At 67.8% G+C, this 57,391-nt stretch carries 53 protein-coding genes and 6 tRNA genes (2 of these 59 running past the window's edge); 41 read left to right on the top strand and 18 right to left on the bottom strand.

From position 1 onward, the window contains the following. Positions 1–1,723 carry the 3' portion of an aconitate hydratase AcnA gene (gene acnA, locus ACLD0U_RS06380; protein ID WP_206820481.1) on the top strand. 1,112 nt of this gene lie to the left of the window's left edge, so the window shows 1,723 of its 2,835 coding nt (coding positions 1,113–2,835); its start codon lies off the left edge, out of view; the stop codon is at positions 1,721–1,723. A gap of 122 nt (positions 1,724–1,845) precedes the next feature. After that, positions 1,846–3,789, top strand: coding sequence for a 1-deoxy-D-xylulose-5-phosphate synthase (gene dxs, locus ACLD0U_RS06375; RefSeq protein WP_179410748.1), 1,944 nt, complete (start codon positions 1,846–1,848; stop codon positions 3,787–3,789). Between the two features lie 13 nt (positions 3,790–3,802). Here the strand turns inward: dxs and ACLD0U_RS06370 are convergent, their stop codons facing one another. Together ACLD0U_RS06370 and ACLD0U_RS06365 are read right to left on the bottom strand one after the other, a co-directional pair. Next, on the bottom strand, positions 3,803–5,269 hold the full coding sequence (locus tag ACLD0U_RS06370; protein WP_179410749.1) for a glycerol-3-phosphate dehydrogenase/oxidase: 1,467 nt from the start codon (positions 5,267–5,269) through the stop codon (positions 3,803–3,805). Continuing rightward, positions 5,266–5,874 carry a TetR/AcrR family transcriptional regulator gene (locus ACLD0U_RS06365; protein WP_206549818.1) on the bottom strand — a complete coding sequence of 203 codons (609 nt, stop codon included), beginning with the start codon at positions 5,872–5,874 and terminating at the stop codon, positions 5,266–5,268. The genes ACLD0U_RS06370 and ACLD0U_RS06365 overlap by 4 nt, the downstream gene beginning before the upstream one ends. 20 nt (positions 5,875–5,894) lie before the next feature. Here ACLD0U_RS06365 and ACLD0U_RS06360 point away from each other — a divergent pair, with 20 nt between their 5' ends. Genes ACLD0U_RS06360 through ACLD0U_RS06350 form a run of 3 tightly spaced genes read left to right on the top strand, consistent with a single transcriptional unit; the run spans position 5,895 to position 10,064 of the window. Next, positions 5,895–7,535: an FAD-binding oxidoreductase gene (locus tag ACLD0U_RS06360; RefSeq protein WP_410340114.1), complete on the top strand. Its 1,641-nt coding sequence runs from the start codon at positions 5,895–5,897 to the stop codon at positions 7,533–7,535. Further along, the gene (locus ACLD0U_RS06355) at positions 7,532–8,452 is read left to right on the top strand and encodes a diacylglycerol/lipid kinase family protein (RefSeq protein WP_224817873.1); all 921 of its coding nucleotides are present in this window, start codon (positions 7,532–7,534) and stop codon (positions 8,450–8,452) included. Before ACLD0U_RS06360 ends, ACLD0U_RS06355 begins: the two co-directional genes overlap by 4 nt. Beyond that, positions 8,445–10,064 carry a GMC oxidoreductase gene (locus ACLD0U_RS06350; RefSeq protein WP_206820487.1) on the top strand — a complete coding sequence of 540 codons (1,620 nt, stop codon included), beginning with the start codon at positions 8,445–8,447 and terminating at the stop codon, positions 10,062–10,064. Before ACLD0U_RS06355 ends, ACLD0U_RS06350 begins: the two co-directional genes overlap by 8 nt. 75 nt (positions 10,065–10,139) lie before the next feature. Here ACLD0U_RS06350 and ACLD0U_RS06345 read toward each other — a convergent pair whose 3' ends face one another. The 4 genes from ACLD0U_RS06345 to ACLD0U_RS06330 form a co-directional block, all read right to left on the bottom strand. Then, on the bottom strand, positions 10,140–12,245 hold the full coding sequence (locus tag ACLD0U_RS06345; RefSeq protein ID WP_410340274.1) for a 3-hydroxyacyl-CoA dehydrogenase NAD-binding domain-containing protein: 2,106 nt from the start codon (positions 12,243–12,245) through the stop codon (positions 10,140–10,142). A 29-nt stretch (positions 12,246–12,274) separates the two neighbouring features. Next, entirely contained in the window at positions 12,275–13,480 is a 1,206-nt protein-coding gene (locus ACLD0U_RS06340) for a thiolase family protein (RefSeq protein WP_410340113.1), read from the bottom strand. A gap of 73 nt (positions 13,481–13,553) precedes the next feature. Next, positions 13,554–14,747 carry an HRDC domain-containing protein gene (locus ACLD0U_RS06335; RefSeq protein ID WP_179410753.1) on the bottom strand — a complete coding sequence of 398 codons (1,194 nt, stop codon included), beginning with the start codon at positions 14,745–14,747 and terminating at the stop codon, positions 13,554–13,556. Then, entirely contained in the window at positions 14,740–15,321 is a 582-nt protein-coding gene (locus tag ACLD0U_RS06330; RefSeq protein ID WP_410340112.1) for a DUF3000 family protein, read from the bottom strand. The genes ACLD0U_RS06335 and ACLD0U_RS06330 overlap by 8 nt, the downstream gene beginning before the upstream one ends. A gap of 25 nt (positions 15,322–15,346) precedes the next feature. Between ACLD0U_RS06330 and ACLD0U_RS06325 the strand changes: the two genes are divergently transcribed. Beyond that, positions 15,347–16,510: an alpha/beta hydrolase family protein gene (locus tag ACLD0U_RS06325; RefSeq protein WP_410340111.1), complete on the top strand. Its 1,164-nt coding sequence runs from the start codon at positions 15,347–15,349 to the stop codon at positions 16,508–16,510. Positions 16,511–16,514: 4 nt separating this feature from the next. Here the strand turns inward: ACLD0U_RS06325 and ACLD0U_RS06320 are convergent, their stop codons facing one another. Continuing rightward, on the bottom strand, positions 16,515–16,946 hold the full coding sequence (locus ACLD0U_RS06320) for a SufE family protein (protein ID WP_206549823.1): 432 nt from the start codon (positions 16,944–16,946) through the stop codon (positions 16,515–16,517). 19 nt (positions 16,947–16,965) lie between these two features. Beyond that, positions 16,966–17,862, bottom strand: a complete 897-nt coding sequence (locus ACLD0U_RS06315; protein WP_410340110.1) for a sulfurtransferase — start codon at positions 17,860–17,862, stop codon at positions 16,966–16,968. 129 nt (positions 17,863–17,991) lie between these two features. Between ACLD0U_RS06315 and zapE the strand changes: the two genes are divergently transcribed. From zapE to ACLD0U_RS06300, 3 genes are all read left to right on the top strand, one after another. Next, positions 17,992–19,038 (top strand): cell division protein ZapE, encoded by a 1,047-nt coding sequence (zapE, locus tag ACLD0U_RS06310; protein WP_410340109.1) that lies wholly within the window; start codon positions 17,992–17,994, stop codon positions 19,036–19,038. Between the two features lie 113 nt (positions 19,039–19,151). Beyond that, entirely contained in the window at positions 19,152–20,387 is a 1,236-nt protein-coding gene (locus ACLD0U_RS06305; RefSeq protein WP_206823868.1) for an ammonium transporter, read from the top strand. Between the two features lie 206 nt (positions 20,388–20,593). Further along, positions 20,594–21,010, top strand: a complete 417-nt coding sequence (locus ACLD0U_RS06300) for a type II toxin-antitoxin system PemK/MazF family toxin (RefSeq protein WP_242519685.1) — start codon at positions 20,594–20,596, stop codon at positions 21,008–21,010. Positions 21,011–21,013: 3 nt separating this feature from the next. Here ACLD0U_RS06300 and ACLD0U_RS06295 read toward each other — a convergent pair whose 3' ends face one another. The 3 genes from ACLD0U_RS06295 to ACLD0U_RS06285 all read right to left on the bottom strand — a co-directional run bounded on the left by ACLD0U_RS06295 (position 21,014) and on the right by ACLD0U_RS06285 (position 22,306). After that, positions 21,014–21,595: a YceI family protein gene (locus tag ACLD0U_RS06295; RefSeq protein ID WP_410340108.1), complete on the bottom strand. Its 582-nt coding sequence runs from the start codon at positions 21,593–21,595 to the stop codon at positions 21,014–21,016. After that, positions 21,592–21,900 (bottom strand): hypothetical protein, encoded by a 309-nt coding sequence (locus tag ACLD0U_RS06290; RefSeq protein ID WP_410340107.1) that lies wholly within the window; start codon positions 21,898–21,900, stop codon positions 21,592–21,594. Before ACLD0U_RS06290 ends, ACLD0U_RS06295 begins: the two co-directional genes overlap by 4 nt. A 330-nt stretch (positions 21,901–22,230) precedes the next feature. After that, a tRNA-Val gene (locus tag ACLD0U_RS06285) sits at positions 22,231–22,306 on the bottom strand. 197 nt (positions 22,307–22,503) lie between these two features. Here ACLD0U_RS06285 and ACLD0U_RS06280 point away from each other — a divergent pair. From ACLD0U_RS06280 to ACLD0U_RS06215, 14 genes are all read left to right on the top strand, one after another. After that, positions 22,504–22,576 (top strand) — tRNA-Gly (locus ACLD0U_RS06280). Between the two features lie 57 nt (positions 22,577–22,633). Beyond that, positions 22,634–22,704: transfer RNA gene (locus ACLD0U_RS06275), tRNA-Cys, on the top strand. Positions 22,705–22,729: 25 nt separating this feature from the next. Continuing rightward, a tRNA-Val gene (locus ACLD0U_RS06270) sits at positions 22,730–22,801 on the top strand. A gap of 174 nt (positions 22,802–22,975) precedes the next feature. Further along, positions 22,976–23,048: transfer RNA gene (locus ACLD0U_RS06265), tRNA-Gly, on the top strand. 55 nt (positions 23,049–23,103) lie between these two features. Beyond that, positions 23,104–23,175, top strand: a tRNA-Val gene (locus ACLD0U_RS06260). Positions 23,176–23,393: 218 nt separating this feature from the next. Continuing rightward, entirely contained in the window at positions 23,394–23,894 is a 501-nt protein-coding gene (locus ACLD0U_RS06255) for a hypothetical protein (protein ID WP_206549828.1), read from the top strand. Positions 23,895–24,001: 107 nt separating this feature from the next. Continuing rightward, positions 24,002–24,187, top strand: a complete 186-nt coding sequence (locus ACLD0U_RS06250; RefSeq protein ID WP_179410763.1) for a hypothetical protein — start codon at positions 24,002–24,004, stop codon at positions 24,185–24,187. A gap of 50 nt (positions 24,188–24,237) precedes the next feature. Next, positions 24,238–25,656 carry an MBL fold metallo-hydrolase gene (locus ACLD0U_RS06245; RefSeq protein WP_206820494.1) on the top strand — a complete coding sequence of 473 codons (1,419 nt, stop codon included), beginning with the start codon at positions 24,238–24,240 and terminating at the stop codon, positions 25,654–25,656. A 24-nt stretch (positions 25,657–25,680) separates the two neighbouring features. Beyond that, entirely contained in the window at positions 25,681–26,469 is a 789-nt protein-coding gene (locus ACLD0U_RS06240) for a sulfite exporter TauE/SafE family protein (protein WP_410340106.1), read from the top strand. Between the two features lie 29 nt (positions 26,470–26,498). Next, positions 26,499–27,050 carry a DUF4395 domain-containing protein gene (locus ACLD0U_RS06235; RefSeq protein ID WP_274366955.1) on the top strand — a complete coding sequence of 184 codons (552 nt, stop codon included), beginning with the start codon at positions 26,499–26,501 and terminating at the stop codon, positions 27,048–27,050. 40 nt (positions 27,051–27,090) lie between these two features. Then, a complete protein-coding gene (locus ACLD0U_RS06230) occupies positions 27,091–27,465 on the top strand; it encodes a rhodanese-like domain-containing protein (RefSeq protein WP_179410766.1) in 375 nt (124 codons plus the stop codon). Positions 27,466–27,723: 258 nt separating this feature from the next. Further along, the gene (thrS, locus tag ACLD0U_RS06225; protein WP_218848405.1) at positions 27,724–29,661 is read left to right on the top strand and encodes a threonine--tRNA ligase; all 1,938 of its coding nucleotides are present in this window, start codon (positions 27,724–27,726) and stop codon (positions 29,659–29,661) included. After that, positions 29,658–30,218, top strand: a complete 561-nt coding sequence (locus tag ACLD0U_RS06220; protein WP_410340105.1) for an HIT family protein — start codon at positions 29,658–29,660, stop codon at positions 30,216–30,218. The genes thrS and ACLD0U_RS06220 overlap by 4 nt, the downstream gene beginning before the upstream one ends. A gap of 54 nt (positions 30,219–30,272) precedes the next feature. Beyond that, positions 30,273–30,842 (top strand): hypothetical protein, encoded by a 570-nt coding sequence (locus ACLD0U_RS06215; RefSeq protein ID WP_410340104.1) that lies wholly within the window; start codon positions 30,273–30,275, stop codon positions 30,840–30,842. Between the two features lie 8 nt (positions 30,843–30,850). Here ACLD0U_RS06215 and pdxY read toward each other — a convergent pair whose 3' ends face one another. Next, positions 30,851–31,702 (bottom strand): pyridoxal kinase PdxY, encoded by an 852-nt coding sequence (gene pdxY / locus ACLD0U_RS06210; protein ID WP_222446066.1) that lies wholly within the window; start codon positions 31,700–31,702, stop codon positions 30,851–30,853. Between the two features lie 55 nt (positions 31,703–31,757). Then, the gene (locus tag ACLD0U_RS06205; protein WP_410340103.1) at positions 31,758–33,062 is read right to left on the bottom strand and encodes an aminotransferase class I/II-fold pyridoxal phosphate-dependent enzyme; all 1,305 of its coding nucleotides are present in this window, start codon (positions 33,060–33,062) and stop codon (positions 31,758–31,760) included. 66 nt (positions 33,063–33,128) lie between these two features. On the opposite strand from ACLD0U_RS06205, the gene pdxS reads away from it, so the two are divergent. Further along, positions 33,129–34,028: a pyridoxal 5'-phosphate synthase lyase subunit PdxS gene (pdxS, locus tag ACLD0U_RS06200; RefSeq protein ID WP_410340102.1), complete on the top strand. Its 900-nt coding sequence runs from the start codon at positions 33,129–33,131 to the stop codon at positions 34,026–34,028. After that, entirely contained in the window at positions 34,018–34,629 is a 612-nt protein-coding gene (gene pdxT, locus ACLD0U_RS06195) for a pyridoxal 5'-phosphate synthase glutaminase subunit PdxT (protein WP_410340101.1), read from the top strand. The genes pdxS and pdxT overlap by 11 nt, the downstream gene beginning before the upstream one ends. Positions 34,630–34,632: 3 nt before the next feature. Here pdxT and ACLD0U_RS06190 read toward each other — a convergent pair whose 3' ends face one another. Together ACLD0U_RS06190 and ACLD0U_RS06185 are read right to left on the bottom strand one after the other, a co-directional pair. Next, positions 34,633–35,553 (bottom strand): aminoglycoside phosphotransferase family protein, encoded by a 921-nt coding sequence (locus tag ACLD0U_RS06190; protein WP_410340100.1) that lies wholly within the window; start codon positions 35,551–35,553, stop codon positions 34,633–34,635. 62 nt (positions 35,554–35,615) lie between these two features. Next, positions 35,616–36,983, bottom strand: coding sequence for a pyridoxal phosphate-dependent decarboxylase family protein (locus ACLD0U_RS06185; protein WP_410340099.1), 1,368 nt, complete (start codon positions 36,981–36,983; stop codon positions 35,616–35,618). A gap of 112 nt (positions 36,984–37,095) precedes the next feature. Between ACLD0U_RS06185 and ACLD0U_RS06180 the strand changes: the two genes are divergently transcribed. The 8 genes from ACLD0U_RS06180 to ACLD0U_RS06145 all read left to right on the top strand — a co-directional run bounded on the left by ACLD0U_RS06180 (position 37,096) and on the right by ACLD0U_RS06145 (position 45,712). Then, positions 37,096–37,863 carry a YebC/PmpR family DNA-binding transcriptional regulator gene (locus ACLD0U_RS06180; protein ID WP_179410776.1) on the top strand — a complete coding sequence of 256 codons (768 nt, stop codon included), beginning with the start codon at positions 37,096–37,098 and terminating at the stop codon, positions 37,861–37,863. A gap of 50 nt (positions 37,864–37,913) precedes the next feature. After that, positions 37,914–38,492 (top strand): crossover junction endodeoxyribonuclease RuvC, encoded by a 579-nt coding sequence (ruvC, locus tag ACLD0U_RS06175; protein ID WP_179410777.1) that lies wholly within the window; start codon positions 37,914–37,916, stop codon positions 38,490–38,492. Between the two features lie 10 nt (positions 38,493–38,502). After that, positions 38,503–39,111 carry a Holliday junction branch migration protein RuvA gene (gene ruvA / locus ACLD0U_RS06170; protein ID WP_410340098.1) on the top strand — a complete coding sequence of 203 codons (609 nt, stop codon included), beginning with the start codon at positions 38,503–38,505 and terminating at the stop codon, positions 39,109–39,111. Beyond that, positions 39,104–40,135: a Holliday junction branch migration DNA helicase RuvB gene (gene ruvB, locus ACLD0U_RS06165; protein WP_224817851.1), complete on the top strand. Its 1,032-nt coding sequence runs from the start codon at positions 39,104–39,106 to the stop codon at positions 40,133–40,135. Before ruvA ends, ruvB begins: the two co-directional genes overlap by 8 nt. A gap of 75 nt (positions 40,136–40,210) precedes the next feature. Then, a complete protein-coding gene (gene yajC / locus ACLD0U_RS06160; protein WP_224817850.1) occupies positions 40,211–40,639 on the top strand; it encodes a preprotein translocase subunit YajC in 429 nt (142 codons plus the stop codon). 35 nt (positions 40,640–40,674) lie between these two features. Then, positions 40,675–42,402 carry a protein translocase subunit SecD gene (gene secD, locus ACLD0U_RS06155; RefSeq protein WP_179410781.1) on the top strand — a complete coding sequence of 576 codons (1,728 nt, stop codon included), beginning with the start codon at positions 40,675–40,677 and terminating at the stop codon, positions 42,400–42,402. Next, positions 42,402–43,394, top strand: a complete 993-nt coding sequence (gene secF, locus ACLD0U_RS06150; protein WP_206549841.1) for a protein translocase subunit SecF — start codon at positions 42,402–42,404, stop codon at positions 43,392–43,394. The genes secD and secF overlap by 1 nt, the downstream gene beginning before the upstream one ends. Positions 43,395–43,459: 65 nt before the next feature. After that, a complete protein-coding gene (locus ACLD0U_RS06145) occupies positions 43,460–45,712 on the top strand; it encodes a RelA/SpoT family protein (RefSeq protein WP_206549842.1) in 2,253 nt (750 codons plus the stop codon). Here ACLD0U_RS06145 and ACLD0U_RS06140 read toward each other — a convergent pair. The 3 genes from ACLD0U_RS06140 to ACLD0U_RS06130 form a co-directional block, all read right to left on the bottom strand. After that, on the bottom strand, positions 45,691–46,254 hold the full coding sequence (locus ACLD0U_RS06140) for an SAM-dependent methyltransferase (RefSeq protein WP_410340097.1): 564 nt from the start codon (positions 46,252–46,254) through the stop codon (positions 45,691–45,693). The genes ACLD0U_RS06145 and ACLD0U_RS06140 overlap by 22 nt on opposite strands. 69 nt (positions 46,255–46,323) lie before the next feature. Beyond that, positions 46,324–47,610: a DUF349 domain-containing protein gene (locus ACLD0U_RS06135; RefSeq protein WP_410340273.1), complete on the bottom strand. Its 1,287-nt coding sequence runs from the start codon at positions 47,608–47,610 to the stop codon at positions 46,324–46,326. 150 nt (positions 47,611–47,760) lie between these two features. Further along, the gene (locus tag ACLD0U_RS06130) at positions 47,761–48,060 is read right to left on the bottom strand and encodes a hypothetical protein (RefSeq protein ID WP_179410785.1); all 300 of its coding nucleotides are present in this window, start codon (positions 48,058–48,060) and stop codon (positions 47,761–47,763) included. A 107-nt stretch (positions 48,061–48,167) separates the two neighbouring features. Between ACLD0U_RS06130 and ACLD0U_RS06125 the strand changes: the two genes are divergently transcribed. The 8 genes from ACLD0U_RS06125 to aroC form a co-directional block, all read left to right on the top strand. Then, positions 48,168–49,499: a replication-associated recombination protein A gene (locus ACLD0U_RS06125; protein WP_179410786.1), complete on the top strand. Its 1,332-nt coding sequence runs from the start codon at positions 48,168–48,170 to the stop codon at positions 49,497–49,499. 175 nt (positions 49,500–49,674) lie between these two features. Further along, positions 49,675–50,304: a 30S ribosomal protein S4 gene (gene rpsD, locus ACLD0U_RS06120; RefSeq protein ID WP_179410787.1), complete on the top strand. Its 630-nt coding sequence runs from the start codon at positions 49,675–49,677 to the stop codon at positions 50,302–50,304. 82 nt (positions 50,305–50,386) lie between these two features. Next, positions 50,387–50,575, top strand: a complete 189-nt coding sequence (locus tag ACLD0U_RS06115; protein ID WP_179410788.1) for a hypothetical protein — start codon at positions 50,387–50,389, stop codon at positions 50,573–50,575. Between the two features lie 71 nt (positions 50,576–50,646). After that, positions 50,647–53,307, top strand: a complete 2,661-nt coding sequence (alaS, locus tag ACLD0U_RS06110; protein WP_410340096.1) for an alanine--tRNA ligase — start codon at positions 50,647–50,649, stop codon at positions 53,305–53,307. Beyond that, positions 53,304–53,786, top strand: a complete 483-nt coding sequence (gene ruvX / locus ACLD0U_RS06105; protein ID WP_410340095.1) for a Holliday junction resolvase RuvX — start codon at positions 53,304–53,306, stop codon at positions 53,784–53,786. The genes alaS and ruvX overlap by 4 nt, the downstream gene beginning before the upstream one ends. After that, on the top strand, positions 53,779–55,404 hold the full coding sequence (gene mltG / locus ACLD0U_RS06100) for an endolytic transglycosylase MltG (protein WP_410340094.1): 1,626 nt from the start codon (positions 53,779–53,781) through the stop codon (positions 55,402–55,404). The genes ruvX and mltG overlap by 8 nt, the downstream gene beginning before the upstream one ends. After that, a complete protein-coding gene (locus tag ACLD0U_RS06095) occupies positions 55,404–56,255 on the top strand; it encodes a shikimate dehydrogenase family protein (protein ID WP_224817843.1) in 852 nt (283 codons plus the stop codon). Before mltG ends, ACLD0U_RS06095 begins: the two co-directional genes overlap by 1 nt. Positions 56,256–56,259: 4 nt before the next feature. Further along, positions 56,260–57,391 carry the 5' portion of a chorismate synthase gene (aroC, locus tag ACLD0U_RS06090; RefSeq protein ID WP_179410793.1) on the top strand. The gene runs 98 nt beyond the window's last position, so the window shows 1,132 of its 1,230 coding nt (coding positions 1–1,132); the start codon lies at positions 56,260–56,262; its stop codon lies beyond the right edge, outside the window.

Here is a 57,391-nt window from a genome sequence, read left to right as displayed (position 1 = left end):
CGGCCCCAAGCGCCCGCAGGACCGCATTCTGCTGTCCGAGGCGAAGGAGCAGTTCGAGAAGGACATCCTGAACTACGCCACGCCGTCGACCAGCGAGGACATCGTCGACCTCGAGTCGAAGCACTCGTTCCCGGCATCCGACCCGGGTCAGGTCCCCGGCGAAGAGGAGCCCACCACGCGTCCGGTGCACATCAACAGCGGTGCACCCGCGCACGCGTCGAAGCCCGTGCCGGTCACGACGCCTGCCGGTGAGCAGTACATCCTCGACAACGGTGCCGTCACCCTGGCCGCGATCACCTCGTGCACCAACACGTCGAACCCCTCGGTGATGATCGCCGCGGGTCTGATCGCCCGCAAGGCGCTGCAGAAGGGCCTCAAGCAGAAGCCCTGGGTCAAGACCACGCTCGGCCCCGGCTCGAAGGTCGTCACCGACTACTACGAGAAGTCGGGCCTGAACAAGGACCTCGAGGGCCTCGGCTTCTACACGGTGGGCTACGGCTGCACGATCTGCATCGGAAACTCCGGTCCGCTGATCGATGAGGTCTCGGCCGCGATCAACGACCACGACCTCGCCGTCACCGCCGTGCTCTCGGGTAACCGCAACTTCGAGGGTCGAATCAGCCCCGACGTGAAGATGAACTACCTGGCCTCGCCGCCGCTCGTTGTGGCCTACGCGCTGGCCGGCTCGATGCACTTCGACTTCGACAACGACGCCCTCGGCCAGGACGCCGACGGCAACGACGTCTTCCTCAAGGACATCTGGCCCGCGCCCGAAGAGGTGCAGGAGATCATCGACTCGTCGATCTCGCGCGACCAGTTCATCAAGCAGTACGCCACCGTCTTCGACGGCGACGAGCGCTGGACGAGCCTGCCCACCCCGACCGGGCCGGTCTTCGAGTGGGACGCCGACTCGACCTACGTGCGCAAGGCGCCGTACTTCGATGGCATGACGATGGAGCTGACCCCGGTCACCGACATCGATGGCGCACGCGTGATGGCGACGCTGGGCGACTCGGTCACGACCGACCACATCTCGCCCGCCGGTGCGATCAAGCCGGGAACGCCGGCTGCGCAGTACCTCACCGAGCACGGCGTCGACCGCAAGGACTTCAACTCCTTCGGTTCGCGTCGCGGAAACCACGAGGTGATGATCCGCGGTACGTTCGCGAACATCCGCCTGAAGAACGCCATGGTCAAGGCGGTCAATGACGGCCAGCAGATCGAAGGTGGCTTCACGCGCGACTTCACCCAGGCCGGTGGCCCGCAGGCGTACATCTACGACGCCAGCATGAACTACCAGGCGCAGGGCACCCCGCTCGTCGTGTTCGGCGGCAAGGAGTACGGCTCGGGCTCGTCGCGTGACTGGGCCGCCAAGGGCACCACGCTGCTGGGCGTCAAGGCCGTCATCACCGAGAGCTTCGAGCGCATCCACCGCTCGAACCTGATCGGCATGGGCGTCGTCCCGCTGCAGTTCCCCGCCGGTGAGTCGTGGGAGTCGCTGGGCCTGGACGGCACCGAGATCATCTCGATCAGCGGTCTGACCGAGCTCAACGAGGGCAGGACCCCGAAGACCGTCAAGGTCACGGCCGTTCCGAGCGAGTTCTCGCCCGAGGGCAAGCAGCCGGTCGAGTTCGATGCGGTCGTTCGCATCGACACCCCCGGTGAGGCCGACTACTACCGCAACGGTGGAATCCTGCAGTACGTGCTGCGTTCGCTGGTCTGATCCAGCGTCCACGACGAGGGCTCGGATGCTTCGGCATCCGAGCCCTTCGTCGTCCCGCGATAGACTGGAGCGATGCGCACGCCCACTGGTGTCGCGTGAAATCGAGTCGCGGAGGCGCCTACATGCCGATCCTGCCGGGCATCACCGGTCCTCGGGACCTCGACGGTCTCTCCACCGAAGAACTTGCCGAGCTCGCTGACGAGATCCGTGCATTCCTGGTCGAGAACGTCGCCCGAACGGGCGGTCATCTGGGACCGAACCTCGGCGTCGTCGAACTGACGATCGCGCTGCACCGCGTGTTCTCGTCGCCCGATGACCCGTTCATCTTCGACACCGGGCACCAGTCGTACGTGCACAAGCTGCTCACCGGGCGGCAGGACTTCTCGCAGCTGCGCTCGCGCGGCGGCCTGGCCGGCTACCCGCAGCGCTCCGAGAGCGCCCACGACGTCGTCGAGTCCTCGCACGCCTCCAGCTCGCTCAGCTGGGCCGACGGTATTTCGCGCGCCCTCACCGCGACGGGCCGCGCTGATCGGCACGTCGTGGCCGTCGTCGGCGACGGAGCTCTCACCGGTGGCATGACGTGGGAGGCGCTGAACAACATCAGCGACGACAACGATCGCAACCTCGTGATCGTCGTCAATGACAACGGGCGCTCGTATGCGCCCACCATCGGCGGCATGTCGCGGTACCTGAACCGCGTGCGCACCGCCAGCACGTACCGTGATCTGCACAAGCGCTCCGACCGGTTGTTCCGGGCGTTCGGGCCCTTCGGGCGTGCGATGTTCCGCGGTGTGCGCGGTGGCACCCATGGTTTCCTCTCGCGGTTCACCAACAATGCCGCGCTCTACTCGAACCTCGACATCAAGTACCTGGGCCCCGTGAATGGGCACGACATCCCCGCACTGCTGGAGACGCTGCAGCTGGCCAAGGACTTCGGCGCACCGGTGATCGTGCACGCCATCACCGAGAAGGGGCGCGGCTACCAGCCGGCCCGTGACGACGACGCCGACCAGTTCCACGCGGTCGGGCGGATTGACCCGAAGACGGGCGGATCGCTGTCGTCGTCATCGGGGACGTCCTGGACGTCGGTGTTCGCCGATGCGCTGGTCGACGCGGGTGCACGCGACGACAAGGTGATCGCGATGACCGCGGCGATGCTGCGACCGACGGGACTGGCGCGCTTTGCCGAGCGCTTCCCCGACCGGGTGTACGACGTCGGTATCGCCGAACAGCACGCGGTCGCCTCGGCCGCCGGGCTGGCCTTCGGTGGTCTGCACCCCGTGGTCGCCATCTATGCCACATTCATGAACCGGGCGTTCGACCAGGTGCTGATGGATGTCGCCCTGCACCGCGCGGGCGTCACGTTCGTGCTCGACCGGGCCGGAGTGACGGGGCCGGACGGCCCCAGCCACCACGGCGTCTGGGATCTCGCCATGCTGCAGATGGTCCCCGGCATCCGCATCGCCGCACCGCGCGACGGTGAGCGTCTGCGCGAAGCGCTCGACGAGGCTGTCGCCGTCGACGATGCGCCCACGGTCATCCGCTATCCCAAGGGTGACACGCCGCATCAGATCGTCGCGGTGGAGCGCCGCGCGGACGGCACCGATGTGCTCTTCCGCGGCAACACCGAGGACGTGCTCATCGTCGCCACCGGTGCGTTCGCCGAGCTGGGGCTGAAAGCCGCGCAGAGCCTCGAGACGCACGGAATCGGCGTCACGGTCATCGACCCGCGGTGGGTGATCCCGGTGCAGCAGTCGGTGATCGACCTCTCGGCGCGGCACCGTCTGGTGATCACGCTCGAAGACGGCATCCGCGCTGGGGGTATTGGCACACGCGTGCGGCAGGTGCTGCGCGAGTCCGGCGTCGACACGGCCGTGGATGAGCTGGGGCTCCCCGATGAGTTCATCGACCACGCGACGCGTGACGAGATCCTCGCCGATGCCGGTCTGACGGCCGAGAAGATCACGGCGGACGTCATCGCGCAGATCGGTGGCACGCGTCTTCCCGTGGCGAAGGCCGCCGAGCACACCGACGCGATCGACGTTCCGCTGAGCGATCGTCGCTGAGGGAACCGCGCCGTCAGGCGTCGAGTTCGGCGAGTGTCTCCGAGACGATCCGCTCGACCTCGGGCAGGCAGCGGCGACGGTCGTCGTCGACCAGACCGATCCGGGTGCGCCGATCGAGCACGTCGTCCGCGCTGAGCGCGCCCTCCGCGCGCACCGCGAACACGACGTCCTCGACGCTCACGTCGAGGGCGTCGCCGAACGGACGATCGGATGCCGCGGGCGGGCCGTCCACCAGGCGCAGCGTTGAGGTGCATGAGGGGCGGATATCCCCGCCCAGGCGCGTGCGCACGGCGTGGTCGACGGCATCCTGTGCCATGCGGCGGTAGGTCGTCAGCTTTCCGCCGAGTACAGCGATGGCACCCGAGGGGGTGTCTGTCACAAGATGACGCCGTGAGACATCGGCGGTGGCGCCCGAGCCGCTGTCGATCAACGGGCGCAGTCCCGAGAATGCGCCGCGCACACTGTCGCGTCCGATCGGGGTGGCCAGCACGCGGTTGAGTGTGCGGAGCAGAAAGTCGATCTCATGCTCGGCCGGTTCCGCCACCAGAGGGATTGGCCCGGGGGCGTCCTCATCGGTCAGCCCGACGATCACGCGGCCGTGCTGCTGGGGGAGGGCGAAGACGTACCGGCTGATGGAGCCTTCGTGCGGAACGGTGAGTGCGGCAGTCGGGCCGCCGAGGTCGGCCGCATCGAGCACGATGTGGGTGCCGCGGCTCGGGCGCACGGTCAGTGTGTCGTCGAGCGTCCCCGCCCAGACGCCTGTGGCGTTGATCACGCTGCGCGCACGAATCTCGAACCGTTCGGCGGTGAGGGCGTCTTCGGCGGTGATGCCGTCGCGCCGCAGCTGCAACGCGCGCACGCGCGTGAGCACCCGGGCGCCATGGGCGGCCGCTGTCCGTGCAACGGTCGTGACCAGTCGGGCATCGTCGACGAGTTGCCCGTCGAACGAGAGCATGCCGCCGCGCAGGCCGTGATCCTCCAATGCGGGGACGAGGCGGCGTGCGGTGTGAGTCGACACCAGACGCGGACGGGGCAGCACCGAGCGGGGTGTGCGGGCGCGCATTCGCAACAGATCACCGATGCCCATGCCGAACGCGCCTGCCGCCCGCTGCCTGGCGGTGATGTCGGTGCTGAACGGCAGTAGCTGACCGAGGGGCCGGATCAGGTGCGGCGCGATGTGAGTCATCAGCAGATGGCGCTCCAGGGCGCTCTCCTTGGCCGTGGCCAGGTCGCCCGTGGCGAGATAGCGCAGGCCGCCGTGCACGAGCTTGGAGCTGAAGCGACTGGTGCCGAAAGCGAGATCGTGCGCTTCGATCAGGGCGACGCTCAGACCGCGCGAGGCCGCGTCGAGGGCGACGCCGGCGCCAGTGATCCCGCCGCCCACGACGACGACGTCGACGGTCGTCTCGGCGACCTCGGTCAGTTCGCGGCGGCGTCGCGCGGCGTTCAGCTCGGCGGTGTGGGCGGCGGCTGATGTCATGGGCGCAGGTATCCGTCCAACGCCGCGCGCAGCTCGTGCTGCCAGGCCGCCTCGTCGATGAGCTCGGCGACGGTGCCGTGCGAGAGCACGGCGGATTGGGCGATCAGCAGCAGCATCACAGCCATGTCATCGGGGGAGTCGCCGCGTACGTCGTCGCCGTGCTGTGCGCCGCCGATGGCTGTGGCCAGCCACCGCAGGATCCTGCGTTGACTCTGGCCGACGCGCTGCAGCGTGTAGCGCGTGAACGATTCGGGTTCGTCGGCGAGCAGTCGCGCGTACACCGCGTCGGCGCGGAACCGACTGATGAACGTCAGGACGCTGTCGACGAGTTCGGCGCGCGAGCGCACGGGATGGGGAAGATCGTCGAGGATGCCGATCACGCGTCGCAGCAGTGCCGAGCGCACCACGTCGTCGGCGTCGTCCCAGTTGCGGTAGATCGTCGGCCTGCTGAGACCGGCGCGCCGGCTGAGTTCGGCGACGGTCAGGCCGTGCACACCGCGGCGCTGCAGGAGGGCATCCGCGGCATCGAGGATGCGCGTCTGCGTCGCATCCCATTCCGGTGACGAAAGCGCGGCGGATCCGCCCGTTGGTTGACGTTCTTCCATGATCTGTCACACTGTAACGCATGGACGATGTGAAGCCCAGGGAGACCGGACCCGCTCCGAGCGCCGCACCTCTGATGCGCTGGAACGGCTGGGGCGATCCCGCCAAGGCGAAAGACCTCTCTTTCGCGGTGCGCAGCCTGATCCCTCTTCTGTTGGGGCGCATTCACCGGCCCGAGCCCGCCGCGACCCTGGCCGAGGTTCGGCTACCCGCATCCGCGCTAGAGCACGATGACCTTGCAGCGCTACGCGATGTCGTGGGCGCCGAGCACGTCGACACGAGCGCCGAGGCGCGCATCCGGCACGCGGGCGGACGCTCGACGCCGGACCTGCTGCGCCGCCGCGCGCACGATCAGAATGCCCCGGATGCTGTCGTGCAACCCGCGGATCATGCCGAGGTCAGCGCTGTGCTGGCTGTCGCCGTCGAGCGCGGCATCGCCGTCATTCCGTACGGCGGCGGTACGAGCGTCGTCGGCGCCCTCGACCCCGAGCGCGGAGCGCAGCGCTCCGTCATCAGCCTCGACCTGCACCGACTGAGCGGGCTGCTGCGGTTCGACGAGTTCAGCGGCGAAGCGGTGCTCGCATCCGGAACCACCGGACCCGTCGCCGAAGAACTGCTGGCCGCCGTGGGGTACGAACTCGGGCACTTCCCGCAGAGCTTCCGGTACGCGACGATCGGCGGATTCGCGGCGGCCCGGTCGTCGGGCCAGAACTCCGCCGGCAACGGCCGCTTCGACACCATGGTCACCGGGCTTCGCGTCGCCACCCCGACCGGCGACATCGAGCTGGGGCGTTCGCCGGGCTCGGCGGCCGGCCCCGACCTCATCCGGGTCTTCCTCGGCTCGGAGGGGATCTTCGGGGTCATCACCGAGGTGCGCGTGCGTGTGCATCCGATCCCGCGCGACCGCGTGTTCGAATCGTGGACCTTCCCCGACTTCGCGTCCGGGGCCGATGCCCTGCGGCGTGTGGCCCAGGGCGGGGGCGGCCCGACGGTGATCCGGCTGTCGGATGAGGCCGAGACCGCCGTCAGCCTTGCCCAGGTCGGCAAGATCGGCCGCGCCTTGGCCAAGGGTGCGAGCGCCGTGACCGTGTACGAGGGCGACGACATCGCTGCCCGGCGTGCGCGGGCGAGCGAGCTGATGCGCGCCGCCGGCGGAACCTCCTCTGGAGAGGGCGCGGCCGAGGACTGGCTGCAGACGCGCTTCGACGGCCCGTACCTGCGTGACTCGCTGCTCGATGCCGGCGTGTTCTGCGAGACGCTCGAGACCGCGACGACCTGGTCGAACCTGGCCGGCCTGCGTCAGGCTGTCGAGGACGCCCTGCGGCAGGGATTCTCGGATGCCGGTGCCAAGAGCTACGTCATGTGCCACATCTCGCACATCTACCCGACGGGCGCGTCGCTGTACTTCACCGTGCTGGCCGGGGTGCGCGGCGACCAGCTCGCGGTCTGGGACGGCATCAAGGCGAAGGTCAACGACGCGATCATCTCGGCCGGCGGGACCATCAGCCACCACCATGCCGTTGGCCGCGATCACGCCCCCTGGCTGGCCGAGGAGATCGGCGAGACCGGCATCCGCATCCTGTCCGCCATCAAACGTGAGCTCGACCCGCACGGCATTCTCAACCCCGGTGCCGTGATCGCACCGCTCGGGTCGGCGACGTGATCCCGGTGCGCCGGGTCGCGGTCGTCGCCAACCCGCAATCCGGCAAGGGGCGGGGTCGTCGGGCAGCCGACGAGGCGATCGCGGCGCTGCGCGCCGACGGTGCGCAGGTGCAGGTCTACTCCGGTGGTTCACCGGCCGAGACCCGGCGCCTGGCTGAGGAGGCCGTCGCAGAGAAGCCGGATGCCCTCGTGGTCGTCGGCGGGGATGGCACGCTCTCGGGCATCATCGATGTGCTCGCCGCCGCCGAGGTGCCGATCGCTCTGGTGCCCGCGGGGACCGGCAACGATCTCGCCCGCGCGCTGGGGCTGCCACGCGGCGACGCGACGGCCGCCGTGAGCGTGGCGGTGCGCGGTCGCACGCGCCTGATCGACGTCGGCGAGGTGCACAGCGAGGGCAGGACGACACCGTTCCTCTCTGTCGCCGCCCTCGGCTTCGATGCCAAGGTCAGCGACCGCACCAACCGGCTGCGCTGGCCGCGAGGCGCTCTGCGCTACTACCTGGCGCTGCTGATCGAACTGATCAGGCTGCAGCCGATGGACTTCCGCGTCGAGGTCGATGGCGGACCTCAGACGGCTGCGCCCGGCACTCTGATCGCGGTCGGCAACACCGCTAGCTACGGCGGGGGGATGCCGGTGTGCGCCGGTGCCGCTCCGGACGATGGCGCTCTGGACGTCGTGCATGTGGTTCCGCTGACGCGACTGCGTCTACTCAGACTGTTCCCGCTGCTGCTGCAGGGCCGTCACCTCACCCGCCCGGAGGTGATCCACCGGCGCGCCCAGCAGGTGAGCGTGTCGGCGCCGGGTCTGGTGGTCTACGCCGACGGCGAGCGCGTCGGCGCGGGGGAGTGCCGCATCACCGTGCGGCCCGCGGCGCTGCGTATGCTCGTGCCGTTGAGTGAGGGGGAGTCGGATGCCTGATGTGGACGTCGCCGTGATCGGCTCGGGCTTTGGCGGATCGGTCGCGGCATTGCGACTGAGCGAGAAGGGCTACCGGGTGCGGGTCATCGAGGCCGGCCGCCGGTTCGAGGACGACGATTTCGCGAAGACCTCGTGGGACGTGCGCCGTTACCTGTGGGCACCGGGGATCGGATGCCACGGTGTGCAGCGCATCCATCGGCTGCCGCACGTGATGATCCTCGCCGGCGCGGGCGTCGGCGGCGGGTCGCTCAACTACGCCAACACGCTCTACGAGCCCGGGGCGGCGTTCTTCGCCGACCCGCAGTGGCCTGCCGACGTGCGCTGGCAGGACGAGCTGTCGCCCCACTACGCGACCGCGAAACGGATGCTGGGTGTGGTCGAGCACTACCCGCACACCGGTCCCGTCGAACGCATCATGCGCGGCGCCGCCGCGGACCTCGGCGTCGAGGACAGCTTCCGCAAGGCACCCGTCGGCGTCTTCCTCGGCATGCCGGGCGTCACCGTGCCCGATCCCTATTTCGACGGTGCCGGACCCGCCCGCACCGGGTGCACGCTGTGCGGCAACTGCATGGTGGGGTGTCGCGTCGGGGCCAAGAACACCCTGATGAAGAACTACCTGGCCCTCGCAGAGCGCCAGGGCGCGATCATCGAGCCGATGCGCACCGTGACGGACGTGCGCGAGCACCCGTCGGGCGGCTTTGTCGTCACCACCCAGCGCAGCGGTGCCTGGTTCCGGCGTGACAGGCGAACCCTGCACGCCGAGCAGGTGGTGTTCGCCGCGGGCACGTGGGGCACGCAGCAACTCCTGCACCGGATGCGGGCATCCGATGCACTGCCCGCCCTCTCCGGGGCTCTCGGGCACCTCACCCGTACCAACTCGGAAGCGCTCGACGGTGCCGTCGCGGCACGCGTGCCCGAGAGTGCCGGCCTCGCCGACGGGGTCGCGATAACCACCTCGTTCCACGTCGATGAGCGCACCCACGTCGAGAACGTGCGCTACGGGCCGGGATCGAACCTGATGGGCGCGTTGGCGACCGTTCTGGTGCCGGGGGACCGGGGCCTGCTGCGACGCTTCGGCGCCGTCGTGGGCCGCGTGCTGCGGCATCCGATCCGGCAACTGCGGCTGGCCTCGCTGCACCGCTGGAGCGAGCGGGGGATCATCGCGCTGGTCATGCAGACCGCCGACAACTCACTCACCCTGTCGCTCAGGCGACGCTTCGGCCGTCGGGTGCTGACCAGCGCACAGGGACACGGCGAGCCGAACCCCACACACCTGCCGCAGGCGCATGCCGCCGTCGAGGCGATCGCCCGGCGGATGCAGGCCGAGACCGGCGTGCGCTCCGAGGCACGGGGGTCGTGGCCCGAAGTCTTCGGCATCCCGCTGACCGCGCACTTCCTCGGCGGCGCTGTGATCTCCGACAGCCCGGAGCAGGGCGTCATCGACGCCTACCACCGGGTCTGGGGATACCCTGGGCTGCACATCGTCGACGGGTCCGCTGTGCCCGCCAACCCGGGTGTCAACCCGTCGCTGACGATCACGGCCCTCGCCGAACGAGCCCTCGCGCACTGGCCTGAGCGCGGTGACCGCGACACCAGGCCTGCGCAGCGCTGAGTCCGGGAATCCTCGCCGGAACGACGAAGCCCCGCCGACTGCAAAAGTCGACGGGGCTTCGTGCGGTTCAGACGGTCAGGCCTCGATGCCGCGGATCGGCGGCGTGTGGAACGTTCCGCCGAACACGCGCTCGGACGCACCCTCGCGGTCAAGGTACGGCGAAGCGCCGCCGTCGATGAACGGCCAACCCGCGCCCAGGATCAGGCACAGGTCGATGTCCTCGACCTCGGGCACGACGCCCTCGTCCAGCATGATGCGGATCTCCTGCGCCAGGCCGTCCTGCACACGCGTCAGGATGGTGCCGGCATCCGCCGGCGACGAGCCGACGGCGCCCTTGAGCACCTTCTCGGCGGCCTTGGTCCAGCCGGTGACGCGTCCGCCCTTGTCCTTCTCGACGATCGCGTCCAGCTCGGCCAGAGCATGGAAGTTCTCGTTGGCGTAGAAACGCTCGGGGAAGGCGCGCACCATGGTGTCCTGCACGTGCGCGGCGACCTTCCAGCCGACCAGATCGATCAGCTGGAACGGGCCCATCGGGAGGCCGAGCGGGCCGAAGGCCTTCTCGACCTCGGCGATCGGCGTGCCCTCGTACACGGCACGTGCTGCCTCGCCCATGACCTTTGCCAGCAGGCGGTTCACCACGAACCCAGGGGCGTCTGCGGTGAGAACGGCGTTCTTGCCGAGGCCCTTCGCGACCACGAACGCGGTCGACAGCGCCGCTTCGCTGGTGTGCGGCGTCTTCACGACCTCGATCAGCGGCATCACCGCGACCGGGTTGAAGAAGTGGAAGCCGACCAGGCGCTCGGGATTGGCGAGCTTCGCACCGATCTCTTCGACCGACAGCGACGACGTGTTGGTGGCGAGGATGGCGTCCTCGGCGACGATCTTCTCGATCTCACCGAACACCTGCTGCTTGACGCCGACCTCTTCGAACACGGCCTCGATGACGAAGTCGCAGTCCGCGTACAGGCTCTTGTCGGTGGTTCCCGTCACCAGCGAACGCAGCTTGTTCGCGGTGTCGGCGTCGACGCGGCCCTTGGCCTCGAGCTTGCCGATTTCATCGTGGATGTATGCCACGCCCTTGTCGACGCGGGCCTGATCCAGATCGGTGATGAGCACCGGCACCTGCAGGCGGCGCACGAACAGCAGGGCGAACTGGCTGGCCATGAGGCCCGCACCGATGATGCCGACCTTGGTGACCTTCTTCGCCAGCGTCTTGTCGGGTGCGCCGACCGGACGCTTGGCGCGCTTCTGCACCAGATCGAACGCGTACATCGACGCGGCGAACTGGTCGCCGGTCACGAGCTCGGCCAGAGCCTCGTCCTCACGGGCGAAGCCCTCGGCCTTCGTGCCGCTGCGGGCCTTGTCGAGCAGGTCGAGCGCGACATAGGGCGAGCGCGGCACGGTGCCGATCTTCGACTCGAGCATGGTGCGCGCCATCTTGATGGCGACGGGCCACTTCACGGTGCGCTCGATCTTGCCGGGGGCGTTCTTGCGCTCGACCTTCTTGCCGCCCAGCACAGCGTCGGCCCAGGCCAGCGAGTTCTCGAGGAAGTTCGCCGCCGGGAAGATGGCGTCCATGAGCCCCAGCTCGAACGCCTGCTGCGGCTTGAGCATGCGGTTCTGCTTGAGCGGGTTCGAGATGACGACCTCGAGGGCGTTCTCGATACCGATCAGGTTCGGCACCAGGTAGGCGCCGCCCCAGCCGGGGATGATGCCGAGGAAGACCTCGGGCAGAGCCAAGGCGGCCGCCGAAGCATCGACGGTGCGGTAGGTGGAGTTCAGGGCGATCTCCATGCCGCCGCCCAGCGCCAGTCCGTTGACGAATGCGAAGGACGGCACACCGAGATCGGACAGCGACCCGATCACCTTGTGGCCCAGCTGTGCGATCAGGCGAGCGTTGTCCTTCGAGCCGACCCGGCTGATGTCGGACAGGTCGGCGCCGGCGGCGAGGATGTACTGTTTGCCGGTGATGCCGACGGCCTGGATCTCGCCAGACGCGGCGCGCGCCTTGAGGGCGTCGAGCGTCTCGCCGAGCTCCGTGAGCGTCGCCGGACCCAGCGTGTTCGGACGGGTGTGGTCGCGCCCATTGTCGAGCGTGATCAGCGCGAGCACCTTGCCCGAGGGAAGGCGGATGTCGCGCACGGGGGAGTGCGTGATCACCTCACCCTCGGTGAGGGCCATGATCGGCGAGAAGTCGATGTCGTCGTAGCTCACTTCTTCTTCTTTCCGTCGTAGTACGGGTTCTCCCAGATGACCGAACCGCCCTGGCCGAGACCGACACACATCGCGGTGAGGCCGTAGTGCACGTCGGGGCGCTCGGCGAACTGCGCCGCGAGCTGGATCATCAGACGCACTCCGGATGCTGCCAGCGGGTGCCCCAGCGCGATCGCGCCGCCCCACTGGTTGACCCGCGGGTCGTCATCGGCGATGCCGAAGTGATCGAGCAGCGAGATCACCTGCACGGCGAAGGCTTCGTTCAGCTCGAACAGACCGATGTCATCGATCGTGAGACCGGCCTTCTTGAGCGCCTTCTCGGTCGAGGGGATCGGACCGATGCCCATGATCTCGGGCTGCACACCGGCGAAGGCGAACGAGACCATCCGCATCTTCGGCGCCAGGCCGAGCTCCTTCACCGCACCGCCACCGGCGAGAAGCGACATTGTCGCGCCGTCGGTCAGAGGGGACGACGTGCCGGCGGTGACACGACCGTGCGGCCGGAACGGGGTCTTCAGCGCGGCCAGGTCGTCCATGGTCGTGCCCGGGCGACGCCCCTCGTCCTCGGTCGCCAGACCCCAGGCTCCGTCGGCGCCCTTGATTGCCACAGAGACGAGATCGGGCTGGATCTTGCCGGCGTCGTACGCAGCCTGCACCTTGTGCTGGCTGAGCATGCCGAAACGATCGGAGCGCTCCTTGGTGAGGTGCGGGAAGCGGTCGAACAGGCGCTCGGCCGTGACACCCATGTTCAGTGCGCCCGGGTCGACCATCTTCTCGGCGACGAAACGCGGGTTCGGGTCGGCGTTGCCGCCGATCGGGTGGTGTCCCATGTGCTCGACACCACCGGCGAGCGCGAAGTCGTACATGCCGATGCCGATCGATGCGGCCATGGTCGTCACGCTCGTCATGGCACCCGCGCACATGCGTTCGACGGCGAGGCCGGGAACGGTCTGCGGAAGGCCGGCGAGGATGGCGACCGACCGGCCCAGGGTGAGGCCCTGATCCCCGGTCTGCGACGTCGCGGCGATTGCCACATCGTCGATGCGCTCGGCCGGTACCCCGGCGTTGCGCTCCATCAGGCCGATGGTCGCCTTCACGGCGAGGTCATCTGCGCGGGTGTTCCAGTACATGCCCTTTTCGCCGGCGCGCCCGAAGGGTGTGCGCACTCCATCGACGAAGTAGACGTCCGAGATCTCGGCCACTCTGCCTCCAAAGGTTGGGGATGCGACCAGCCTAGGAGTGCGCGTCGTGGCGGGGGAATCGGTTGGGCGGACTCTACGAATCCGCCGTGTCGGCATCCGTCGTGGATTGCGGGCCTTCTACAAAGGCATCCGCGATCTTCTGTGCGGTATGCGCAACCTGCCAGGGCCGCGCGCCGAGTTCGCTGAGCGCGGTGCCGATGGCATCCGCGGTCAGCGCCGGCGGGTGCCAGGCGACCCGGCGCAGGTGCTCGGGCGTCAGTAGGTTCTCGGTGGGCATGTGCAGCTCTTCGGCGATCGCCTCGACCACCGGTCGGGCGGCCTTCAGTCGCAGATCGGCCTCGGGGTTGCGGTCCACCCACGCCCGAGGCGGCGGGAGGGAGTCACTGGGCACCCGCTCGCGGGGCAGCTGCTCGGTGGCGCGGCCGCGCGCGATGGCATCCCACCAGCGATCCAGTTGCGTGCGGCTGGCGCGACCGTTGAACTCCTTCAGGCCGGCGAGCGCCTGCTTCGAGGTGGGGGAGGCGAGCACCGCGGCCAGGAGTGCGCGATCGGGCACGAGACGGCCCGGTGCGGCGTCGATCTCTCGGGCGTAGTCCTCCCGTGCCGTCCAGAGCTCGCGTGCGACGGCGAGCTGGCGGGCACCGCGCACCTTGTGCAGACCGCTGAGGCGTCGCCATGGCTCTTCGCGCGGTGGCTTGGGCGGCCGATGCAGGGTGGCGTCGAACTCCTGCGCCGCGTACTCGGTCTTCTGCGAAGCTGCGAGTTCGTCGACGAGAGCGTCTCGCACGTCGATCAGATGCACGACGTCGAGCGCAGCGTACTCGAGCCACGGCGCCGGCAACGGCCGGGTGGACCAGTCGGCTGCCGAGTGCGCCTTGGCCAGCGAGATGCCCAGCGTGTGCTCGACGACGGCGGCGAGGCCGAATCCGTCGCTGCCGAGCAGTCGCGATGCCAACTCGGTGTCGAAGATGCGGGGTGGTTCGAGGTCGAGTTCGCGTAGGGATGGCAGGTCTTGGCTGGCCGCATGGAACACCCACTCCTCGGCGCCGATGGCGCGCTGGAGTGCGCTGAAGTCACCGATGGCGGGAGGGTCGAAGAGGAAGACCCCGGCGTCGCGACGGAAGACCTGGATCAGGTATGCGCGCTGCGAGTACCGGAATCCCGATGCTCGCTCGACATCGACGGCGACCGGCCCATCGCCCTCGGCCAGCGCGCGACTGGCCTTCTCGAACTCCGCGCGGTCGCTGATCACGGAGTAGTCAGCCACGTCCGCCCTTTCTTGCGCCGAACACGGCGACATCCTCTGATCCGGGTGGGAGCCCTGCGAGCATTCCCACCAGCTCCTCCCATGCTTCCACATGTGGCCGCAGGGGTGCGTCGGCTGTCCACGACGCGCGCAACTCGATCTGCGCGCCGTCGCCTTCTTCGGCGAGCGCTCCGAATCCCTTCGAGAGCATCTTCGTCGAGGTGCCCGATGCGGAGTGGTAGTCGGCTCCGTGGTCGTCAAGTGCGTCGACAAGCCACGACCAGGCCACCTCCGCCAGCAACGGATCTGTGCCGATCTCGGGCTCGAGCGGAGCCTGGGCGTATGCGACAATCCGCCAGGCGCCGCCCCACGACGGCGGTTCGTCTGGATCGTGCAGCAGCACGAACCGCCCGGTGCCGTACAGGGAATCGCCGTGGTCATCGGGTCGCACATCCGCGGCCAGAGCGAAAGCGAACGGAGCGAGGTCGCGCGGGGCGGGGATCTCGCGCACGACGATGTCGGTCCGTGACGACGCCGTGCGCAACTCTGCCACCGCTGCGTCGAACAGGGCGGCGGCCTCCGGGTCTGCGGTCACGTGGACAGGCTAGAGTCAGGAGGCGATGAAGAGTCTCAGGCACGCCGCAGCGTTCGCCCTCCCTGTCGTCGCCGCTACGGCCGCGGCGGCCGCCGTCGCGGTGTTCAGTACCGCCCGCCGCGTGGTGACGCCCGCCGTCCGCCAGAAGGATGTGCGCATCCGTTCCGTGGACACCGCGGCGCAGACGATCGAGCTCGACCGCACGGTCGATACAGAGCTCCCCGGCCGCTATGGGCTGTTCACCGCGGGATCGCACGACTACGTCAAGCTCGGCGCGGTGCTGAGCGCTGATGCCACCAGTGTGCGGCGCAAGCTGCTCACACAGATCGCACCCGATGCGCACCTCGATCAGGACGCCGCGTTCAGCGGCTGGTACTACGTCGCACCGGATGAGCTGCACCTGCCGTGGAAGAACGTGCTGATCGGCTCGCCGGCCGGACCCTGCCCGGCGTGGCTGTTCCCGCAGTCCTCCTCTACCTGGGTGATCCAGGTGCACGGCCGGGGCACGACGCGTTCGGAGTGCCTGCGCGCGGTGCCTGTCTTCCACGCGCTCGGCCTGCCCGTGCTCGTGGTCTCATACCGCAACGATGGCGAGGCGCCGCGTTCGCGGCGGGGTTCTTACGCGCTCGGGGCCGCGGAGTGGCGCGACGTCGACGCGGCGATCGGGTACGCGATGCGCCACGGCGCCGAGCGCATCGTGCTGATGGGCTGGTCGATGGGCGGCGCGATCGCGCTGCAGACGGCGGTGTCATCCGCGCATCGGGAGGCGATCGCGGCACTAGTGCTGGATTCGCCGGTCGTGGACTGGCGCACCGTGCTGCGGTTCCAGGCGCGCGAGGCGGGCCTGCGGGAGCCCTTGCCCGCACTGGCGATGGGAGCGCTCCAGAACTCCGTGATGGCACGACTGAGCGGCGCCGAGGCGCCGATCGCGTTCGACCGTCTCGACATGGTGGCACGGGCATCCGAGCTCGATGCTCCTGTGCTGATCCTGCACAGCGAGGACGACGGTTTCGTGCCTGCCGACGCCTCGCACGCGCTCGCGAAGGCACGCCCGGATCTGGTCACCATGCCCGAGATCTCGGTCGCGCGGCACACCAAGCTGTGGAACTACGACCAGAGCGGGTGGACGGCGACGATCACCGACTGGATCACTGCGCAGGGCCTGGCCGAGGACAGCGCACCGAACTGAGCACTCAGCGCTTCTGTGCGACCTGGTTCTTGGCGCGCATCAGCATCCCGGTCATCCCGCCGATCCGCAGCGGCGAGACCAGTTTGGTCAGCCCGATCGTCTGGGGGTAGTCGCTGGGGATCGCCAACACCTCGTCAGCGGTCAGCCCGGTGATGCCCTGCGCGAGGATGCTGGCGAACCCGCGGGTCGTCGGTGCCTCCGGCGGCGCCGTCGCATGCATGGCGACGATGCCGTCGGAGACCTCGACGATGATGAATACAGGAGACTGGCACTCAGCGACGCGCTCGTACAGCTCGGGATGGTCGGCGAGACGCTCCGGGACGGCCGGCAGCTCGTTCGCGAACTCCAGCAACAGCTCGAGGCGGTCGCTCTCGGGCAACTCGAGGAACTCGTCGCGGAACTCGGCGAGCGCGGCAGGGACGGGCGTGTCAGTCATCCCTGTGATTCTCCCACGCTCAGAGCGCGCCGGGCTCCGTGCCGGTCACGATCGGCACCCGCACGGCACTGCCCCATTCGGTCCATGAGCCGTCATAGTTGCGTACGTTCTCGAAGCCCAGCAGGTGCTGCAGCACGAACCAGCTGTGGCTGGAGCGCTCTCCGATACGGCAGTACGCGATCACGTCGTCGCCGGGCGTGAGACCGGCGCCGTCGAGGTAGATCTGCTCCAGTTCGGCGCGCGACTTGAATCCGCCGTCCTCAGCGACCGCGCGCGCCCACGGCACACTCTGCGCCGTCGGAATGTGACCGCCGCGCAGCGCGCCCTCCTCGGGGTATGCGGGCATGTGGGTGCGCTCACCGGAGTACTCCTCGGGAGAGCGCACGTCGATCAGCGGTCCGTGGCCGATGAAGGCCAGCACGTCGTCCTTGTAGGCGCGCAGCACCGAGTCGTCGCGCTCGACGACCGGGTACTCGGTGGCGGGACGCACGGTCTTCTCGGTGGTGAGCTCACGGCCCTCGGCGATCCACTTGTCGCGGCCTCCGTCGAGCAGGCGCACGTCCTCGTGCCCGAACAGCGAGAACACCCACAGGGCATATGCGGCCCACCAGTTGTTCTTGTCGCCGTAGATCACCACGGTGTCATCGCGCGAGATGCCCTTGCGGCTGAGCAGAGCGGCGAAGCCCTCGCCGTCGACGTAGTCGCGCACCACCGGGTCGTTCAGCTCGGTGTGCCAGTCGACCTTCACCGCACTTGGGATGTGGCCGGTCTCGTACAGCAGCACATCCTCGTCGGACTCGACGACGACGAGGCCGGGGGTGCCAAGGTTCTGTGCGAGCCACTCGGTGGTGACGAGACGACCGGGTTCGGCGTACTCGGCGAACTTGGCGGATGAGGTGTCGTGTGCGACGGTCACTATTGCTCCTCTGGGTGCAGGATGCCTGGGGTGTTGATGGACGGCGTAAAATCGAGCCGTCCCCTTTGACCCTAGATCCCTTCCAGCGTGCCCGCACTCGGATCGCAAGACTATGACTTCAGGAACGTGATGACCCAGCAGATCGGCACGGGTGTCGTGCATCTCACCGAACGCACACCCGTCGTGACCGGAGACGAGATGCTGGCCAGTCTTGTTCCGCCCCCGCAGTTCGACGGTGCGACCTTCGAGAGCTACCGCGCGGACGAGGCCTACCCGTCACAGGACGAGGCGAAGCGCACGCTGATGCGCTTCGCCGGTGGGGGAGAGCCCGTGAAGAGGGCCGGGCTGTTCCGGCGCGCACCGAAGATCGAGCCCATGAAGCCGGGCGTCTACCTGGACGGCGGGTTCGGCGTCGGCAAGACCCACCTGTTGGCGTCGGTCTATCACGCGATGCCGGCACGGCGGAAGTATTTCGGGTCGTTCATCGAGTACACCGCGCTGGTCGGAGCTCTCGGCTACAAGAACACCGTCGATCTGCTGCGCGGGGCCGACTTGCTCTGCATCGACGAGTTCGAGCTCGACGACCCGGGCGACACCATGGTCATGACCCGACTGCTGGGCGAGTTGGTGGCATCCGGAACCCGCCTCGCCGCCACCTCGAACACGCCGCCGAACGCGCTCGGCGAGGGACGCTTCGCGGCGCAGGACTTCCTGCGCGAGATCCACGCGATGTCCGAGGCGTTCCAGACGCTGCGCATCGATGGCGTCGACTACCGGCAGCGCGCTATCGATGGCACTGCCGTCGTGCTCGACGATGCCGGCTACGCCGCGACGATCGCGCGGAGCGCGACCGCGGGGACGGCATCCGACGATGACTTCTCGGATGCCATCCGTCACCTCGCCCAGGTGCATCCTTCGCGCTACATCCGTCTCATCGACAACGTCGACGTGGTCGGTCTGCGCGACGTGCGCGTGCTGAGCGATCAGTCCGAGGCGTTGCGGTTCGTCGCATTCGTCGACCGCGTCTACGACGCGCAGCTGCCGATCGCCGCGACCGGCGTCTCGCTCGACGCCGTGTTCGCCGATGAGATGCTCTCGGGCGGTTACCGCAAGAAGTACCTGCGCGCGATCTCCCGACTCAACGCACTCACGCACTCATTGCCCGACGCCGCGTAACGCGACGTTCACATTCGGCCACGGCCTGTAACACGGCCGCAACACAGCGCGTCGGTCGTCGAAACACGGCCGCCGCAGACTGAGCCTCGTTCACATGATTGAAGGAGGTTGGGATGGATGCTGCGGGCAACATCTCCTGGGCGATCACAGCCACTGCACTGGTGCTGCTGATGACACCGGGAGTGGCATTCTTCTATGGCGGACTGGTCAAGGCCAAGAGCGTCATCAGCATGATGATGATGAGCTTCGGCGCGATCGGTCTGATCGCGGTGCTCTGGGTGCTGTACGGGTTCTCGATGAGCGCGGTGTCAGACCCGATGCAGTTCGCGGGCAATCCCTTCGCCGACTTCGGCTTGGTGGACACCGCCGCGGGGGACGGTGCGAACGTGGCGCTGCTGAGCGTGGCTTACGGCGCCACGTTCGCGATCATCACGGTCGCGCTGATCTCGGGAGCGATCGCGGATCGGGCGAGGTTCGGTCCGTGGTTGATCTTCGTCGGCGTGTTCGGCACCCTCGGGTACTTCCCGATCGCCGCATGGGTGTGGGGCGGTGGCTGGATCATGAACCTCGGAACGGCGCTGTTCGGTGAGGAGAGCGGCATCGCCGTGATCGACTACGCCGGTGGCACCGCGGTGCACATCAACGCGGGAGCCGCCGCTCTCGCGCTGGCGCTCGTGCTGGGCAAGCGGATCGGCTTCGCCAAGGGCATCCAGCGTCCGCACAACGTGCCGCTGACGCTGCTGGGGGCGGCGTTGCTGTGGTTCGGCTGGTTCGGGTTCAACGCCGGTGCGGAGTGGCTGGCCGACGACATGGGCAAGGTGGGCCTGATCGGGATCAACACCCTGGGGGCGGCGGCCGCGGGCATCCTCGGCTGGATCCTGATCGAGCGCATCAAGGACGGCAAGCCGACGTCGGTCGGCGCGGTGTCGGGCCTCGTGGCCGGTCTTGTCGCGATCACGCCGGCCTGCGCGAACCTCACGCCCGGTTGGGCGCTGCTGCTGGGCGCACTCGCGGGAGTCGCCTGCGCTCTTGCGGTGGACCTGAAGTACCGCTGGGGCTTCGATGACTCGCTCGACGTCGTGGGTCTGCACCTGGTGGGAGGTCTGCTGGGCACGGTGTACCTCGGCTTCTTCGCGACCGACCAGGGGCTGTTCACCGGTGGGGACTGGCGGTTGCTCGCGGTGCAGGTGATCGCGGCCGGGGGAGTGCTGGTGTACTCGTTCGTGGTGGCCTTCGTGATCGGCTTGGCGATCGAGAAGACGATCGGGTTCCGGGTGACCAGCGAGGATGAGGTTGCGGGCGTCGACCAGGTCGTGCATGGCGAGGCGGGCTACGCGCTGGTCGAGTAGCTGCTGGATAGGGTGGGCAGGTGAGCTCGACGAACAAGTTCCTGTCCGCCCTCGCCGGCATCGTCAATCGGATGCTGGTGAAGGACGAATCACAGCGACCACCGCGTCGCCGGCACGCCGGCGACGCGGTGCTTCGTCCGGAGGGGCGGTCGCGTTCGGGTGGGTCGGTCGCGCGCGATCAGGCCGAGGACGTCGAACCGGGGCGGATGCCCGGTGCCGAGACCGTGCAGGTCGATCCGGAACGGGTCGATGATGTCGCGGTCGGCTACTCACCGTCCCGCAACGACGCGCCGGACTCGGGTGAGATCATCTGGACCTGGGTGCCGTACGAGGAGAACGACGGCCGCGGCAAGGACCGCCCCGTTCTCGTGATCGGGCGGCACACGGCCGATCGCGTGTACGCCGTGCGGATGACCAGCAAGCCGCATGACCGCGATCGTGACTACCTGCCGATCGGCTCGGGAGCGTGGGATGTGCGCGGGCGTGAGTCCTGGGTGGACATCGAGCAGTTGTACAGCGTGCACCACGACGGCATGCGCCGCGAGGCGGCGGTGCTTGACGCTCAGCGCTACGCGCGTGTGGCGCGTGCGCTGATCGCACGCTACGGCTGGGCGCGTGAGTAGGACTCAGTCGCCCTGACCATCTTCGTCGGACTGCTCGGGCTGCGTCTTCACCGCGGAGATCTCGAACTCGAGCGTGATCTTCTCTGAGACCAGCACGCCACCCGAGTCGAGCGGGGTGTTCCATTCCAGGCCGAAGTCTCTGCGATTCAGGCGCCGACTTCCCTCGAAGCCGGCCCGCAGCTCGCCGTACGCCCCCGTCTCGATGCCCGTCAGGGCCAGCGGGATCATCACCTGACGCGTGACGTCGCGGATGGTGAGCTCTCCCGTGACGCCGAAGGCGCGATCGTCGACTTCTTCGATCTGCGTGCTCACGAACGTGATCTGCTGCCACTTCTCGGCGTCGAAGAAGTCGGCGCTGCGCAGGTGCTCGTCGCGCTGAGGGCTGCGGGTGTCGATGCTGGAGACCTCCATGCTGACCTTCGCCCAGGACTTCTCGGGCTGCTCGGTGTCGACATGCAGGTGACCGGTGATGTCGTTGAACGCCCCGCGAACGGTCGTGACCATCGCGTGCTTGGCCGAGAATCCGATGCGGGTGTGAGCCGGGTCGATCTCCCAATCGCCGTTCACCTTCGCGTGTTCGATCACGTGACGCTCCTGTTTCTTCTCGCTCGGGTAGCGATATGCCGGATCGAGCGTACCGGCATCGGTTGGGTCCGGTCGAACGGTGCCACGGGAGCGTGCGGCGTCCGCGCATCAGCCAGTGTTCCCGTTCCGACGAGGACGCCCGCCAGGATCCAGGCGGACACCTGCCCGTAGCCCGTTCCCGGCGGTACATCGTGGTGCCCGCCGACGAAGCCCAGCGCGAGTGCGTACTCGGTGATGTTGTTCATGAGCAGCACGAGCACAGCTGCGCTGATGCCGAGAACTCGTGCAGGGCGAGTTCGAAGCACGAAGGCGGCCGTGATGGTGAGAACAAGAGCGAGACCCCAGAGAGGCGCCAATGCTGCGAGATGCTCCGGGCCATCCATCGCCGCCGTGCAGGCCTCGACGGAACTTCCTGCAGCGCAAGGGAGCCACGCCTGGTGGGTCAGTATCGCGCCGCGGATGCCCACCGCAACAAGCGAAGCCGCCAGCACCCCACCAAGCACAAGTCGAAACGCGCGCATCCGAGCCCCCAGTTCGTCGCGGCTCAGCCTAGCGCCGGCGAGTGCGTCGCTTCACTCGGCATGGACCGCCCGCTTGGAACGAAGAAAGGCCCGGGAGCTTCCCGGGCCTTTCGATGGTGGGCGATGCGGGACTCGAACCCACGACCTCTTCCGTGTGAAGGAAGCGCGCTACCAACTGCGCCAATCGCCCATGTGTTGTTGTGATGTGCTCAAGGGCACAGATAGAGATCATACCCGATCGGCGGGGGAGTGCCGGTACCGTGGCGCAGCCCGGGCGTGGCGCTCGGCGTGCGCGTCGTCGGACACGCCCGGATGCGCGGAGTGGTTTGGTGATGCGGTGAACCTGGGCTAATGTATTTCAAGTGCCCGGGACGCCGGGAACGAAATGCGGATGTAGCGCAGTTGGTAGCGCATCACCTTGCCAAGGTGAGGGTCGCGAGTTCGAGTCTCGTCATCCGCTCGAGTGCAGGAGCCCCCGTAAGGGGGTTTCGGCATGTGGAGTTCGAATCCACCTCGCGGTGGCGTGGCCGAGAGGCTAGGCACCGGCCTGCAAAGCCGTTTACACGGGTTCGAATCCCGTCGCCACCTCTCCGACAACTGAATAGCCCATTGGGCGCGATTGGCGCAGCGGTAGCGCGCTTCCCTGACACGGAAGAGGTCACTGGTTCGATCCCAGTATCGCGCACAGACGAAACCCCCGGTCCAGCCGGGGGTTTTCTTGTTTCCGATGCAGTGGATGCCCAGGGTGATCGGGCATCTGCCGCACTCGGCTTCTCTGCCAGGTACGCCGTGTGTGGTCGGTCAGAGTGGTGAACGTGGGGTAAAGTAGTTGATGTGCCCGGGACACCGGGAACGAAATGCGGATGTAGCGCAGTTGGTAGCGCATCACCTTGCCAAGGTGAGGGTCGCGAGTTCGAGTCTCGTCATCCGCTCGAAAGTAGGAAGTCCCGCAAGGGTCCTGCTGGTCTGAACTGAACAGCCCTTTGGGCGCGATTGGCGCAGCGGTAGCGCGCTTCCCTGACACGGAAGAGGTCACTGGTTCGATCCCAGTATCGCGCACAGAAAGAACCCTCTGAGAGATCAGGGGGTTCTCTGCTTTCCGCGTCACACACCCGCATCGGGGCGATGGACAGCATCCGCCGTGACAACCGACGCACCACGCACTCTCGCCGTCCCGTACCTTGGTCGTGATGTCGGGACGCGGGCGTCGACCGGAGTCGACTCCCGCCGCATCGCTCCAACGCGGGGGTGATGCGTCCCGCGGGGAGGAGTGCACCATGGCCCACGGTCGCTCGAAACGGGCAGTGAACGCCGAACGGCTCAAGGAGCGCATCTACATCTCCTTCGCCGCGCTAGCGGTGCTGGTCGCCCTCTCTGCCCACGAGGTGGCGCCTGAAGCTGCCACCGGAACGCTCGTGATCACTGTGCTGGGAACGGTGACCGCCGTTTTTGTGGCCGACATGCTCTCGCATCTGGTTGTGCAGGGCGGGCTTCCCACTGCTGCCGAGTTGCGCCACGCGCTGGCCGCGAGTTTTGGGGCCGCAACCGCCGGCATCGCCCCTGTGCTGCTGCTCATCGGGGCGATCGCGGGGTGGTGGTCAACGGAGTTCGCGCTACTGGCGGGGCAATTGTGCGTCGTGCTCGGCCTGGTCATCGTCGCGTACCTCGCTGTGCGACGCGTGCCGATGCGCTGGTGGCAGCGGATCATCGCACTCGGCGTCGAAGCGCTCGTCGGCTCTCTCGTCGTCATCATTCAGGTCGCCGCCCACGGCGGCTGACGGCCGGCGATCCGCTCTTCGATTTGGCATTCGTTATACCCCCTAGGGTATAGTCGATCTCATCACGCATACCCCTAGGGGTATCCAAATGAGATTGAGGATGAGTCATGTGCCGACCGACGACCTGCCGCACCTGCGGAAAGACGACCTGGGCGGGCTGCGGCCAGCACGTCGCATCTGTGAAGCGCAGCGTTCCCGCCGGACAGTGGTGCGGCGGAACGCACACGCAAGCGCAGATCGACGCCGCCAAGTCCGAGCGCGGCGGATTCTTCGCACGCCTGTTCGGGCGCTGAGAACACGCACCACCCACTGACCGACTGCTCCGCACACGAAGGGACTGACCATGCTTCTGGAACGCATCTACGATGAGGACCTCGCGCAGGCGAGCTACGTCATCGGCTGCCAGGCGAAGGGCGAGGCGATCGTCGTCGACCCCCGCCGCGACCTCGACGTCTACCTGGATCTTGCCGCGAAGAACGGTATGAAGATCGTCGCCGTCACCGAGACCCACATCCACGCGGACTACCTCTCGGGCACCCGCGAGCTCGCCGCCGCCACCGGCGCGACGATGTACGTCTCCGACGAGGGTGGTCCCGACTGGACGTACTCGGATGCCTTCGTCGGCGCCGTGCGGATGAAGCACGGTCACCGCATCGCGCTCGGCAACATCACCGTCGAGGCGGTTCACACCCCCGGGCACACCCCCGAGCACCTGTCGTTCCTCGTCACCGATGGCGCGCAGTCGAGCGATCCCGGGTTCATGCTCACCGGCGACTTCGTGTTCGTCGGTGATCTCGGACGCCCCGACCTGCTCGATGAGGCCGCCGGCTTCGTCGACACCCGTTTTGCCGGGGCCAAGGACCTGTTCGCCAGCCTGCGCGACCGGTTCCTCACCCTGCCCGATTACGTGCAGGTGCTTCCCGCCCACGGTTCCGGATCGGCCTGCGGCAAGGCGCTGGGAGCGATCGCATCGACCACGGTCGGCTACGAGCGCAACTTCTCGTGGTGGTCCCGCTATCTGAAGAACGATGATGAGCAGGGCTTCATCGATGAGTTGCTCAACGGCCAGCCCGACGCTCACGCGTACTTCGCTCGGATGAAGCAGCAGAACAAGATCGGCCCCGCAGTGATCGGCGACGAGCCCGAGCTCATCGAGTACACCAGCGAGCGGCTGGGGATCGAACTCGCCGATGACAGTGTCATCTTCGTCGACACCCGCCACAACGGCCAGGTGCACGAGGGAACGGTCGAGGGTGCCCTGAACATCCCGGGCGTTCAGAAGGCCGCCAGCTACGGCGCGTGGGTGTACGACCCCGAGACAGAGCAGCGTCCGCTGGTGCTGCTCGCCGCGAGTCGCGATGAGGCCGAGCAGATGCGCGATCACCTGATCCGCGTCGGCATTGACGCTGTGCGGGGCTTCATCACCTCTCTGGACGGACTCGACCTGGTCGTACCCAAGCTCGTCCAACCCGAGGACCTCGACGGATTCGAGCATGTCCTGCTGCTCGACGTGCGCAACAAGACCGAGTTCGCTGCCGGACACCTGCCGGGCGCTGCACAGCTCTCGGGCGGCCGTGTGCTGTGGAACCTGGACCAACTGCCGGCTGCGGACGCCGGCACGATCGTCACCTACTGCCAGAGTGGCGTGCGCAACAGCGTCGCCGCCAGTGCACTGCGCCGCAAGGGCTACGACATCGCCGAGCTCGACGGCAGCTACAACGCCTGGGTCCAGATGTCGGGCGCCCTGCCCGTCGCCGCCTGATCCGAAGCCCGTTCTGGAGCCCGAGTGGAACCCCATCTGATTATCATCGCTCTCGCGCTTGCCGCGCTGGTGGGCGTCTCGCTCGGGCTTCTCGGCGGCGGAGGGTCGATCCTCACCGTTCCGATTCTCACCTACGTACTGGGGATGGAACCGCGAGAGGCGATCGCCTCGTCGCTGTTCATCGTCGGTGCGACCAGCGCGGTGAGCATGATCAGTCATGCGCGCGCCGGGCGAGTGCGCTGGAAGACCGGCGCACTCTTCGGCGTGGCCGGTATGGCCGGCGCCTTCGTCGGCGGGCTCATCGGCGGGTTCATCCCTGGTGTGGTGCTCATGGTGCTCTTCGCGATCATGATGATCGTCACCGCCATCGCCATGATCCGCGGACGCAAGTCCGCGGGCGACGCGGCATCGGCAGCCACACACGGCCGTGCGACGATCCGCATCCTCATCGACGGACTTCTCGTCGGCGTCGCGACGGGTCTGGTCGGCGCCGGCGGGGGATTCCTCGTCGTGCCCGCGTTGAATCTGCTCGGCGGCCTGCCCATGGCCGTCGCCGTCGGTACCTCGCTGCTCGTGATCGCCATGAAGTCGTTCGCGGGGCTCGGTGGATACCTGCTCTCGGTTCCCGTGCAGTGGCCCATCGTGCTCGGATTCACCGCAACGGCGATCGCCGGATCGTTCGTCGGCGTCGCCCTCGCCGGACGCCTCCCCGAGCGGGCACTCCGCCGCGGGTTCGGCATCTTCGTGCTGGCGATGGGCGCGTTCGTACTGACCCAAGAACTGCTCCCACTCCTAACGACCCTGACCACCTGACCGCCCTCACCACCAGACAGGACAGCCCTGTGACATCCGACCCCTCCGGCATTCGCGCCGACGCGCCGAGGATCGGCCGCTTCGTCCCCGGCTACGCAACCGCCGTCATCGACGAGCGTGCCGTGCGCGCCGGCGCCGGCATCCTCTTCCTGCTCGGTGGTGTCTCCTTCGCGGCGGCGTACTTCACCGGTCGCGTCGAGATCATGCAACCGTTCGGCATGCTCTTTCTGATCGACATGCTGCTGCGTGTGACAGCCGGAGACCGGTGGTCACCGTCGCTCGCGCTCGGTCGTCTCGCTGTCCGAGGGCAGCGTCCGGAGTGGGTTGGCGCACCGCAGAAGGCATTCGCATGGTGGCTCGGCTTCGGTCTTGCGGCCATTTCGTGCGCCAGCATGGGGGTGTTCGCCGCGCCGTTGTGGCTCACACTGGCGTTGTGCAGCATCTGCCTGACGCTCCTGTTCCTGGAGACCGCCTTCGGCATCTGCGTCGGCTGCGCCCTGCAGGCGCGATTCGGCCGTACGCCACCGCAGTACTGTCCCGGCGACAGCTGCGTCGTCGAACAACCCACCCCCACTTCTTGATCACCCCGCCTCACCACGACCCCTACGAAAAGGACACCTCATGCGCCGTCTTCTCGCCGTCTCGGCATCCGCCATCGCCCTCGCCCTGACGCTGACCGCCTGTGCCGGTTCGCCGAGCACCACCGCCGAACCGATCGAGATCAGCACCGACACCGTCGTGCTCGACGTGCGCACTCCCGACGAGTACGCGGGCGGGCACCTCGAAGGGTCGACCCTGCTCGACTTCAACAGCGGTGAGCTCGCCGCCGCGATCCCGAACCTGGACCCCGACGCGGAGTACCTCGTCTACTGCCGCTCGGGCAACCGAGCCGGTCAGGCCATCGCGCTGATGGAGCAGGCCGGATTCACCACGCTCACCAATCTCGGCTCGCTGCAGCAGGCCGCCGATGCCACGGGCCTGCCGATCGTGAAGTGAGGGAGCGGGGTACTCCGGCGCGCGTCGCCGAACGCGTAGACTCGTGGGCATGGAATCCGCCGCGCTGACCATCGTGACCTCTGTCACCGGTGTCGTCGTGCGAACTACGAGGGCCTGAGCGGGCAGGGCGCACAGCGCCCGCAGCTGAGTCGACTCCTTCCATCGTCTATCTGGAGATACCCCGTGTCAGACAACGCCCAATCCACCTCCGAACAGCGCGACGGCTTCGCCCTGTTCACCGATCGATCCGTCGTCGCGATGACCGTCAACGGCGAACTGAAAGATCTCGCCGCCACCGTCACCGACACCGACGTGGTCGAGCCGGTCACGATCGACAGCCCGGTCGGCCTCAGCATCCTGCGCCACTCGACCGCGCACGTGCTCGCGCAGGCGGTGCAGCGCATCCGTCCGCAGTCGAACCTCGGTATCGGCCCGCCGATCACGGACGGATTCTACTACGACTTCGGCGTCGATGAGCCCTTCACCCCCGAGGATCTGAAGGCGATCTCGAAAGAGATGCAGCGCATCATCCGCGAAGGTCAGCGCTTCACGCGCCGGGTCGTCACCGAGAGTGAAGCGCGCGCCGAACTCGCACACGAGCCCTTCAAACTCGAGCTGATCGATCTCGCCGGAGGGCCTGGCTCTGGCGCGGATGCTGCCGAAGGCGCTTCCGCGGAGATCGGCGGCGGCGAGCTGACCATCTACGACAACGTCACGAAGGACGGCGAGGTCGCTTGGAAGGATCTCTGCCGCGGCCCGCACGTGCCAGGCACGCGTATGATCGGCAACGGCTGGGACCTCACCCGCGTCGCGGCCGCCTACTGGCGCGGTAGCGAGAAGAACCCCCAGCTGCAGCGGATCTACGGCACGGCCTGGCCCACCAAGGAAGAACTGCGCGCGTACCAGGAGCGTCTGGCAGAGGCCGAGCGTCGCGACCACCGCAGGCTCGGCGTCGAGATGGACCTGTTCTCGTTCCCAGACGAGATCGGCTCGGGGCTGGCGGTGTTCCACCCCAAGGGTGGCATCATCCGCTACGAGATCGAGGAGAACCTGCGCCGCCACCTGCTGCGCAACGGGTACGACGTCGTCAACTCCCCGCACATCACCAAGAAGGACCTGTTCCAGACGTCGGGGCACCTGCAGACCTACGCCGACGGCATGTTCCCCCCGATGCACCTCGATGAGGTCGTCGACGACGAGGGCAACGTCACGCGCCAGGGGCAGGATTACTACCTCAAGCCGATGAACTGCCCGTTCCACAACCTGATCTTCCGCGCGCGCGGCCGCAGCTACCGCGAGCTGCCATTGCGTCTGGCCGAGTTCGGCACGGTGTACCGGTACGAGAAGAGCGGCACGCTCTCGGGTCTGACGCGTGTGCGCGGCCTGACGCAGGACGACGCACACATCTACGTCACCCAGGACCAGGTGCGCGAGGAACTCGCGACCAACCTCAACCTCGTGCTCGAGCTGCTGCGCGATTACGGGCTGAACGATTTCTACCTGGAGCTGTCGACCAACGAGGTGGGCAACCCCAAGTTCCTCGGTGAGCCCGAGCAGTGGACCACTGCGATCGACACGCTGCGCGAGGTCGCCGTCGAGTCCGGTCTCGAGCTGGTGGACGACCCGGGTGGAGCGGCGTTCTACGGTCCGAAGATCTCAGTGCAGGCGCGCGACGCCATCGGACGCACCTGGCAGATGTCGACGATCCAGCTCGACTTCAACCAGCCCGAGCGCTTCGAACTGGAGTACACCGGCCCCGACGGAGCCAAGCACCGCCCGGTGATGATCCACCGCGCCCTGCTCGGCTCGGTGGAGCGCTTCTTCGCGATCCTGCTGGAGCACTACGCCGGCGACTTCCCGCTGTGGTTGGCTCCCGCGCAGGTGGTCGGCGTGCCGGTGGCCGATGACTTCGGTCCTTACCTCGACGAGGTCATCGGGCAGTTGCGCGCCGCGGGCATCCGCGCCGACGTCGACCACTCCGACGACCGGATGCAGAAGAAGATCCGCAACCACACCACCGCCAAGGTGCCGCTGATTCTCATCGCAGGTGCGCAGGACCGCGACGCCGGAACCGTCTCGTTCCGCTTCCGTGACGGCACCCAGGAGAACGGTGTGCCGGTCGAGGTCGCGATCGAGCGGATCCGGAACGCAGTCGCGAACCACGCGCGGGTGATGACGGCCGAGGACCTCGCGTGAGCACGGAACAGGATCAGCAGCCGACGCCCGAGGACGCCCGGCACCTCGCCGGTGTTCCGGATGAGTTCCAGCGGCTGTGGACTCCGCACCGGATGGCGTACATCCAGGCGGGGCCGGAACCGCTGCGTGAGGAGTGCCCGTTCTGCGAGGCACCCAAGCACGATGACGCCGAGCGACTGATCGTCGCGCGTGGCAAGACCGCGTACGTGCTGCTGAACCTGTTCCCGTACAACTCCGGCCACCTTCTGGTGTGCCCTTACCGTCACATCGGCACCTACGATCAGGCCACGCCCGAGGAGGTCGCCGAGATCGGCGCTCTCACGCAGATCGGGATGCGCGTGCTGCGTGACGTCTCTCGGTGCGATGGATTCAACCTCGGAATGAATCAGGGAGCCGTGGCAGGTGCCGGCGTCGCTGAGCACCTGCATCAGCACATCGTGCCGCGGTGGTCGACCGACGCGAACTTCTTCCCGATCATCGCCAAGACCAAGGCGCTGCCACAGCTGCTCGGCGAGGTGCGCGACGCCGTGGCCCGCGCCTGGCCTGTGGATAACTGAATCGCAGGTGGCGCTGCGCTGAAAGACTGGGGTGACAGATTCTCGGGAGGGAATATGACCACCGCATCTCATCGCCTGAGCGTGGCTGCGCCGCTCGCCGTCGTGGCCACGCTCGCGCTCGCCCTGACTGCCTGCGCGCCCACGGAGTCGCCGCGCACAACCCCCACGAACAGCTCGGCACCCGCACCCGACGACGACAAAGCGATGGCCGATGCTCTCGCTGAGCGCGATGCCTTCCTCGAAGAGCAGCAGCTACCGCTCGATGGGTCACCGTTGGTCGCTGTCACCGAAGCGCAGAAGCAACTCGTGGCGCAGGCTCGTGAGCGCGCGGAAGCGCAGGGCGGAACCTGGACCGAGCGGGAGGAATGGATCCTGCTCGCGCTGGGGTCGGATACCTGTGAGAGCGGCATCCTGAACCAGCACCGCATCGATGCCGAGTTCATGATGGCCATGCTCAGCGGTTCGCCATTGGTGCAGCAACTGGTCCCCGCAGACGCGACGCAAAGCGAGCTCGGCGCACGTCTTCAGGGCATTGCGAAGACCGCGGTGTTCGCCGCCGGGTATATGTGCCCCGATGACAAAGCCGCGTGGGACTCCGCGCTGCAAGAGGCGTTTCCCGAGTAGCCGGGTGCTCAGCGCACCTGCCGTGCGGTGAACTGCATCCGCGGGTTGGCGTAGCGCTCCTGCGATTCGATCAGGCGCAGTTCGCGATCCCCGGAGTCGAGGGTCGCCTGCAGCAGGTCGAACACGCTCGACACCGTGCGCTCGAGCGCGAGCTTCGCATCGCCGGTCGAGACGTAGTGTGCGGTGAACAGCGCCGCCGTCACGTCTCCCGAGCCATTGGCCTTCATCGGCAGGTGCGGTGTGGCGACGAGCCAGGCGCCCTTGCCGTCCACGGCAAGCATCTCGATCGTTCCCTCGTCGCGGTCAGGGCGCTCGACCGAGGTGACCAGCACGGTCGACGGTCCCATGGCCATCGCGGCGTCAACCGAGGCCAGGGTGGAATCCAGGGTGTCGGGCTCGGTTCCCGTCAGAAAGCCGAGCTCGAACTGGTTCGGGGTGATGATGTCGGCCACGGGCACGACGCGATCGCGCAGCAGGTCGGGGATCGCGGGAGCGACGAAGCAGCCCGACTTGGCGTTGCCCATCACGGGGTCGCACGCGTACACGGCGTTCGGATTCGCCGCCTTCACCTGTGCGACGGCGTCGATGATGACGTCGGCAATGCCCTCGCCACCCTGGTAGCCGCTGAGCACGGCGTCGATCTCGGGCATCACGCCGCGGTCACTGATGCCGGTGATGACCTCGCGCACGTCGGTCGGGTCGATCATCGGTCCGCGCCACGCCCCGTACCCGGTGTGGTTCGAGAAGTTCACCGTGTAGACCGGCAGCACATCGACACCGATGCGCTGCAACGGGAAGACGGCGGCGGAGTTGCCGACGTGTCCGTGAGCGACGGCCGACTGGATCGAGAGGATCTTCATCCCTTCATCCTCTCATCCGGCGGACCCGGGCCCGTCACTGCCGTGCGACGGGTGCTCAGCGCTGCGCGGCGACCAGATCATCGATCAGACGCGCGGCGTCGGCATCCGACAGATCGTGCACCGTCAATCGCAGGTGGTGCGACGCGGGCGAGGATTCGTCGATGCAGAACTCGTCGCCCGTGCGCGCCAACCACCCCCGCCGCATCAGGCGCTCGGCGGTCGTGCGCGCGGGGACGGTCAATCGCACCCACAGGCTCAGCCCGTCGACGGAACTCGTCGAGATGCCGTGCGTCTCGAGCGCGGCGGCGAAGGCGGCGTTGCGCTCTGCGTAGTGCGCGGATGCCGTCGAGATCTGCGTCCTCGCCGACGCATCGGTGAGCTGGGCGTGCGCCAGACGCTGCAGCAGATGGCTGACCCAGGTCGTGCCGGGGCTCAGACGCAAAGAGAGTCGTTCTGCCGTCGTGGGATCGGTCGCGGCGAGGGCGAGGCACATATCGGGACCGAGGAACTTCGACACCGAGCGAACGAGCGCGTAGCGGCGGTGCTGAGGGCCGATGAGGGTCGCGTACGCGTGCGGGGAGAGCAGCGAGAAGTGATCGTCCTCGATGATGAGCACGTACGGGTGATCGGCCAGAACCTCGCGCAGCGCGGCGGCGCGCTCGGGTGTGAGGGTGACACCGGTCGGGTTCTGCGCACGCGGCGTGCTGATGATGGCGCGGACGCCGGCGTCGAGCGCCGCACGCAACCCCTCGACGGTCATGCCCTCGTCATCGACCGGCACGGGCACGGCGCGGTAGCCGCCCAGGCGCACCGTATGGATGCTCGCCAGGAAGCAGGGGTCTTCGAGCGCGACGGCATCATCGCGCATCAGCGCCTGCGCGAGCAGTCGTTCCACGGCGTCGACGGCTCCGCTGGTGACGCAGATGGTGAGATCGTCGCGGTGCAGATCGGCGTGCATCCACTCACGGGTCCACGCTTCGAGCGCCGCGTCGATGACCGGTTCGCCGTACAGCACGGGACGCCCCACGATGCGGCTGAGCGCGGGGGTCGGGTCGGGGATGAGCGCTGGGTCGGGGTTGCCCGAGGCGATGTCGTGCAGCACGGTATCGGCGAGGCCCTCTTGCGCGACGCTCTCGGCACCGGCGATCAGCGTGCCGGCTCGGCCGCGGGAGATGACGAGTCCGGCCCCGGCGAGCTGACGGTAGGCGGCGACGGCGGTGTTGCGATTGATTCCGAGGCGGACGGCCAGTTCGCGCACCGGGGGGAGGGCGTCGCCGGGGCGCAGCGTGCCGCGTTCGCGCAGGCCGCGCACACTGTCGGCGATCTCTGCGGCGGTGCTTCCGGTGATCTGGTCGTCCACGGTTCGATTCTATGGTGCTATGTTTTGACATAGGCCAAACCGATTTTTGTCACAAGAGGAGTGACCATGGCATCCGACCAGAACCCCACCACCGGATCGCAGCGGGTCAAGCGCGGTCTCGCCGAGATGCTCAAGGGCGGCGTCATCATGGACGTCGTCACCGCAGAGCAGGCGAGGATCGCCGAGGATGCCGGTGCCGTCGCCGTCATGGCGCTCGAGCGCGTGCCGGCGGACATCCGCGCGCAGGGCGGCGTCTCGCGAATGAGTGACCCCGACATGATCGACAGCATCATCGACGCCGTCTCGATCCCCGTGATGGCCAAGGCGCGCATCGGGCACTTCGTCGAGGCGCAGGTGCTGCAGGAGCTCGGCGTCGACTACATCGACGAGTCCGAGGTGCTCTCGCCCGCCGACTACGTCAACCACATTGACAAGTGGCCCTTCACCGTGCCGTTCGTGTGTGGTGCGACTCACCTGGGTGAGGCGCTGCGCCGCATCACCGAAGGAGCGGCGATGATCCGCTCGAAGGGTGAGGCCGGCACCGGCGACGTGTCCGAGGCGATGAAGCACATCCGCAAGATCCGTGGTGAGATCGCAGCTCTCGGCGCACTGTCGAAGGATGAGCTGTACGTTGCCGCGAAGGAACTGCAGGCGCCCTACGAGCTCGTCGCCGAGATCGCCGACACCGGTCAGCTGCCCGTCGTGCTGTTCGTCGCCGGTGGCGTTGCCACTCCCGCCGATGCCGCGATGATGATGCAGCTCGGTGCGGACGGTGTGTTCGTCGGATCGGGCATCTTCAAGTCCGGCGACCCGGCGGCGCGCGCGAAGGCGATCGTGAAGGCGACGACCTTCTTCGACGACCCCAAGGTCGTCGCCGAGGTCTCGCGCGGACTGGGGGAAGCGATGGTCGGCATCAACGTCAGCGACCTGCCCGCGCCGCACCGTCTCGCTGAGCGTGGCTGGTAACCCGCACGTCGGCGTGCTCGCGCTGCAGGGTGACGTGCGCGAGCACGCCGCCCTGCTCGCGAGCCTCGGGGCTGAGGTGACGCTTGTCCGTCGTCCCGAGGAACTCGCCCGTGTCGACGGGCTGGTCATCCCCGGTGGGGAGTCGAGCGTCATCGACAAGCTGGCGCGCACCTTCGGCATGCAGCATCCGATCCGCGACGCGATCTCGGCAGGACTTCCGGTGCTGGGTACCTGCGCGGGACTGATCATGCTCGCGGACCGGCTCGCGGACGGCATCGAAGGGCAGCAGACCTTCGGAGGACTCGACGTTCTCGTGCGCCGAAACGCGTTCGGACGTCAGGTCGACTCCTTCGAGGGGGCGATCCACGTGCCGGCCCTGGGCGAGCCCGCTGTGCGGGCCGCATTCATCCGCGGTCCCGTGGTCGAGGACGTCGGATCGGATGCCGTCGTGCTGGCCGTCCTGGACGACGGCAGCATCGTCGCCGTCGAACAGGGGAACCTGCTCGGGATCAGCTTCCACCCCGAGATCTCGGGGGAGACGCGGTTCCACGAGCGCTTCCTCGCCAGGGTGGCGGAGCGGACGGCAGTCCGCGCCGCCTGACAGTCACAGCAGCGCGCTGAGCCACCGCAGCGCCGCGAACGCCTGCGCGCGCTGGAAGACGCGCAGGCCGGGGACCTGCGCCGGCTCGGGTTGCCCCTGCCAGTACCAGAAGTACGAGCTTATGCCCGCGATGATCGGCAGGTGCTCGTGCGGGTCAGGTGCGCCGAACTCCTGAAAGATCGGCCATGCCTGTTCGCAGGACGGGCCGCCGCCGGCCTCGACGCTCGGCAACAGGGAAGGCAGGTCGAACCACGGCACACCGTGCACCGCCCACGGCCAGTCCACGAATCGTGCGTCGCCGTCACCGATGAGGATGTTGTCCGCACGGAGATCGCCGTGGATCAACATCCGCCCAGTGACGGCGTCGGCGAACCCTCGCTCCATATCCACCAGGCGCGGTATCTGCGCGGCCAGGTCGTGCGGCAGTGCGTCTCGCAAAGCGGCGTCGTCGGCAATCCGATGCCACCGTGTGAATTCCGCTATGTCATCCCGAGCATCCGGGACGCCACCCGGGGCGGGGGTTTCGGCGAGACGGCTCAGCGTGCGCGCGACCGACCGCAGGTCCGCGGCCGACCATGCCGCGCCGGGGTGAGCGCCGTCGACGACGTCGGTGACGAGGGCGAAGCCGTCATCGCCGTCGATGACGGCAAGAGCACGCGGCGCCAGCGACCGCGGGATGCTGGGGAGCAGCGCGCCCTCCCTGCGGTAGAGCGTGAGCGAGACTGCGTGGGAGGCGGGCCCCGCCGCCTTCACGAACGCCCTTCCCTTTGTGGTGCTGACGACGCCGGCGTATCCCGCGCTGAATCCGCCCTGCGCGGCAACGTCATCGACATACGTGCCGCCGATGCAATCCACAACGCTCGCTCGAAGGGTGGCGGGCAACGACGACCACGCGGGCCTGGCCCGCTGCGCACCTGCTTGCATCCGGCAAGCCTAAGGGCCGACGGTGGGGCAGACCCGATCTGACCGGGCACGATGCGCCGAGCTCACATCGAGGCGACGAGTCGAGCGATCGCGGCGACGGTCCGGTCGACGTCCGCCGGCGTGGTCGCCCACGAGGACATCGAACATCTCAGGGTGGCATGGCCACGCCATTCCGCGCCGGTCATCACCGCAGTGCCGTCGCGCAGGATCGCTTCCCCGAGGGCCCGCGTACCGTCGTCCGAGTCCATGCGCAGCATCACCTGGGTGTAGTCGACGTCGTTGATGACCCGCACTCCCGTGATGGAGGCGAGTCCCTGCGCCATCGCCACGGCGTTCGCGTGCAGGCCATCGATCAGGCGGATGACCCCGGTGCGCCCGAGGCTGCGCAGAGCCGCAAACGCGGGGACACCCCGCGCGCGGCGCGACAGTTCAGGTGTGACATCCCACGGGTCGAGGCCCGAGTAGATCAGATAGTCGCCTCCGGTGCGGAACGCAGCGATCGAATCGGCGGGGTCGCGGACGATCGCGACGCCGCAGTCGTAGGGGACGTTGAGCGTCTTGTGCGCATCCGTCGCCCACGAATCCGCTTCCGCCATGCCCGACGTCAGATGCTGCAGCGAGGGCGAAGCCGCGGCCCACAGACCGAAGGCGCCGTCCACGTGCACCCACGCTCCGTGGTCGCGCGCGATCGGTATGAGCGCGGCGAAGTCGTCGAAGGCCCCCGTGTGGACTTCCCCGGCTTGAAGGCAGACGATCAGCGGACCGTCGGTATCGGCGAGTGCCGTCGTCAGCGCCTCGGGCCGCATTCGGCCCTGATCGTCGGATTCGACGACCGTGACCTCGGCCCGGCCTATGCCGAGGTACCGCGCCGCCCGATCGATCGAGCCGTGTCGATCAGCACCGACGACGAAGCGGATCGCCGGAGCGCAGCGCATTCCCCGCTCTGCGAGGTCCCACCCCGTGCGGGCCAGCACGGCTGCCCGGGCAGCACCCAGGCAGGTGAAGTTGGCGATCTGACCACCTGTGACGAACCCCACGCTCGCGTCGGGCGGTAGGCCGAGGAGATCGAGCATCCATGTGCCCGCGGTGCGCTCCATGGCCACGGTGGCGGGAGTGAGCCGGGAGGACCCCGAGTTCTGATCCCATGCGGATACGAGCCAGTCCGCCGCCAGCGCCGCCGGGTGCGTGGCGCCGATCACGAACCCGAAGAAGCGCCCCCCGGGGATCGCTACGAGCCCGGGATCGGCAGCTAGGGCGATCTGATCCACCACATCGGCGGGGTCGACGCCCTCGTCGGGTAGCGGCCCATCGAAGCGCGTCATCATGTCGTCGAAGCTCGCCCGAGGCCAGACCGGACGGTCATCGAGTCCTTGAAGGAACTCGGTGGCGCGTCGATGCGCCGCGTCGAGCGCTTTCGCCCGATCGTTCATGAACACCACTCTTGCACCGCGGAGGGACGAAAACAACGGCACCCGGGGCCGGTTCGTTAGACTGGACGACGCCCTGGAGGCGACTCCGGGCGGATAAGACGAGCGGAGACATATGTCCGGGCATTCCAAGTGGGCCACGACCAAGCACAAGAAGGCGGTCATTGACGCACGCCGTGCGAAGTCGTGGGCGAAGCTGATCAAGAACATCGAGGTCGCGGCGAAGCTGGGCGGCGCCGACCTGGCGGGCAATCCGACGCTCTACGACGCCGTCTTCAAGGCGAAGAAGATGTCGGTTCCCAAGGACAACATCGACCGCGCGGTGAAGCGCGGTGCGGGCATCGGCGGCGAGGCCGTCGAGTACGCGTCGATCATGTACGAGGGCTATGGTCCCAACGGTGTGGCACTGATGATCGAGTGCCTCACCGACAACAAGAACCGCGCCGCTGCCGAGGTGCGCACAGCCCTCAGCCGCAACGGCGGCACGCTGGCAGACCCGGGTTCGGTCGCCTACAACTTCTCGCGCAAGGGCGTCATCGTCGTCGGCTCCGAGGGCACCACCGAGGACGACGTCATGATGGCGGCGCTCGAAGCGGGAGCCGAGGAGATCGAGCCGCACGCCCAGGGGTTCGAAGTCGTGACCGAGGCGACCGATCTCGTCGCGGTGCGCACGGCGCTGCAAGAAGCGGGCATCGACTACGAGTCGGCGGACGTCGAGTTCGTGCCGAACCTCAAGGTCGAGATCGACGCAGACACCGCGCGCAAGATCTTCCGCCTGATCGATGCGCTCGAAGACAGCGACGACGTGCAGAACGTGTTCAGCAACTTCGACCTGCCCGCAGAGGTGCAGGCCGAGCTCGAGAACGACGGCGACGAGGACTGACTCCGGGCGCGCCTGATCAACGGGCGCACGGCGGACCGTAGCCTGGGGGAGTGAGCACCCTTCGCGTATTGGGCATCGACCCTGGGCTGACCCGTTGCGGCGTCGGCATCGTGGATGTCGATCGCGCCCGCAGGGCCACCCTTGTGCACGTGGGTGTTGTGCGCACCCCGCCCGACGCCGACATCGCTGAGCGCCTCGCCGGCATCGCCGCGGGCATCCGCACCGCGATCGACGAGCACCGTCCCGAGGCCGTCGCCGTTGAACGCGTCTTCGCGCAGCAGAACCGTCAGACGGTGATGGGTACAGCGCAAGCCTCCGGTGTCGCGCTGCTCATCGCCGCCGAAGCGGGTCTTCCGGCGGCGACCCACACGCCCAGCGAGGTCAAAGCGGCCGTCACCGGATACGGGTCCGCCGACAAGCGGCAGGTGCAGTCCATGATCGCCCGCATCCTGCGCTTGGATGCCCCACCCCAGCCCGCAGACGCCGCGGATGCCCTGGCGATCGCGCTGTGCCATGCGTGGCGACGGGACGGTGCGTCGGTCGCCGGGGGAGCCGCCCAGACACCGGCTCAACGTGCGTGGGCGGATGCTGAGCGCGTCGCTCGAATGTATGTACGACCCAACCGCTAGGCTGACAGGCATGATCTCCTCCCTGCGCGGCACGGTTCTGCACGCGGTCTCCGGCCAGGTCGTCATCGAGACAGGCGGTGTCGGCTTCGCCGTCTTCGTGCCCAATGACATCGCGCACACCGCGGTCGTGGGGGATCAGCTTCGCCTGCACACCAGTCTGATCGTTCGTGAGGATGCGCTGACCTTGTACGGCTTCGGCGATCTGGACGAGCTGGAGATCTTCGGTCAGCTGCTGAGCGTCACCGGCGTCGGCCCGAAGTCGGCGCTCGGTGTGCTCTCGCATCTGACGGTCGATCAGATCGCCGAGGCTGTCACGGCCGAGGACGATGCCCCGTTCCGTCGGGTATCGGGGATCGGTCCGAAGACGGCGAAGCTGATCGTGGTGCAGCTGGCCGGCAAGGTGCAGCCCCGTGTCGCCACTGCACCGGTGGGTGCCCCCGAGACGGTCGTCACCGACCAGGTCGTGGCCGCGCTGGTCGGCCTCGGTTGGTCCGAGAAGGTCGCGGCCGAAGCCGTGGCGCAGGCGGCCGAGATCGCCACCGACGCCGAGAACGAATCGGTGCCCGCGTTGCTGCGCCGTACGCTGGCGGCGATGGGGCCGGGGGTGAACCGTGGCTGAGCACGCGCGCGATGCGGCCGAAGCCCTCGACGACACCGAGCTGGCGATCGAGGGCGCTCTGCGCCCGTCGAGCCTGGACGAATTCGTCGGTCAGGCCAAGGTGCGCGGTCAGCTGCAGCTGCTTCTGGAAGCCGCACGCCTGCAGGAGCGCACAGCGGACCACATCCTGCTCGCCGGCCCACCCGGCCTCGGCAAGACGACGCTGGCGATGATCGTCGCCCACGAGAGCGGACGCCCGTTGCGGTTGTCGAGCGGCCCAGCGATCCAGCACGCCGGCGACCTCGCTGCGCTCCTGTCGAGCCTCACGCCCGGCGAGGTGCTCTTCATCGACGAGATCCACCGGATGGCGCGATCGGCCGAAGAGATGCTCTACCTGGCGATGGAGGACTTCCGCATCGACATCATGGTCGGCAAGGGGGCCGGCGCCACGAGCATCCCGCTGGAGCTCGCGCCCTTCACCCTCGTCGGAGCCACGACGCGCTCGGGTCTGCTACCCAACCCACTGCGTGACCGGTTCGGCTTCACCGGCCACCTCGAGTTCTACAGCGCTGACGACCTCGAACAGGTCATCAACCGGTCTGCCGGTGTTCTCGGTGTGCGTCTGCCCGATGACGCGCTTTCCGAGATCGCGCGTCGCTCGCGCGGCACGCCCCGCATCGCGAACCGCCTGCTGCGCCGCGTGCGCGACTACGCACTCGTCCACGGCGGCGGGCAAGATGCGTCGCTCTCGGATGTGCGCTCAGCGCTGGAGCTGTACGACGTCGACGCGATCGGCCTCGACCGGCTCGACCGCGCGGTGCTCGATGCGCTCGTGCGGCGTTTCCGCGGGGGACCGGTCGGCCTCAGCACGCTCGCCGTCGCCGTGGGTGAGGAGAGCGAGACCGTCGAGAGCGTGGTCGAACCATACCTCGTGCGGATCGGCTTTCTCGGGCGGACGCCACGCGGGAGGATCGCGATGCCCGAGGCGTACGCGCACCTCGGGATCTCGCATCCCGAGGGAGTGGCATTGTTCGATGACCTATAATCGCTGAAGACTTCCCGGCCATATCCCCCTACGCACCGCCGCGTTCGGCGTGCACTTCGAAAGGCTTCAACTCTCATGGAAATCATCCTCTTCGGACTTCTCGCCGTGATGCTCGTGTTCATGTTCATGAACACGCGCAAGCGCCAGAAGCAGATGAAGGAACAGCAGGAGGAGAAGGCCGCCAAGACGATCCCCGGCGCGAAGGTGCTGCTGCAGGGGGGTCTGTACGGAACCGTCGTCTCGTACGACGCGGTCGACCTCGACAAGCCCGCACAGATCGAACTCGCTCCCGGCGTGGTCATCGAGGTGCACAGCCAGGCGATCCTGCGCGTGGTCGACCCGACTGAGGAGGCCGTCGACTCCGACGACGCCGCTGAGGACGAGGTCGTCGAGGAGCACCCCGACACGGTCCCCGCCAAGGACGCGACCGACGGTATCGAGGCGATCCAGGTCGAGACGCCTGAGGAGACCAAGGCTCGCCTCGAGCGCAACGACGAGAACTGACGCCTGCGGGCGTCTCACGCGGAAAGCGGAACTACGTGGCATCCTCATCTCCGACCCGTCATGCGTGGCGGGTCCTGCTCGGCCTGCTCCTGGTCACAGCGGCATTGTTCGGTATCAATGCGATCGGCGTGTACGGGTTCAAGGAGAGCTCGTGGGCTCCTGAGCTCGCCCTTGACCTGCAGGGCGGCACTCAGATCGTCCTGAGTGCGCAGACAGAGGACGGTGCCGACCCGACGCAGGAGCAGCTCGACCAGGCGGCCGCGATCATCCGTCAGCGTGTTGACGCCTCCGGCACCGCCGAGGCCGACATCACCACCGAGGGCGGCCGCAACATCGTGGTGCAGATTCCCGGTGTGGCCGATCAGGAGACCCGCGACCGCATCCAGGCGAGCGCCCAGCTGGAGTTCCGTGCCGTACTGGCCGCAACCGACGCGGCGACCGAGTTCATCGGCGAGGATGGCAACCCCACGCCGTTCCCCACGCCCGACGACTCGATGAACGCCGTGCCCACGCCGGAGCCCACCGACGGCAGCGACCCGGCATGGATGACCGAGAAGCAGATCGCAGAGCTGCAGTCGTTCGACTGCGCCGCTCCGCGCGATCACACCACGCCGCCGGCTGGAGAGCCGCTGGTCGCCTGCGACCCGACCGGGTCGGTCAAGTACCTGCTCGGCCCGAAGGAACTCGACGGCACGGTCATCGACGACGCGACGTCTGGTCGCGACCAGCGTTCGGCGAAGTGGACCGTCAACCTCGACCTCAACCGCGAGGGCACCGAGGTGTTCGGCGAGATCAGCCAGCGCCTGAACGCCAACCGCATCGCCGGCCTGAGCCCGCGCGACCAGTTCGCGTTCGTGCTCGACGGCGTGGTGATCTCGGCGCCGCAGATGCAGGCGGCGATCCTCGACGGCAACCCGAGCATCTCGGGCGACTTCACCCAGGAGAGCGCGAAGACGCTCGCCGACCAGCTGCGCTACGGCGCGCTGCCGCTGAGCTTCACCGTCGAGAGCTCCGACACCATCTCGGCGACGCTTGGCTCGCAGCAGTTGCAGATCGGGCTGATCGCCGGTCTCATCGGCCTGGGACTGGTCGCGGTGTACTCACTGATCAGCTATCGCGCACTCGGCTGGGTGATCATCGCCTCGATCGGCGTCATGGGTGTGCTCACCTACGTCATCATCAGCATCCTCGCGTGGCGCATGGGCTTCCGCCTGTCGCTGGCCGGCGTCGCGGGTCTGATCGTGTCGATCGGATTCACCGCCGACTCGTTCATCGTGTACTTCGAGCGAATACGAGACGAGCTGCGCGACGGAAAGTCGATCACCGGTGCGGTCGAAGACGGCTGGGGGCGCGCGAAGCGCACCATCTACATCTCGAAGTCGATCAACGTGCTCGCCGCCGTGGTGCTGTATGTGCTGGCCGATTCGACGGTGAAGGGCTTCGCGTTCACCCTTGGTCTGACGACGCTCATCGACGTGTTCATCTTCGTGATCTTCACGCACCCCGTCATGCAGCTGCTCGCACGCACCCGGTTCTTCGGTGGTGGGCATCGGTTGTCCGGACTCGACCCCGAGTCGCTGGGAGCTGTCTATCGTGGACGTGCTCAGTACCGGGAGGCGCGCGTCGCCAGCACCGGTCGCGCCGCTCGTAATCAGGGGGCGCGCGGTGAGGCCGAGAAGCGCCAGACCATCGCTGAGCGCAAGCGCGCCGAGGCCCTCGCAGCTCAGGGCTCGTCAAGCGCCCGAAAGGACTCCGACGACTGATGTTCTCCATGAATGAGTTGGGAAACAACCTCTACTCGGGCAAGACTTCCTTCCCGTTTGTCGCCAAGCGTCGTATCTGGTTCATCATCGCCATCGCGCTGATCATCGGGTCCGCGCTGGTGCCGCTGATCCGTCCGATCCAGTTCTCGATCGAGTTCACCGGCGGTTCGCAGTTCATGGTCTCGGCGCCGCAGTCGACCGATCAGTCGCTGGCGACGGATGCTGTGCGTGAGGTCGTTCCCGAGGCCACCACCAAGGTCGTGGTCGTGAACGGCCAGGACATCCGCGTGCAGACCTCGCAGATGAGCGCGGCTGAGACCCAGCAGGTCACCGAGCAGCTCGCGCAGGTCTACGGCGTGAACGTCGACGAGATCACCAACTCGTTCATCGGACCGGCCTGGGGTGAGAATGTCACGCGGCAGTCGCTGTGGGGCCTGGCGATCTTCCTGGCACTGACGTTCCTGATCCTCGCGATCTACTTCCGCACCTGGAAGATGTCTGCCGCCGCCATCATCGGCCTGCTGGACGTGCTCGTGATCACGATCGGTGTCTACGCGTTGGCCGGGTTCGAGATCTCGCCGGCAGCGGTGATCGGCTTTCTCACGATCCTCGCGTACTCGCTGTACGACACGACGGTGGTGTTCGACAAGATCCGTGAGAACACCACCGAGGACGCGAACCAGACGACGCGTACGTTCGGTGAATCCGTGAACCTCGCGGTGAACCAGACGCTGGTGCGCTCGATCAACACGTCGATCGTTGCGGCGCTGCCCGTAGGGGCGATCCTGTTCATCGGCTCGTTCTGGCTCGGCGCCGAGACACTCACCGACATCTCGCTCTCGATCTTCGTGGGCATCATCGTCGCGACCTACTCGACGTTGTTCGTGGCCGCGCCGCTCTACTCGCTTCTGCGCGAGAAGGAGCCGGCGATCGCCGCGCACGATGCGAAGGTGCACGAGGCACGCGAGCGCTCGGTGGCCTCTGGGGCTTGAGCCTCCCTCGCTCAGCGGTAGGGGCGAACGCGCGTAGGATGTTCTGATCGGGACAGGAGCAGCAGATGGTCGATTCACCGGCGCCGTCGCAGGGATCGAGCCTGCGTCGCCTTGTGCCGCGCATCTTCTCTCGTGCCCCCCGTGTCAATGACCTCGACAACCTGATCCGCACGGTTCGGGCAAATCACCCTCGGGGTGATCTGCCGATCATCGAGCGTGCGTACCGGGTGGCACGCGACAAGCACGCCGGGCAGTTGCGTCAGAGTGGTGAGCCCTACATCACGCATCCGCTCGCGGTCGCACAGATCCTGGCCGAGCTGGGGCTGGGACCGCGGGCCATCGCGGCTGCGCTGCTGCACGACACGGTCGAAGACACCGGCTACGCGCTGGCCGAGCTGACCGAAGAGTTCGGCGACGAAGTCGCGATGCTCGTCGACGGGGTCACCAAGCTCGACAAGGTCAAGTACGGCGAGAGCGCGCAGGCCGAGACGGTCCGCAAGATGATCGTGGCGATGTCGAAAGACATCCGGGTGCTGCTGATCAAGCTCGCCGACCGCCTGCACAACGCCCGCACCTGGGGCTTCGTGCCGCCCGAGAAGTCTGCACGCAAGGCGAAAGAGACCCTCGAGATCTACGCGCCGTTGGCGCATCGGCTCGGAATCCAGACGATCAAGTCCGAGCTGGAAGACCTCTCGTTCGCCGTTCTGCACCCGAAGATCTACGCCGAGATCAACAGCCTGATCGCGCAGCGCACACCGCAGCGCGAGAAGTACCTGCAGAGCGTCATCGAGTCGATCGATGAAGACCTGCGCGAGCTCCGCATCCGAGGCAAGGTCGTCGGCCGGCCGAAGCAGCTGTACTCCGTGTATCAGAAGATGGTCATCCGCGGGCGCGAGTTCGACGACATCTACGATCTCATCGGCATCCGCGTGCTCGTCGGTTCCGTCCGCGACTGCTACGCCGTGCTCGGCGCGATCCACGCGCGCTGGACGCCGCTGCCCGGACGTTTCAAGGACTACATCGCGACGCCGAAGTTCAACCTGTACCAGTCGCTGCACACCACAGTGATCGGGCCGTCCGGCCGAACCGTCGAGATCCAGATCCGCACGCATGAGATGCATCAGCAGGCGGAGTTCGGCGTTGCCGCGCACTGGATGTACAAGGAACGTGTCAACGGCGGCAAGGTCGACTCGCGCGTGCCCGATACGGACATGGCCTGGCTCGCCCACATCTCGGACTGGCAGGCGGAAACCGCCGACCCGACCGAGTTCCTCGACTCGCTGCGCTTCGAGATCGGCGCGAAAGAGGTCTACGTCTTCACCCCCAAGGGGCGCGTCATCGGCTTGCCGGCAGGCGCTACACCGGTCGATTTCGCCTATGCGGTGCACACTGAGATCGGGCACCGCACGATGGGAGCCAAGGTCAACGGCAGGTTGATGCCGCTGGAGACCGAGCTCAAGAGCGGAGACGTCGTCGAGGTCTTCACCTCGAAGAACCCGGATGCAGGGCCTAGCCAGGATTGGCTCGGTTTCGTCAAGAGCACCCGCGCGCGCAACAAGATCCGCGGCTGGTTCACCAAGGAACGACGCGAAGAGGCGATCGAGCAGGGCAAGGAGTCCATCGCCCGGGCGATGCGCAAGCAGAACCTGCCCCTGCAACGTCTGATGAGCCAGGAGTCCTTCACGCAGGTCGCGCACCAGCTGCGCTACGAGGACGTGTCGGCGTTGTACGCGGCCGTCGGCGAGGGGCACGTCTCGACGCAGTCCGTGATCGAGAAGGTCACCGCGCTGGTCACGGTCGAGGAGGACACCAGCACAGGTGCCATCGAGTTGCCCGGTCAGGCCCCCGTCCGTGAGGGCAAGGGCGGCGACTCGGGCATCCTGGTGCGCGGCGACTCCGACATCCTCGTCAAGCTCGCCCGCTGCTGCACCCCGGTGCCCGGCGATCCGATCGTGGGCTTCGTCACCCGTGGCAGCGGCGTCTCGGTGCACCGGCAGGACTGTGTCAACGTGAAGTCCCTCGGAGACGACCCCGACCGGTTCGTCGAGGTTGAGTGGGCCCCCACCACCAAGAGCGTGTTCCGGGTGCAGATCCAGGTCGAGGCCCTCGATCGTTCGGCGTTGTTGTCGGACGTCACACGCGTGCTCAGCGAGCACCACGTGAACATCCTGTCGGCGACGGTCACCACCACCGACGAACGCCTCGCGCTGAGCCGCTTCGTGTTCGAGATGGGTGACTCCGTGCACCTGGACCGCGTGCTCAATGCCGTCCGGCGGATCGACGCGGTGTACGACGTCTACCGCGTCACGACCTCCTGATCCGCCAGCATCCGCGCGAGGAGCTGCTTCGCCGCGCGGATACCGGGACGACGGGTGATCGGTTCGACGTGCGCACGCAACTCGCCGTCGAGCCGGGGGAGCGCACTCAGCAGGCCCCGTAGCCAACGGTCGTCGCCGCCCGTGCACGCCAGCTCGAACAGCAGGGTCGTCGCGGTGCACAGTGGTGTCGTGACGGCAACGCCGCCGATGAGCTGCACATCGTCAGCGTCGAGTCGGTGCTCGTGGTAGACGATGCGTGTCGATGAGTATGTGCGCGGCCGCGACCGGTTGATGCGCGTCGCATGGTGCACGCGGGGCGGTTGGTCGCTCGCGCCGTGAACCCACGCGGCCGAGTGTCCGCTCGCCGCGGTTCTCGGCGGGAGGAGGTCGGCGATGCTCACGGCACGATCAGCGGCGCTCTCGACTGTGTCGACCGGCATGAATCCTTCGCCGACCTCGATGACGTGGCCGTCCAGCCGTGCCGCGGACAGCTCCGGCAGCGAGAGAGGCTGGCCGGGACGGTAGAAGAGCGCTGAGTGCACGTCAAAGAGTATGAGCCGTGTCACCCCGCGATGGGGCGACACGGCTCATACTGTGGATAACCGCGGTGCTCAGCCGCCGAGCGCGCTCAGCCAGGCGCGACGTGCCGAGAGCGCCTCTTCTGCCTGCTTGATCGCCTTCTTGTCGCCGGACTTCTCTGCGGCGGCGAGCTCGGACTCAAGCTTCTCGATGGCCTCGACCAGCTGCGAGCTCATGTCGTTCGCACGCGCCTTGGTCTCGGGGTTGTTCTTCTTCCAGTCAACGTCCTCGCGCGACTTGAGAGCCTGCTCGATCGAACGCATCCGGTCGTCGAGCGCGCGCTCCTTGTCGCGCGGGAAGATGCGACCCACCTCGTCCCACTCGCGCTGGATGCGGGTGAGCAGGGCGCGTGCCCGCTTCAGGTTCGGCTCGTCGGCGACACCCTTCGCCTCGACGAGCAGAGCCTCGCGGGCCTCGATCTTCGGCGCGGAATCCGCCTCTTCAGCGGCTGCCTGCTCGGCGCGTGCCGCGTAGAGTGCGTCGCCGGCGGCCTTGAACTTCGCCCACAGGGCGTCGTCGGCCTTGCGTCCGGCGCGTCCCACCGTCTTCCACTCGTCGAGGAGGTTGCGGTAGGAGGGGATGCCGTCGACGCCACGGGGCGCGAGCGCTTCGGCGCGTTCGATCAGTCGGGACTTCGCGTCGCGTGCTGCGCGGTGCACGTCGTCGAGCTCGGCGAAGAAGACGCGCCTGGCCTTGTCGACCGTCGAACGGGCGGTGCGGAACCGCTTCCAGAGCTGCTGTGCGACTCCCTTGGGAAGGCGCGGACCGTTCTGCTGGTGCGCCTGCCAGGCGTCGAACAGCTCGGTCATCTCGGCAGTGACCTGCTTCCACTGCACCTTGCTCAGGTCACGGGCGGCAATCTGCTCGGCCTTCTCGACGATCGTCGTGCGCTCGGCGATGGCGGCGTCGAGCGCCTCTTTGGCGGCTGCCGCCTCCTTCGCCGTGGCCTCGGCCAGCGACTCGATCAGCGTCTCGATGCGGGCGCGGAGACCGACGAGGTCACCGACGGCAGCCGCGTCAGCGGCCTCGCCCTGCAGATGCGTGGCCTGCTTGGTCAGATCGGATGCTGAAGCACCGCCGCCCTGGGCGCGTGTCTCGAGGGTGCCGAGCTTGACGGCGAGGTCTTCGTACTTGCGTACGTAGTAGGCGAGCGCCTCATCGGCCGTGCCGTCGGGGTACTGGCCGACGGCACGCCACGAGTCGCCTTCGCGAACCTCGACGGTGCCGTCATCGGTGACACGGCCCCACTGCGCGGCATCCGCATTCACGGGCGCCGCCGGTGCGGGCGCGGCAGCCGGGGCGGCGGCGGCGGTCGGCATGGGCCGACGCGGCGGAGCAGGAACCGGGGGACCCGGAACGGGAGGGGTGGGCTTGGCGGCGTTGTCGTCAGACACGGTGTTCTCCTTGCGCAGGTATCCCGCGGGAGTGGGAAAGGACGAGAGCCAGCCTAGTTCACTCGCCGCCCCGGTTCACTCGTCCGTGCTCTGCTCGGGCGTGGGGGTCGGCGTGGGGGATGCCGGAGTGGTCGCAGCGGGCGACGGTGTCGTGCTGGGATCGGCGGGTGCGGGCGTCGCCGACATGCCCAGAAGGGTCTGGCTCACGATGGCGCCCGCGACGATCAGGGTGCCTGCGCTGACGGCGATGAGGTTGTCGCGATGCTTACGGCGCAGCAGCTTCTCGTGCCATGCCGTGCGGGCCGCGTAGAGTCGCGCCCGTTCGGCCTCGGTGCGAGCGCGCTGCTGCGCTCCGCGGGAACCGCGTGCCGCCATCGTCGTTCTCCTCTGCTCATCACTCGGAGGATCGTGCGCGACCCGTCCGACCCTGCGAGCCTACCGTCGGCGCGACCGCGTGTCGGTCGCGCCAGTAGCCTGGACGTATGACCTCCGCAGCCTCCCTGATGTCGGGCCAGACACCGCTCGCGGTGCGCATGCGCCCGACGTCTCTCGACGAGGTAGCCGGTCAGCAGCATCTGCTCCGGCCCGGCTCGCCGATCGTGGCACTGGCCGACCCTGAGGCCAGCGCGCCAGGCGCGGTGTCGATCATCCTCTGGGGGCCGCCCGGCACGGGCAAGACCACTCTCGCCCAGGCCATTGCCCGGTCATCAGGGCGACGGTTCGTCGAGTTGTCGGCGATCACCGCGGGCGTCAAGGACGTGCGCGAGGTGATGCAAGAGGCGATCACTCAGCGCGACCTGTACGGGCAGACCACGATCCTCTTCCTCGATGAGATCCACCGTTTCACCAAGGCTCAACAGGATGCCCTGCTGCCCGGCGTCGAGAACGGCTGGGTGATCCTGATCGCGGCCACGACCGAGAACCCGTCGTTCTCGGTGATCTCGCCGCTGCTGTCGCGTTCGCTCCTGCTCACGCTGCAGCCGCTGACCGACGATGACATCGGTGTGCTGGTCGACCGTGCCGTCACCGACGCCCGAGGGCTCGCCGGACGCGTGCGGCTCACTGATGAGGCCCGCGCGGCGCTGATCCGTCTCGCCTCAGGTGATGGGCGTCGTGCGCTCACCGGCCTGGAGGCGGCTGCGGCCGTCGCACTGTCGCGAGCCGATGCGGATGCCTCCGCCGACGTCACGGACGAGGACGTCTCGCAGGCGGTCGACCGCGCGCTGCTGCGCTACGACCGGCAGGGCGACGAGCACTATGACGTCATCAGCGCGTTCATCAAGTCGATCCGCGGATCTGATGCTGATGCCGCCGTGCACTACCTCGCCCGGATGATCGAAGCGGGGGAGGACCCCCGGTTCATCGCTCGTCGCCTGGTGATCTCGGCGGCGGAGGACATCGGGCTCGCCGACCCGCAGGCGCTGGTCATCGCCACCGCTGCTGCGGACGCCGTGGCATTCATCGGGATGCCCGAGGGGCGCATCCCATTGGCCGAGGCCACCATCTACCTCGCGACGACGGCCAAATCGAATGCCGCCTACCTTGCCATCAACCAGGCGATCGCCGACGTGCGCGCTGGCGGATTCGGCCGCGTGCCGATTCATTTGCGCGACGCGCACTACGCCGGGGCGAAGCGACTCGGCCATGGCAAGGGGTATCGCTACCCGCATGACAACGAGGCGGGAATCGTTCCGCAGCAGTACTTGCCGGACGATCTGGACGGACGCCGCTACTACCAGCCGAAGCCGCTTGGCGCAGAGCGCGACGTCGCAGCACGTCTGGAGCGCATCCGTCGTATTCTCGGCGATCGCTGATCCGGCGGTCACCGATGGCCGATCTGATAGCATGGATCGGCTCGAAACCGAGTTTTCGGGCATCCCTCCGCTCATACCCACCGATCAGGCGCCCCGGCGTGCGCCTGCCGGCAGAGCGCAGGAGATACGCCCGTGAGACGTGAAAGACGCGTCCACGTAACGGAAGGAATGCTTCGTGGTTACGAAGTCCCAGGACCGCCGCAAGGTCCGTCTCAGCCGCGCGCTGGGAATCCCGCTCACCCCGAAGGCCGCCCGCTACCTCGAGAAGCGTCCCTACGCTCCCGGCGAGCACGGCCGCACCAAGCGCAAGGCTGACAGCGACTACGCCGTCCGTCTGCGTGAGAAGCAGCGTCTGCGCGAGCAGTACGGCATCCGCGAGAAGCAGCTGCGCATCGCCTTCAACGAGGCCCGCCGCAAGGACGGCCTGACCGGTGAGAACCTCGTCGAGCTGCTCGAGATGCGTCTGGACGCCCTCGTGCTGCGTGCCGGCTTCGCCCGCACCACGGCGCAGGCGCGCCAGCTGGTCGTGCACCGTCACATCCTCGTCGACGGTCAGCTCGTCGACCGCCCGTCGTTCCGCGTGAAGCCGGGTCAGCTCATCCACGTCAAGGCCAAGAGCGAGGGCCTCGAGCCCTTCCAGGTCGCAGCCGCCGGCGGTCACGCCGACGTCCTGCCGCCCGTTCCCGGCTACCTCGAGGTCGAGCTCGACAAGCTGCAGGCGAAGCTCGTTCGTCGTCCGAAGCGCGCTGAGGTCCCCGTGACCTGTGAAGTGCAGCTGGTCGTCGAGTACTACGCGGCTCGCTGATCTGAGGCAGGCTTCCGCCTGTTGATGACGCATCCGAGAGGCGTCGGGGATTCCCCGGCGCCTCTCGTCGTAGGATGGCGTAATGAAGAATCTGCTGTGGTTCCTGATCGGTGTGATCGGCGGGTTCGTCGCCGCCCACTTCATGAACAAGGACCCGCGCGGTCAGGAGATCTTCGGCGAGATCGACGCGCGCCTGTCGCAGTTCACCGCCATTCTCGGTGACGCCTACCGCCAGCAGGACGCCCGTCTGTCGGATCCTGCCGACGACTGACACCGACGACTGATACCCGCATCGCCCCTCGCCGCTCCGCGGCACTGCACGCAAGGACAGCAACGAACGCCATGAAATCTGCGGAGATCGCGCAGCGCTACCTCGACTACTTCGAGAAGAACGACCACGTCATCGTCCCGTCCGCGTCATTGGTCAGCGATGACCCGACGCTGCTGTTCACGGTCGCGGGTATGGTGCCGTTCATCCCCTACCTCACCGGAGTTGTGCCATCGCCGCACCCGCGGATCGCCGACCTGCAGAAGTGCATCCGCACCAATGACATCGAAGAGGTGGGCAAGACGGCTCGCCACGGCACCTTCTTCCAGATGCTGGGCAACTGGTCGTTCGGCGACTACTTCAAAGAGGGCGCGATCCGCTACGCATGGGAGCTGCTCACCTCGTCCGAGTCCGATGGCGGGCTCGGGTTCGACGAGAAGGATCTCTGGGTCACCGTCTATGAGACCGACGACGAGGCAGAGTCCATCTGGCGCGACGTCATCGGGCTGAAGCCCGAGCGCATCCAGCGTCTGGGGCGCGCCGACAACTACTGGCACACCGGCCAGCCCGGCCCCGGCGGTCCGGACTCCGAGATCTTCTTCGACCGCGGGCCCGCATACGGCAAGGACGGCGGCCCCGCCGCCGATGACTCTCGGTTCTTGGAGATCTGGAACCTCGTGTTCATGCAGGACTTCATCCAGAACCTGCGCAGCGGCACCGAGTTCGACATCGTCGGAGAGCTGCCCAAGAAGAACATCGACACAGGTATGGGACTCGAGCGCGTCGCCTTCCTCAAGCAGGGCGTCGAGAACATGTACGAGACCGATCAGGTGCGTCCGGTGCTCGACCGCGCGGTCGAACTGTCGGGTCGCCGCTACGGTGCGGCCCACGAGGATGACGTGCGCTTCCGCGTGATCGCGGATCACGTGCGTTCGTCGCTGATGCTGCTCTCCGACGGCGTACGCCCGTCCAACGAAGGTCGTGGGTACATCCTGCGCAGGCTGATGCGCCGCACCGTGCGCGCGATGCGTCTGCTGGGTGTCGACGCTCCGAGCTTCCCCGAGCTGTTCTCGGCGTCGCGGGACGCCATGAAATCGGCCTACCCGGTACTGGAGACCGAGTGGGCGACACTGTCGTCCGCCGCGTACGCCGAGGAAGAGACGTTCCGCCGTACCCTGGCGCAGGGCTCGACGATCCTCGATCTCGCACTGACCGACACCAAGAAGACCGGCGGCTCCACCCTGAGCGGGTCCGAGGCGTTCCTGCTGCACGACACCTACGGCTTCCCGATCGATCTCACGCTCGAGGTCGCTGAAGAGGCCGGCCTGCAGGTCGACCGCGGCGCCTTCGACTCGCTGATGCAGCAGCAGCGCGAGCGCGCCAAGGCCGACGCCCGTGGTCGCAAGAGCCAGCTGGCCGACCTGTCGATCTATCGCGACTTCCGTGCGCTCGGCGAGACCGGCTTCCTCGGCTATACCGATCTGCAGGCGGACTCACGCGTGCTCGGCATCATCGTCGACGGCCAGACCGTCACCAGCGCGACCGAGGGCGACGTCGCCGAGGTGATCCTCGCCGAGACAACGCTCTACGCCGAGTCCGGCGGCCAGGTCGCTGACAAGGGAACGATCGTCGGCACCGGTTTCGAACTCGACGTGCTTGATGTGCAGCGGCCGGTGCCCGGCCTGATCAGCCACACCGTGCATGTGGCATCCGGGTCTGTCGCGATCGACGACCGTGCCACCACCGTGGTCGATGGCGCGAACCGTCGTGCCGCGCGTCAGGCGCACTCGGCCACCCACCTGGTGCACGCGGCGCTGCGCGACACGCTCGGCAAGACCGCCACGCAGGCGGGGTCGCTCAACCGTGCCGGTTACATGCGCTTCGACTTCGCGTGGTCGCAACCGCTGTCGACCGACACTCGCAGTGAGATCGAGGAGATCGTGAGCCGCGCCGTCGACGACGCACTCGAGGTCACGACCCGTGTCGTCTCGCTGGATGAGGCCAAGGAAGCCGGCGCGATGGCACTGTTCGGTGAGAAGTACGGTGACGTCGTGCGCATGGTCGACATCGGCGGCCCGTGGTCGCGCGAGCTCTGCGCCGGTACGCACGTGTCGAGCAGCTCCGAGATCGGTCTGGTGAGCCTCGTCGGTGAATCCTCGATCGGTGCGTCCAACCGCCGTATCGAAGCACTGGTCGGCCAGGACGCATTCCGTGAGCTGGCCGCCGAGCGCACCGTCGTGTCGCAGCTGACCGCGGCGCTGAAGTCGCCCCGCGACCAGCTCGCGGCGCGCATCGAGGAGCTGCAGGCGAACCTCAAGGCCGCTGAGAAGCGCATCGCGCAGTTCGAGGCGAAGGAACGCGAGGGGCGTGTGCCGGCTCTGGCCGAGGCCGCGCGGAACGTGGGCGCGTACCGGGTCGCATCCGCGTCGCTGGGTGAGGTCGGCTCGGCCGACGACGTGCGCACGCTCGCGTTGAGCGTGCGCGAGCGCCTGGGGTCGGATGCTGCTGTCGTGGCTTTCGGCGGAGTCGCCGGTGGTCGCCCGATCGTGGTCATCGCGACGAACGAGGCGGCTCGCGCCGCAGGTGCCAAGGCGGGCGCCCTTGTGCGCATCGCGGCCGGAACGCTCGGCGGTGGTGGCGGCGGCAAGGACGACGTTGCGCAGGGCGGTGGCACCGACGCGTCGGCACTGGATGCCGCGCTGGACGCGGTGGTGGCGACCCTGGCGGACGCGTGAGCGGTTTCCGTCGCGGGGTGCGCCTCGGTATCGACGTGGGCAGAGCCCGCGTCGGCGTGTCGCGGTGCGACCCGGACGGAATGCTGGCGGTGCCTGTTGAGACCGTGCCCCGCTCGGAGACATCGGTGGCGAGGATCGCTCAGCTTGCTGACGAGTGGGAGCCGCTCGAGATCGTCGTGGGCCTGCCCGTCAACATGCGGGGCGAGGAGACGCCGTCGACGACGGATGCCCGTGAGTTCGCTGCCCTGTTGCTCACCAGCACCGGTCGACCGGTACGGATGGTCGACGAGCGATTGAGCACGGTCAGCGCGCACACCGCGCTGCGGGCCTCCGGTCGTTCGCAGAAGAACTCTCGTAGCATTGTCGATCAGGTCGCCGCGGTCGTACTGCTGCAGCACGCGGTCGACACCGAGAAGAGCACCGGTCGCCCCGCCGGTGTGTTGGTCGAGACCCCCGAGGAGTCATCGCACGATGTCTGACCCGGACGCACGGAACAATGGCGCTCCGAACGATCTGTTCGGCAATCTTCCGACGGCATCGTCGCCTTTGCCGGGGAACTCGGAGCGCGATGCGCCCGCTCCAGGTTCGCGTCGTGCGATCCGCGAGGCTGCCGCTCGCGAGGCGGCAGCGCGTGAAGCCGCTGCCCGAGGCGCCGCTACTCGTGAAGCTGCGGCCCAGGAGGCGACCCGGCGAGGGGTATCCGCTTCGGGGTCGCGCACCGCTCCCGAGCCCGCCCCGTTGCCGGCATCCGAGTCGGCTTCGCAAACAGCTGAGGTGCCGCGCCGTCGGTCATCCCACGTCGCATTGGAGCAGGGCGACGACACCGCCGCGGCGACGCACCCCCTGCCGCTCTGGGAGAGCGAGGCCCCGCGTGTCGATGCTGCGGATCCCGTGCCCGCAGACCCCACGACTGACGCACCGACATCGACAGAATCGGACGAAGAAGCCGACGCCCCCCACCTGCACGAGCTGTTCGCGCCAGAACAGCACCGTGACGTGCCGAAGAAGCGTCGCGGGCGCGGATGTCTGATCGGTCTGATCATCATGCTCGTGATCCTCGGCGGTGCCGTCGCCGGTGGCTTCGCCATCTGGGGTCAGTACGGCGACCGGATCAGCGACATGATGGGCTGGGGGGAGCCGAAGGACTACGAGGCGGGTATCGCCACCGGCGAGGCGCTGGTGACGATCAAGCAGGGTGACACCGGCGAGCCGGTTTCGATCGCCCTGTATGAGGCCGGCGTCACCAAGACCAGTAGCGTCTTCTACGACTACCTCATCGACGAGGGCAAGGCCGTGACCTTCTACCCCGGCGTCTACGCGCTGCAGCAGAAGATGACCGCGGCTGCAGCGCTCGAGGCGCTGCAGAACCCCGAGAACCGCATGGAGAACACCGTGCGAGTCGCCGAGGGCGGCACAGTGCGGTCGACGCTGCCGCAGATCGTCGACGGCGTCGGCATCCCGCTGGAGGACCTGCAGGCGGCCGTGGCCGACCCCGGTGCGTACGGTGTCGCGGCCGACACGCTCGAGGGCTGGTTGTTCCCGGCGGTCTACACGTTCGATCCCGACGTCACCGCGAAGGGCGTCATCGAGGCGATGGTCGCCCGAACGCAGCAGTCCCTTGACGAGGTCGGAGTCTCAGCTGACGACGCCCAGAAGGTGCTGACGACCGCGTCGATCATCCAGCGCGAAGGTCACACCGCAGACTTCGACAAGGTGTCGCGCGTGATCGCCAACCGTCTCGACCCCGCCAACGACGAGACCCACGGACTGCTGCAGATGGACTCGACTGCGCAGTACGGCTATGGACTGAACCACGACGGCCCGGTCGCATCGTGGCCATGGGAGTCGGTGGTCGGTGACGACAACCCGTGGAACACCTACGTGCACCCGGGACTGCCCGCATCGCCGATCGCGAACCCCAGCCACGCGGCGATCGAGGCGGCGGCCAATCCGGCCGATGGCCCGTGGTTCTACTTCGTCACCGTGAATCTCGACACGGGTGAGACCGTCTTCTCGGCGACCTACGCCGAGCAGCAGGCGGCCGAGGCCCAGTACCGCAAGTGGTGCGAAGAGAACCCCGACGGCGGATGCTACTGATGAACCCTTCCGAGCCGGAGGCGGACGCCCCTGCGCGCACCGAACTCGCCGTGTGGGGTGACCCGATCGGCCACAGCCGTTCGCCGGCGTTGCATTCGACGGCATACGGCTTGCTGGGGCTGGACTGGCACTACGGCCGTCGCCGAGTGGATGAGCGGTCCTTCGGCGATGCGGTGAGCGGACTCGACGACTCCTGGCGCGGGCTCTCGCTGACCATGCCCCTCAAGGAGGTCGCACACGCGCGTGCTGATGAGCACGACCGCCATGCGGCGCTGACCGGCGCTGTCAACACACTGCTGCTCGGCTCGACGCTGCGCGGCTTCAACACCGACGTCGGCGGCATCGTCGATGCCTTCGCGCACGCCGGTGTGACACGTATCGATCGCGCACGAATCCTCGGCGCAGGGTCGACGGCGGCATCCGCGCTCGTCGCCCTCCACGATCTCGGTGCGACACGCGTCGATGTGCGCGCCCGTCGCCCCGAAGCGGCCGGACGGCTTCGTGAGATCGCGAGCGCGCTGGGCATCGCGCTCAGCGTCCAGGGCTTCGAGCATGCGGCATCCGACGTGGATGCGACCGTGGCCACCCTGCCCAGCGGAACCGTGCTCGATACGGACGTCGTCACTCCGCTCGCGGCCGTTGGCGGCGCCCTGTTCGAGGCCGCATACGCGCCGTGGCCGTCGGCTCTGGCAGCCCAGTGGCCCGGCGCGAACGTCATCTCGGGCTTCGAGATGCTGCTTTACCAGGCGGTGCGGCAGATCCGGATCTTCCGTTACGGGTCGCAGGAGCACCTTCTGCCGGACGAGGACGTCATAGTGGCGGCCATGCGGTCTCGCGCCATGGAAGACTAGAGCAATGCTCCGCGTGCTCACGGCCGGCGAATCCCACGGCCCCGAACTCATCGCCATCATGGAGGGTCTGCCCTCCGGTGTGACCATCACGGCCGACGCGATCCAGGCCGACCTGCAGCGCCGCAAGCTCGGCTATGGGCGCGGTTCGCGCATGAAGTTCGAGCAGGATGAACTCACGATCTCCAGCGGCGTCGTGCACGGTCGCACGCTCGGCAGCCCCATCGCCCTGCGCATCGGCAACACCGAGTGGCCGAAGTGGACCGAGGTGATGAACCCGGCACCGACCGAGCTCACCGACCGTTCGCGGGGCAGGGGAGCGGCGCTGACGCGCCCGCGCCCCGGGCACGCCGACCTCGTCGGCATGCAGAAGTACGACTTCGACGAGGCACGCCCCATCCTCGAGCGCGCGAGTGCCCGAGAGACCGCTGCACGCGTCGCGCTCGGGGCTCTCGCACGGGCGTTCCTCTCCGAGCTGGGTATCCGCCTGGTCAGCCACACGCTCTCGATCGGGCCCGTACAGGTACCCGACGGGGCGGCACTGCCCACCCCCGACGACGTCGATGCGCTCGACGCCGACCCGCTGCGCTGCTTCGATGCGGCCACCTCGGCGCTCATGGTGGCCGAGGTCGACGCCGCGAAGAAGGACGGCGACACCCTCGGCGGCATCGTCGAGGTGCTCGCCTACGGTCTTCCCCCTGGGGTCGGATCGCACGTGCACTGGGACCGTCGACTGGACGGCCGCCTTGCACAGGCGCTGATGAGCATCCAGGCGATCAAGGGCGTCGAGGTCGGCGACGGCTTCGAGACGACCCGCCGTCGGGGCTCGGCCGCTCACGACGAACTGTTCACTGCCGAGGATGGCATCACCCGGGCATCCGACCGCGCCGGTGGAACCGAGGGCGGAATGACGACCGGTACAGTGCTGCGCATCCGCGCGGGCATGAAGCCGATCGCGACGGTACCGCGCGCGCTGCGCACCATCGACGTGACCTCGGGTGAGAGCGCCACGGCGCATCACCAGCGCTCCGATGTGTGCGCTGTTCCCGCCGCCGGTGTCGTCGCCGAGGCGATGGTCGCCATCGAGCTGGTGAACTCGTTGCTGGAGAAGTTCGGCGGCGACAGCGTCGGCGAGACGC

It is taken from the genome of Microbacterium sp. 2216-1 (genome assembly GCF_046507855.1).
GTDB lineage: Bacteria > Actinomycetota > Actinomycetes > Actinomycetales > Microbacteriaceae > Microbacterium > Microbacterium esteraromaticum_C.
This window is presented reverse-complemented; position numbering and strand designations above follow the sequence as displayed.

Coding starts and splice junctions, on each gene's coding strand:
- ACLD0U_RS06145 (WP_206549842.1), top strand. CDS start 43,460: ATGGTCGATTCACCGGCGCCGTCGCAGGGATCGAGCCTGCGTCGCCTT.
- pdxS (WP_410340102.1), top strand. CDS start 33,129: ATGGCATCCGACCAGAACCCCACCACCGGATCGCAGCGGGTCAAGCGC.
- ACLD0U_RS06370 (WP_179410749.1), bottom strand. CDS start 5,269: ATGACATCAGCCGCCGCCCACACCGCCGAGCTGAACGCCGCGCGACGC.
- ACLD0U_RS06130 (WP_179410785.1), bottom strand. CDS start 48,060: ATGGCGGCACGCGGTTCCCGCGGAGCGCAGCAGCGCGCTCGCACCGAG.
- ACLD0U_RS06300 (WP_242519685.1), top strand. CDS start 20,594: ATGCCCGGTGCCGAGACCGTGCAGGTCGATCCGGAACGGGTCGATGAT.
- ACLD0U_RS06190 (WP_410340100.1), bottom strand. CDS start 35,553: ATGCAAGCAGGTGCGCAGCGGGCCAGGCCCGCGTGGTCGTCGTTGCCC.
- ACLD0U_RS06180 (WP_179410776.1), top strand. CDS start 37,096: ATGTCCGGGCATTCCAAGTGGGCCACGACCAAGCACAAGAAGGCGGTC.
- ACLD0U_RS06345 (WP_410340274.1), bottom strand. CDS start 12,245: ATGGCCCTCACCGAGGGTGAGGTGATCACGCACTCCCCCGTGCGCGAC.
- ACLD0U_RS06320 (WP_206549823.1), bottom strand. CDS start 16,946: ATGACTGACACGCCCGTCCCTGCCGCGCTCGCCGAGTTCCGCGACGAG.
- ACLD0U_RS06115 (WP_179410788.1), top strand. CDS start 50,387: ATGAAGAATCTGCTGTGGTTCCTGATCGGTGTGATCGGCGGGTTCGTC.
- ACLD0U_RS06245 (WP_206820494.1), top strand. CDS start 24,238: ATGCTTCTGGAACGCATCTACGATGAGGACCTCGCGCAGGCGAGCTAC.
- ACLD0U_RS06365 (WP_206549818.1), bottom strand. CDS start 5,874: ATGGAAGAACGTCAACCAACGGGCGGATCCGCCGCGCTTTCGTCACCG.
- ACLD0U_RS06230 (WP_179410766.1), top strand. CDS start 27,091: ATGCGCCGTCTTCTCGCCGTCTCGGCATCCGCCATCGCCCTCGCCCTG.
- ACLD0U_RS06185 (WP_410340099.1), bottom strand. CDS start 36,983: ATGAACGATCGGGCGAAAGCGCTCGACGCGGCGCATCGACGCGCCACC.
- ruvA (WP_410340098.1), top strand. CDS start 38,503: ATGATCTCCTCCCTGCGCGGCACGGTTCTGCACGCGGTCTCCGGCCAG.
- dxs (WP_179410748.1), top strand. CDS start 1,846: ATGCCGATCCTGCCGGGCATCACCGGTCCTCGGGACCTCGACGGTCTC.
- ACLD0U_RS06125 (WP_179410786.1), top strand. CDS start 48,168: ATGACCTCCGCAGCCTCCCTGATGTCGGGCCAGACACCGCTCGCGGTG.
- yajC (WP_224817850.1), top strand. CDS start 40,211: ATGGAAATCATCCTCTTCGGACTTCTCGCCGTGATGCTCGTGTTCATG.
- ACLD0U_RS06250 (WP_179410763.1), top strand. CDS start 24,002: ATGTGCCGACCGACGACCTGCCGCACCTGCGGAAAGACGACCTGGGCG.
- ACLD0U_RS06350 (WP_206820487.1), top strand. CDS start 8,445: ATGCCTGATGTGGACGTCGCCGTGATCGGCTCGGGCTTTGGCGGATCG.
- ACLD0U_RS06360 (WP_410340114.1), top strand. CDS start 5,895: ATGGACGATGTGAAGCCCAGGGAGACCGGACCCGCTCCGAGCGCCGCA.
- ACLD0U_RS06135 (WP_410340273.1), bottom strand. CDS start 47,610: ATGCCGACCGCCGCCGCCGCCCCGGCTGCCGCGCCCGCACCGGCGGCG.
- ACLD0U_RS06215 (WP_410340104.1), top strand. CDS start 30,273: ATGACCACCGCATCTCATCGCCTGAGCGTGGCTGCGCCGCTCGCCGTC.
- pdxY (WP_222446066.1), bottom strand. CDS start 31,702: ATGAAGATCCTCTCGATCCAGTCGGCCGTCGCTCACGGACACGTCGGC.
- alaS (WP_410340096.1), top strand. CDS start 50,647: ATGAAATCTGCGGAGATCGCGCAGCGCTACCTCGACTACTTCGAGAAG.
- zapE (WP_410340109.1), top strand. CDS start 17,992: ATGACCCAGCAGATCGGCACGGGTGTCGTGCATCTCACCGAACGCACA.
- ACLD0U_RS06255 (WP_206549828.1), top strand. CDS start 23,394: ATGGCCCACGGTCGCTCGAAACGGGCAGTGAACGCCGAACGGCTCAAG.
- ACLD0U_RS06305 (WP_206823868.1), top strand. CDS start 19,152: ATGGATGCTGCGGGCAACATCTCCTGGGCGATCACAGCCACTGCACTG.
- thrS (WP_218848405.1), top strand. CDS start 27,724: ATGACCGTCAACGGCGAACTGAAAGATCTCGCCGCCACCGTCACCGAC.
- secF (WP_206549841.1), top strand. CDS start 42,402: ATGTTCTCCATGAATGAGTTGGGAAACAACCTCTACTCGGGCAAGACT.
- ACLD0U_RS06095 (WP_224817843.1), top strand. CDS start 55,404: ATGAACCCTTCCGAGCCGGAGGCGGACGCCCCTGCGCGCACCGAACTC.
- ACLD0U_RS06325 (WP_410340111.1), top strand. CDS start 15,347: ATGAAGAGTCTCAGGCACGCCGCAGCGTTCGCCCTCCCTGTCGTCGCC.
- mltG (WP_410340094.1), top strand. CDS start 53,779: ATGTCTGACCCGGACGCACGGAACAATGGCGCTCCGAACGATCTGTTC.